Origin of the sequence: Streptomyces sp. NPDC053542, from assembly GCF_044544685.1 — a bacterium.
Taxonomy (GTDB): domain Bacteria; phylum Actinomycetota; class Actinomycetes; order Streptomycetales; family Streptomycetaceae; genus Streptomyces.
Genome location: NZ_JBITXL010000014.1, coordinates 55154 through 111534 on the forward strand (window position 1 = coordinate 55154; position 56381 = coordinate 111534).

50 protein-coding genes and 1 pseudogene (2 of these 51 running past the window's edge) are annotated in these 56381 nt (G+C 72.1%); 38 read left to right on the forward strand and 13 right to left on the reverse strand.

Annotated elements, in window-relative coordinates:
* Positions 1–256 carry the final stretch of a M28 family metallopeptidase gene (locus tag ACIGXO_RS31900; RefSeq protein WP_399793841.1) on the forward strand. 692 nt of this gene lie to the left of the window's left edge, so the window shows 256 of its 948 coding nt (coding positions 693–948); its start codon lies beyond the left edge, outside the window; its stop codon occupies positions 254–256.
* Between the two features lie 108 nt (positions 257–364).
* Here ACIGXO_RS31900 and ACIGXO_RS31905 read toward each other — a convergent pair whose 3' ends face one another.
* Positions 365–679 (reverse strand): type II toxin-antitoxin system Phd/YefM family antitoxin, encoded by a 315-nt coding sequence (locus tag ACIGXO_RS31905; protein WP_399793843.1) that lies wholly within the window; start codon positions 677–679, stop codon positions 365–367.
* Between the two features lie 64 nt (positions 680–743).
* On the opposite strand from ACIGXO_RS31905, the gene ACIGXO_RS31910 reads away from it, so the two are divergent.
* The 4 genes from ACIGXO_RS31910 to ACIGXO_RS31925 all read left to right on the forward strand — a co-directional run bounded on the left by ACIGXO_RS31910 (position 744) and on the right by ACIGXO_RS31925 (position 3498).
* Positions 744–1382: an ATP-dependent Clp protease proteolytic subunit gene (locus ACIGXO_RS31910; RefSeq protein ID WP_399793845.1), complete on the forward strand. Its 639-nt coding sequence runs from the start codon at positions 744–746 to the stop codon at positions 1380–1382.
* Between the two features lie 4 nt (positions 1383–1386).
* Positions 1387–1698: a hypothetical protein gene (locus tag ACIGXO_RS31915; RefSeq protein WP_399793847.1), complete on the forward strand. Its 312-nt coding sequence runs from the start codon at positions 1387–1389 to the stop codon at positions 1696–1698.
* Positions 1699–2228: 530 nt separating this feature from the next.
* Positions 2229–2747: a C40 family peptidase gene (locus ACIGXO_RS31920; protein WP_399793850.1), complete on the forward strand. Its 519-nt coding sequence runs from the start codon at positions 2229–2231 to the stop codon at positions 2745–2747.
* A gap of 112 nt (positions 2748–2859) precedes the next feature.
* Positions 2860–3498 (forward strand): GNAT family N-acetyltransferase, encoded by a 639-nt coding sequence (locus ACIGXO_RS31925; RefSeq protein ID WP_399794098.1) that lies wholly within the window; start codon positions 2860–2862, stop codon positions 3496–3498.
* Positions 3499–3631: 133 nt separating this feature from the next.
* Here the strand turns inward: ACIGXO_RS31925 and ACIGXO_RS31930 are convergent, their stop codons facing one another.
* Positions 3632–4099: an ATP-binding protein gene (locus ACIGXO_RS31930; RefSeq protein ID WP_399793852.1), complete on the reverse strand. Its 468-nt coding sequence runs from the start codon at positions 4097–4099 to the stop codon at positions 3632–3634.
* Between the two features lie 256 nt (positions 4100–4355).
* Here ACIGXO_RS31930 and ACIGXO_RS31935 point away from each other — a divergent pair, with 256 nt between their 5' ends.
* Positions 4356–5228, forward strand: a complete 873-nt coding sequence (locus tag ACIGXO_RS31935; RefSeq protein WP_399793854.1) for a helix-turn-helix domain-containing protein — start codon at positions 4356–4358, stop codon at positions 5226–5228.
* Between the two features lie 34 nt (positions 5229–5262).
* Positions 5263–5499 carry a DUF397 domain-containing protein gene (locus tag ACIGXO_RS31940; RefSeq protein WP_399793857.1) on the forward strand — a complete coding sequence of 79 codons (237 nt, stop codon included), beginning with the start codon at positions 5263–5265 and terminating at the stop codon, positions 5497–5499.
* A gap of 60 nt (positions 5500–5559) precedes the next feature.
* Here the strand turns inward: ACIGXO_RS31940 and ACIGXO_RS31945 are convergent, their stop codons facing one another.
* The gene (locus ACIGXO_RS31945) at positions 5560–6747 is read right to left on the reverse strand and encodes an 8-amino-7-oxononanoate synthase (protein WP_399793859.1); all 1188 of its coding nucleotides are present in this window, start codon (positions 6745–6747) and stop codon (positions 5560–5562) included.
* Positions 6748–6891: 144 nt separating this feature from the next.
* Here ACIGXO_RS31945 and bioB point away from each other — a divergent pair, with 144 nt between their 5' ends.
* Genes bioB through bioD form a run of 3 tightly spaced genes read left to right on the forward strand, consistent with a single transcriptional unit; the run spans position 6892 to position 10163 of the window.
* Complete coding sequence (gene bioB / locus ACIGXO_RS31950) at positions 6892–8151, forward strand: biotin synthase BioB (RefSeq protein ID WP_399793861.1); 1260 nt, start codon at positions 6892–6894, stop codon at positions 8149–8151.
* The gene (locus ACIGXO_RS31955) at positions 8144–9454 is read left to right on the forward strand and encodes an adenosylmethionine--8-amino-7-oxononanoate transaminase (protein ID WP_399793863.1); all 1311 of its coding nucleotides are present in this window, start codon (positions 8144–8146) and stop codon (positions 9452–9454) included. Before bioB ends, ACIGXO_RS31955 begins: the two co-directional genes overlap by 8 nt.
* Before the next feature lie 16 nt (positions 9455–9470).
* On the forward strand, positions 9471–10163 hold the full coding sequence (gene bioD, locus ACIGXO_RS31960) for a dethiobiotin synthase (RefSeq protein ID WP_399793864.1): 693 nt from the start codon (positions 9471–9473) through the stop codon (positions 10161–10163).
* Between the two features lie 109 nt (positions 10164–10272).
* Here bioD and ACIGXO_RS31965 read toward each other — a convergent pair whose 3' ends face one another.
* Together ACIGXO_RS31965 and ACIGXO_RS31970 are read right to left on the reverse strand one after the other, a co-directional pair.
* On the reverse strand, positions 10273–10632 hold the full coding sequence (locus tag ACIGXO_RS31965) for an MFS transporter (protein WP_399793866.1): 360 nt from the start codon (positions 10630–10632) through the stop codon (positions 10273–10275).
* Positions 10633–10786: 154 nt separating this feature from the next.
* The gene (locus ACIGXO_RS31970; RefSeq protein ID WP_399793868.1) at positions 10787–11176 is read right to left on the reverse strand and encodes a VOC family protein; all 390 of its coding nucleotides are present in this window, start codon (positions 11174–11176) and stop codon (positions 10787–10789) included.
* A 190-nt stretch (positions 11177–11366) separates the two neighbouring features.
* Between ACIGXO_RS31970 and ACIGXO_RS31975 the strand changes: the two are divergent.
* Positions 11367–12020: pseudogene (locus ACIGXO_RS31975) on the forward strand (class I SAM-dependent methyltransferase); the annotation flags it as partial.
* Between the two features lie 1131 nt (positions 12021–13151).
* Here the strand turns inward: ACIGXO_RS31975 and ACIGXO_RS31980 are convergent.
* Positions 13152–14087: a LysR family transcriptional regulator gene (locus ACIGXO_RS31980; RefSeq protein WP_399793870.1), complete on the reverse strand. Its 936-nt coding sequence runs from the start codon at positions 14085–14087 to the stop codon at positions 13152–13154.
* Positions 14088–14136: 49 nt separating this feature from the next.
* On the reverse strand, positions 14137–15570 hold the full coding sequence (locus ACIGXO_RS31985) for a purine-cytosine permease family protein (protein ID WP_399793872.1): 1434 nt from the start codon (positions 15568–15570) through the stop codon (positions 14137–14139).
* Positions 15571–15719: 149 nt separating this feature from the next.
* Here ACIGXO_RS31985 and ACIGXO_RS31990 point away from each other — a divergent pair, with 149 nt between their 5' ends.
* The 6 genes from ACIGXO_RS31990 (at position 15720) to ACIGXO_RS32015 (ending at position 21118) form a co-directional block, all read left to right on the forward strand.
* Positions 15720–16628: a LysR family transcriptional regulator gene (locus ACIGXO_RS31990; protein ID WP_399793874.1), complete on the forward strand. Its 909-nt coding sequence runs from the start codon at positions 15720–15722 to the stop codon at positions 16626–16628.
* A 159-nt stretch (positions 16629–16787) separates the two neighbouring features.
* On the forward strand, positions 16788–17321 hold the full coding sequence (locus tag ACIGXO_RS31995) for a flavin reductase family protein (protein ID WP_399793876.1): 534 nt from the start codon (positions 16788–16790) through the stop codon (positions 17319–17321).
* Between the two features lie 26 nt (positions 17322–17347).
* A complete protein-coding gene (locus ACIGXO_RS32000; RefSeq protein ID WP_399793878.1) occupies positions 17348–18820 on the forward strand; it encodes a 4-hydroxyphenylacetate 3-hydroxylase family protein in 1473 nt (490 codons plus the stop codon).
* Positions 18817–19275, forward strand: a complete 459-nt coding sequence (locus ACIGXO_RS32005; protein ID WP_399793880.1) for a RidA family protein — start codon at positions 18817–18819, stop codon at positions 19273–19275. Before ACIGXO_RS32000 ends, ACIGXO_RS32005 begins: the two co-directional genes overlap by 4 nt.
* Positions 19272–19952, forward strand: coding sequence for a DUF1028 domain-containing protein (locus ACIGXO_RS32010; RefSeq protein WP_399793882.1), 681 nt, complete (start codon positions 19272–19274; stop codon positions 19950–19952). The genes ACIGXO_RS32005 and ACIGXO_RS32010 overlap by 4 nt, the downstream gene beginning before the upstream one ends.
* Positions 19949–21118 carry a M20 family metallopeptidase gene (locus tag ACIGXO_RS32015; RefSeq protein WP_399793884.1) on the forward strand — a complete coding sequence of 390 codons (1170 nt, stop codon included), beginning with the start codon at positions 19949–19951 and terminating at the stop codon, positions 21116–21118. The genes ACIGXO_RS32010 and ACIGXO_RS32015 overlap by 4 nt, the downstream gene beginning before the upstream one ends.
* On the opposite strand, the gene ACIGXO_RS32020 is transcribed toward ACIGXO_RS32015, so the two are convergent.
* Positions 21096–21698, reverse strand: a complete 603-nt coding sequence (locus tag ACIGXO_RS32020; RefSeq protein WP_399793886.1) for a TetR/AcrR family transcriptional regulator — start codon at positions 21696–21698, stop codon at positions 21096–21098. The genes ACIGXO_RS32015 and ACIGXO_RS32020 overlap by 23 nt on opposite strands.
* 150 nt (positions 21699–21848) lie before the next feature.
* Between ACIGXO_RS32020 and ACIGXO_RS32025 the strand changes: the two genes are divergently transcribed.
* The 5 genes from ACIGXO_RS32025 (at position 21849) to ACIGXO_RS32045 (ending at position 29006) form a co-directional block, all read left to right on the forward strand.
* Positions 21849–23267: a purine-cytosine permease family protein gene (locus tag ACIGXO_RS32025; RefSeq protein WP_399793888.1), complete on the forward strand. Its 1419-nt coding sequence runs from the start codon at positions 21849–21851 to the stop codon at positions 23265–23267.
* Complete coding sequence (locus ACIGXO_RS32030; RefSeq protein ID WP_399793890.1) at positions 23264–24751, forward strand: aldehyde dehydrogenase; 1488 nt, start codon at positions 23264–23266, stop codon at positions 24749–24751. Before ACIGXO_RS32025 ends, ACIGXO_RS32030 begins: the two co-directional genes overlap by 4 nt.
* Complete coding sequence (locus ACIGXO_RS32035; protein ID WP_399793892.1) at positions 24748–26082, forward strand: ArgE/DapE family deacylase; 1335 nt, start codon at positions 24748–24750, stop codon at positions 26080–26082. The genes ACIGXO_RS32030 and ACIGXO_RS32035 overlap by 4 nt, the downstream gene beginning before the upstream one ends.
* A 10-nt stretch (positions 26083–26092) precedes the next feature.
* Positions 26093–27436, forward strand: coding sequence for an aspartate aminotransferase family protein (locus ACIGXO_RS32040; RefSeq protein ID WP_399793894.1), 1344 nt, complete (start codon positions 26093–26095; stop codon positions 27434–27436).
* 88 nt (positions 27437–27524) lie between these two features.
* Complete coding sequence (locus tag ACIGXO_RS32045) at positions 27525–29006, forward strand: APC family permease (RefSeq protein ID WP_399793896.1); 1482 nt, start codon at positions 27525–27527, stop codon at positions 29004–29006.
* Here the strand turns inward: ACIGXO_RS32045 and ACIGXO_RS32050 are convergent.
* Entirely contained in the window at positions 29003–30226 is a 1224-nt protein-coding gene (locus tag ACIGXO_RS32050; RefSeq protein WP_399793898.1) for a patatin-like phospholipase family protein, read from the reverse strand. The genes ACIGXO_RS32045 and ACIGXO_RS32050 overlap by 4 nt on opposite strands.
* A gap of 204 nt (positions 30227–30430) precedes the next feature.
* On the opposite strand from ACIGXO_RS32050, the gene phnA reads away from it, so the two are divergent.
* The 3 genes from phnA to ACIGXO_RS32065 all read left to right on the forward strand — a co-directional run bounded on the left by phnA (position 30431) and on the right by ACIGXO_RS32065 (position 34401).
* Complete coding sequence (phnA, locus tag ACIGXO_RS32055; protein WP_399793901.1) at positions 30431–31711, forward strand: phosphonoacetate hydrolase; 1281 nt, start codon at positions 30431–30433, stop codon at positions 31709–31711.
* A 142-nt stretch (positions 31712–31853) separates the two neighbouring features.
* Positions 31854–33203, forward strand: a complete 1350-nt coding sequence (locus ACIGXO_RS32060; RefSeq protein ID WP_399793903.1) for an MFS transporter — start codon at positions 31854–31856, stop codon at positions 33201–33203.
* Between the two features lie 61 nt (positions 33204–33264).
* On the forward strand, positions 33265–34401 hold the full coding sequence (locus ACIGXO_RS32065) for a TIGR03364 family FAD-dependent oxidoreductase (protein ID WP_399793905.1): 1137 nt from the start codon (positions 33265–33267) through the stop codon (positions 34399–34401).
* 100 nt (positions 34402–34501) lie between these two features.
* On the opposite strand, the gene ACIGXO_RS32070 is transcribed toward ACIGXO_RS32065, so the two are convergent.
* A complete protein-coding gene (locus tag ACIGXO_RS32070) occupies positions 34502–35947 on the reverse strand; it encodes a glyceraldehyde-3-phosphate dehydrogenase (protein WP_399793908.1) in 1446 nt (481 codons plus the stop codon).
* Positions 35948–36057: 110 nt separating this feature from the next.
* The gene (locus tag ACIGXO_RS32075) at positions 36058–37536 is read right to left on the reverse strand and encodes an aldehyde dehydrogenase family protein (RefSeq protein ID WP_399793910.1); all 1479 of its coding nucleotides are present in this window, start codon (positions 37534–37536) and stop codon (positions 36058–36060) included.
* A 203-nt stretch (positions 37537–37739) separates the two neighbouring features.
* Between ACIGXO_RS32075 and ACIGXO_RS32080 the strand changes: the two genes are divergently transcribed.
* Positions 37740–38630: an LLM class F420-dependent oxidoreductase gene (locus tag ACIGXO_RS32080; protein ID WP_399793912.1), complete on the forward strand. Its 891-nt coding sequence runs from the start codon at positions 37740–37742 to the stop codon at positions 38628–38630.
* 30 nt (positions 38631–38660) lie between these two features.
* Here ACIGXO_RS32080 and ACIGXO_RS32085 read toward each other — a convergent pair whose 3' ends face one another.
* On the reverse strand, positions 38661–40469 hold the full coding sequence (locus ACIGXO_RS32085) for a SpoIIE family protein phosphatase (protein WP_399794101.1): 1809 nt from the start codon (positions 40467–40469) through the stop codon (positions 38661–38663).
* 133 nt (positions 40470–40602) lie between these two features.
* On the opposite strand from ACIGXO_RS32085, the gene ACIGXO_RS32090 reads away from it, so the two are divergent.
* The 3 genes from ACIGXO_RS32090 (at position 40603) to ACIGXO_RS32100 (ending at position 45978) form a co-directional block, all read left to right on the forward strand.
* A complete protein-coding gene (locus tag ACIGXO_RS32090) occupies positions 40603–44886 on the forward strand; it encodes a HAMP domain-containing protein (RefSeq protein WP_399793914.1) in 4284 nt (1427 codons plus the stop codon).
* Positions 44883–45464 (forward strand): two-component system response regulator, encoded by a 582-nt coding sequence (locus ACIGXO_RS32095; RefSeq protein ID WP_399793916.1) that lies wholly within the window; start codon positions 44883–44885, stop codon positions 45462–45464. The genes ACIGXO_RS32090 and ACIGXO_RS32095 overlap by 4 nt, the downstream gene beginning before the upstream one ends.
* Positions 45465–45540: 76 nt before the next feature.
* Positions 45541–45978 (forward strand): GNAT family N-acetyltransferase, encoded by a 438-nt coding sequence (locus ACIGXO_RS32100; protein WP_399793918.1) that lies wholly within the window; start codon positions 45541–45543, stop codon positions 45976–45978.
* A gap of 17 nt (positions 45979–45995) precedes the next feature.
* Here ACIGXO_RS32100 and ACIGXO_RS32105 read toward each other — a convergent pair whose 3' ends face one another.
* A complete protein-coding gene (locus ACIGXO_RS32105; protein ID WP_399793920.1) occupies positions 45996–46970 on the reverse strand; it encodes an arabinan endo-1,5-alpha-L-arabinosidase in 975 nt (324 codons plus the stop codon).
* Positions 46971–47157: 187 nt separating this feature from the next.
* Between ACIGXO_RS32105 and ACIGXO_RS32110 the strand changes: the two genes are divergently transcribed.
* From ACIGXO_RS32110 to ACIGXO_RS32150, 9 genes are all read left to right on the forward strand, one after another.
* On the forward strand, positions 47158–48051 hold the full coding sequence (locus ACIGXO_RS32110) for an LLM class F420-dependent oxidoreductase (protein ID WP_399793922.1): 894 nt from the start codon (positions 47158–47160) through the stop codon (positions 48049–48051).
* Positions 48052–48278: 227 nt separating this feature from the next.
* A complete protein-coding gene (locus ACIGXO_RS32115; protein ID WP_399793924.1) occupies positions 48279–49628 on the forward strand; it encodes a hemolysin family protein in 1350 nt (449 codons plus the stop codon).
* Positions 49625–50647, forward strand: a complete 1023-nt coding sequence (locus tag ACIGXO_RS32120) for a hemolysin family protein (protein WP_399793926.1) — start codon at positions 49625–49627, stop codon at positions 50645–50647. Before ACIGXO_RS32115 ends, ACIGXO_RS32120 begins: the two co-directional genes overlap by 4 nt.
* Positions 50648–50720: 73 nt before the next feature.
* Positions 50721–51494 (forward strand): SGNH/GDSL hydrolase family protein, encoded by a 774-nt coding sequence (locus tag ACIGXO_RS32125; RefSeq protein ID WP_399793928.1) that lies wholly within the window; start codon positions 50721–50723, stop codon positions 51492–51494.
* Positions 51495–51682: 188 nt separating this feature from the next.
* Positions 51683–53140 carry an extracellular solute-binding protein gene (locus tag ACIGXO_RS32130; protein ID WP_399793931.1) on the forward strand — a complete coding sequence of 486 codons (1458 nt, stop codon included), beginning with the start codon at positions 51683–51685 and terminating at the stop codon, positions 53138–53140.
* 2 nt (positions 53141–53142) lie between these two features.
* Positions 53143–54087 (forward strand): carbohydrate ABC transporter permease, encoded by a 945-nt coding sequence (locus tag ACIGXO_RS32135; protein WP_399793933.1) that lies wholly within the window; start codon positions 53143–53145, stop codon positions 54085–54087.
* The gene (locus ACIGXO_RS32140) at positions 54084–54932 is read left to right on the forward strand and encodes a carbohydrate ABC transporter permease (RefSeq protein WP_399793935.1); all 849 of its coding nucleotides are present in this window, start codon (positions 54084–54086) and stop codon (positions 54930–54932) included. Before ACIGXO_RS32135 ends, ACIGXO_RS32140 begins: the two co-directional genes overlap by 4 nt.
* Complete coding sequence (locus tag ACIGXO_RS32145) at positions 54929–55993, forward strand: NAD(P)-dependent alcohol dehydrogenase (RefSeq protein WP_399793937.1); 1065 nt, start codon at positions 54929–54931, stop codon at positions 55991–55993. The genes ACIGXO_RS32140 and ACIGXO_RS32145 overlap by 4 nt, the downstream gene beginning before the upstream one ends.
* A gap of 113 nt (positions 55994–56106) precedes the next feature.
* A protein-coding gene (locus ACIGXO_RS32150) for a DeoR/GlpR family DNA-binding transcription regulator (RefSeq protein WP_399793939.1) crosses the window boundary here: on the forward strand, positions 56107–56381 show its start. Its footprint extends 559 nt past the window's final position; only the first 275 of its 834 coding nucleotides appear in the window; it begins with the start codon at positions 56107–56109; the stop codon falls past the right edge of the window.

Consider the following 56381-nt stretch of genomic DNA (forward strand, 5'->3'; position numbering starts at 1 on the left):
CGAGATCGAGACCGAGGGCGACGGCCGCTCCGACCACGCCTCGTTCAAGGACGCGGGCATCCCCGTCGGCGGCCTCTTCTCCGGCGCCGACTACAAGAAGACCGCGGAACAGGCGAAGAACTGGGGCGGCACGGCGGGCAAGCCGTTCGACGCCTGCTACCACCAGTCCTGCGACACGACCAAGAACATCGACGAGAAGGCGCTGGACACGAACACGGACGCCATCGCCCACGCGGTCTGGGAGCTCAGCTCGTAAGACTCAGCTGAGTAAAACTCAGCTCGTGAAACTCAGCTCTCCAGGGGGCAGCTCCTGACGCCCCCTCATCCGAGAGTTCAGCCTGCGGGCTGAGCCCGCATCAGCTCATCAGCTCTCGTGGCCCGGTCGCCGATCCCCGGCGGCCGGGCCGCGGTGCTCGGCGGCGATACCGAACCGGCGGCGTTCGCCCGCAGCGGACTGCGGCAGCTGCCGTACCGAGGAGACCGTACTGATGACCTCCTCCTCGGCGGCCGCCTCCGCCCGGTCCAGCTCTTCGAGCCGTCGCAGGTCAGCAGCGGACACCAGGGCCACCAACGGCTTGCCGTGGCGCGTGACGACCACCCGCTCGGAGCCGTAGACAACGCGGTTGATCAGATCCGCCAGCTCCGCCCGGGCTTGCGTCACCGGAATCTCGTAGGTCATGCTCCCCATTCTAACGGGATGTACGTCCTGTACATTTTTTACAACGGAACAGAGGAGCAGCCTCATGCGCGAAGCCACGGCCCGCTATGTCCTCCCGGAGTTCACCGAGCGCACGACAGAAGGCACCCGGACGCTCGATCCGTACTCCAAGCTGCTCGCCGAGCGCATCGTCTTCCTCGGCACCCCGATCGACGACACCGCGGCCAACGACGTCATGGCCCAGCTGATCCACCTCGAACACGCGTCGCCCGAGCAGGCCATCTCGCTCTACATCAACTCCCCCGGCGGCTCGTTCACCGCGATGACCGCGATCTACGACACGATGCAGTTCGTCACCAGCCCCATCGAGACGGTCTGCCTCGGCCAGGCCGCCTCCGCCGCGGCCGTGCTGCTCGCCGCCGGCCACCCCGGGCGCCGGCTCGCGCTGCCCGGCGCCCGCGTCCTCATCCACCAGCCGTCCTTCAGCGATCCGGTCGAGGGCCAGATCTCCGACCTCGCCCTGCAGGCCCAGGAGATGCTGCGCACCCGCGACCTGCTGGAGGAGCTGCTCGCCCGGCACACCGGGCAGCCCCGCGAACGGATCAGCGCCGACATCGAGCGCGACAAGATCCTCAACGCCGAGGAGGCACTGGCGTACGGGCTGATCGACGGGCTCACCCGCGGCCGCAAGACGTCCTCCTCCGCGGCTCCCGGCGCGAGGTGAGGTGATGGCCCTGCCTCCCGAACTGCCGCCGCTGCCCGCGCTGACCCGGGCCGAGGGCGCGGTCATCGACAGTTACCTCCAGGTCCTGGACCTATTGGGACGGATCAATCCGGCCCGCGGCGAGGGCACGTACCGGGGCCTGCGCGCCGCGCAGGCGCTGGTCGGCCAGGCGGTGGCGCTGCGGGACGCGCTGGCGCTGATGCACGAGCGCGGCGAGACCGAGCTGCACGCCCAGACGCTCAGCCGCGCGCTGCGGGTCCTGGACGGTGAGCGGAGGGCCGGTCTCGTCGCCGTGCCGCCGCCTGATGAGGAATGACGGGACGATTCCGTTCCCCGGGGGCACGGGGTCCGATCGGGCTACCGCCGATGGGGTACTCCTGGGCCCGCTTGCGGTGGCGTACGACTTGCGCACTCCGTCGACGTGTCGCGTTGCGGGCGGTACGACGGTGCCGGTGCGGGGGTGCGTACGAGGTGCGGGCCGCTCGACGGACCGCGCCTGTCCACCCGAACGGATCAGCCGTGACCACCCTCACACAAGGCATGTTCCGCAACTGAACCGCCCCGGCGCTGCGTCACGATCCCTCCGACGACAAGCCCCCGCCGCAGCGGCGGGGCGGTCCGGGCGGACGCCGAATCCTGCCGCCGTGCCCGGGCGCCTGGTCGATACGCGTGGACCGGCAGGAGCGGAGGACCCGAGCACGACGGGGCCGCGGCCGTGGTACTGGCCGGGCGGTCCCTTGGGGTGAAGCCATTGCCGCCCTTGGGTGGCGGTACATCCGGCCGGGCATCTTCGCCTGCCCGAACCCGACAGGTCTTCCTTCGCAGGCGGCTGACGAAGGAGTGCGCATGACTGCGCGCGTTGATCTTCCTGTTCGTGGTGTTGCCGCGCCGGGCCTCCTGGCCCGTGCCGGGGTGGTGTCGGCCCTCGGGCTGGCGCTGCTTGTTCCCGGCAGCGCGGGGGACGCCTCGGCGGCGTCCGCCTCCGGTACGACCTCCGCCGTGACGGCGGCGGCCTCGGGCTCCGGCAAGACGGCCCTGCGGGTCGCGGCGTCGAAGAAGGGGGCGCCGTACGCGTGGGGGGCCGAGGGGCCACACCGGTTCGACTGCTCAGGGCTCACGCAGTACGCGTTCAAGCGCGCGGGGAAGCGGCTGCCGCGCACGGCGGATTCCCAGTACCGCCACGTGCGGCACATCAAGGCGTCCTCGCGCAAACGCGGTGACCTGGTCTTCTTCCACTCGGGGCGGTACGTGTACCACGTCGGCATCTACGCCGGGAAGGGCCGCATGTGGCACGCGCCCAAGCCGGGTGCCTCGGTACGCAAGGAACGGATCTGGACCAAGCGCGTCTGGTACGGACGGGCGTGATGCGGAGCTGACGCAGAGGTGAGAGTCGAGGGGGCGGGGCCGGCGGCCCCGCCCCTCGTTCGGCCCGCGCCCGCGCCACGGCCGGACGATCAGCCGCTAACTTACGGGCGTGATCGAAGACTTGGCCAAGACCCTGACCGCCGCCGCCCGCGGCGACTTCCCGCCCGCCGACGGGTCGGTGAGCGTGCTGCCTCCGGTCTCGGAGCGCGACTGGGGCGTCCTCTCCTTCTCCGGGTGCGCCGTCGTGTTCGCCGACGTCACGGCCGCGTGGGTACACGCCCGGATCGCCCCGGGCGATCTCGCCGGGCCGCTCAGTCCCTCGTTCCTCGGCGCGCTCGCCGCCCGGACGGGCCGGGAGATCGAGAACGTCGATCTGCTCACGGTCGCCGGGCCGCTGCCGGGTCCGCCCCCGGTGGCGCTGCGTGAGACGCGGGACCCGGCGCATCCCCGTATCGCGCGGGCGCTGTGCCACCGCGACGACGTGCGGGCGTGGACGGCCGACGAGGAAGGCTCCGCCGTCGTGATCGGCCGCGGTGTCGCCGGCCGGTGGGAGGTGGCCTTCGAAGTGGCGGAGGCGGCGCGCGGGCGGGGGCTCGGGCGGCGTCTTGCCGCGGCGGGCCGGCATCTCGTGCCGCCGGGCGAGCCGGTGTGGGCGCAGGTGGCGCCGGCGAACGCGGCGAGTGTGCGGGCGCTGCTCGCCGCCGGGTTCGTCCCTGTGGGGGCCGAGGCGCTGCTGAGGCGGGGCCAGTAGGGAGAGATCGGGGGCGGCCCGCAACCGCGGCATGTGCCGGGCGAATGGTCTCGGCCGCGTTCGGGGCCGGGCGGGAGCGGGCGGTCCGCTTCCGCGGGCGGTCAGGTGCCGGCCTCCGCGGTCCGGCGGGCGGTCAGGTGCCGGCCGTCCGGGGTGTCGCGGGTGGTACCGGGACCGGCCACGGGAGGGCGATCCAGACGGTCTTGCCGCCGCTCTCGGTCGGTTCGACGGTGATCTTTCCGCCGGATTCCGCCGCGAGGGAGCGGATGATGACCATGCCGCGGCCGTTGTCCTGCTGGACCGCGGCCGGCAGCCGGCGCGGCATCCGGGGATGGCCGTCCGTGACGCCGATGCGCAGGACTTCGTGACGGTCGAGGTGGACGTCGACCGTGAAGGTCGGGGACTGCCCCGAGGTGTGCACCACGGCGTTGGTGGCCAGCTCGGAGACGATGAGCCGGACGGAGTCGAGCAGTTCGGCGCGCCCCGTGCCGGCCGGCGCGCCGTCCCATTCCGTGAGAACTCCCGTAACGTATCTGCGCGCCGTGGGTACGGACTCGGGCGCGCTCGGCAGGGTCAGTGATGCTTCCTGGTGATCCGCCATCGCCACGCCGTCCCTTTCCCACCCGAGGCCGTCTCCTCGCTGGACAGCGACATGATCGGGTCCGAAAATCGGTCCCTTGCCGCTGCTTTGCGCCAGACTGCCACTCATGCTGCCCCTGCCGTGAGCCATCCACCAAGATATGCATATATCTGTCGCCCGAAGCGGTGAACTCTGCTACGCGAGACCGTATTTGGGCGGCACACTGACGCATCGGTGTCAGTTATGACGAATCGCGGTACGTCCGTGAGGAGGGTTCATGCACCACGGTCCCGCAGTGCGCCGCCGCAAGCTCGGTGCGGAGTTGAGGCGACGTCGGAATCTGGCCGGGCTCACGAGCGGCGAGGCCGCCCGTCTTGTGGGCTGGCATCAGTCGAAGGTGAGCCGGATAGAGACCGGCCGGAGCGGAGTGCGTCCGGCCGACGTGGAACGGCTGCTGGACGCCTATGACGTGCGCGACGAGGAGTCCCGTGCGCTGCTGGCCGCGCTGTGCGGCCAGGACGCGGGCGGCGGCAGCGGCGGGGACGCCGGGCGCGGCTGGTGGCACACCTACCGCGACCTGCTGCCGCCCCAGTACCGGGACTTCATCAGCCTGGAGGCCGGCGCTTCGCACGCGCGAACGCTGGAGACGACTGTCGTGCCGGGGCTGCTGCAGACCCCGGACTACGCGCGGGCCGTCACGCGGGCCGCGCTGGCGGACCTGCCGCAGAGCAGAATCGATGCGCTTGTCGATGTGCGCATAGCGCGGCAGAGCGTTCTGGAGGGAGACCCTCCGCTGAAACTTTCAGCCGTGTTGGACGAGGCGGTACTACGCCGTCCGGCGGGTGGTCCAGAGGTGATGAAAGCCCAATTGCGGCATCTCCTGAAGGTCATGGAACTGCCGCATGTGCGGCTGCAGGTGCTGCCGTTCACTGCCGGGGTCCACATCGGCATCACCGGCCCTTTCGTTATCTTCTCCTTTCCGCTCATTGCTGACTTGGATGTGGTGGTTCTCGACCATTTGACGAGTAGCCTCTATCTCGAACGCAAAGAGGACCTCAGGGCGTACAGCGATGCATTCGACACGCTGCGGGGGCACGCCCTCTCATGCGAGGAATCATCGGCTTTGATTGCCCGGGCCGCAGACGGCTGACAGCCTGGCCCGGGCGCGTTGAGGAGGCTCCAACATGACGGCATCGCCGCGGTACGTACCCGCCAGCACGGCCCTTGCGGGCGCGCGCTGGGTGCGCAGCACGCGCAGCACGGGAATGAACAACTGCGTCGAGACCGCCCGGGTCAACGGTGAAACTCTCGCCGTGCGCGACTCGAAGGACATTTCGGGACCCGCGTTGCTGTTCGCGGTCCCCGCATGGCGGGCTTTTGTCGACGCCCTGCACACCGGTCGGCCCGTAAAGGAGGGCTGATCCAGCCTTTCCCGGGAGCGGTTCAAGAATAAAATTCCGAGCCCGTTCCCGGGAATTCGGTCAAGCGGTCGGTGCGGTCGAAAGAATCGCGCCGACCGCTTCGTCGATCTGCCGGTCGGTCAGATCCCCGCGGGCGGTGAGCCGGAGCCGCGAAATACCGTCGGGAACGGACGGCGGACGGAAACAGCCGACCCGCAGACCCGCCGTACGGCAGTCGGCCGCCCACTGCACGGCCGCCTCGGGCGAGGGCGCCCGTACGGAGACCACCGCGGCGTCCGGAAGGACGGCGGACAGGCCCCCCGCCGTCAGGCGGCGGTGGAGTTCGCGGGCCACGGCACGGGCCCGGTCCGCGCGCCGCGGCTCGCGGCGCAGCAGCCGGAGCGCGGCGAGCGCGCCCCCGGCGGCGGCCGGCGCCAGCCCGGTGTCGAAGATGAACGTACGGGCCGTGTTGACCAGGTGCTCGATGACCTTCGCCGGGCCCAGTACCGCACCGCCCTGACTGCCCAGGGACTTGGAGAGCGTCATGGTGGCGACCACGTCCCGGTCCCCCGCCAGGCCCGCCGCGTGCAGCGCGCCGCGGCCGCCCTCACCCAGTACGCCCAGTCCGTGCGCGTCGTCCACCAGCAGCGCGGCGCCGTGCGCGCGGCAGGCGGTGGCGTACCCGGCCAGCGGCGCCGCGTCGCCGTCCACCGAGAAGACCGAGTCGGAGACGACCACGGCCCGCCCCTCGTAGTCGGGTTCGGCGTGGGCCGCGTCCAGGGCCTTGTGCACGGCTTCGGGGTCGCCGTGCGGGACGACGGCCGTACGGGCGCGGGAGAGACGGCAGCCGTCGATGAGCGAGGCGTGGTTGCCGGCGTCGGAGACGACCAGGGAGCCGTGCCCGGTGAGCGCGGTGACGGCGGCGAGGTTGGCCGCGTAGCCCGAAGAGAGGACGAGTGCGGCCTCGAAACCACAGTATTCGGCCAGTTCGGTTTCGAGCTGCGCGTGCAGTTCGGTGGTGCCGGTGACCAGCCGGGAGCCGGTCGCCCCCGCACCCCAGCGGTGCGCGGCGGCCGCGGCGGCCCGGGTGACCTCGGGGTGCCGGGCGAGACCCAGGTAGTCGTTGCTCGCCAGGTCCAGGAGGTCGGAGTCGGCCGGGCGCGGGTTCAGCGTCCGTACGAGCCCGGCCGCGCGGCGCCGTTCGCGCGCCGCGTCGATCCAGGCGAAGGGGTCGTTACCGGACAGGTCGGCGGCGGGCTCGGCAGGCATCGGCTTCCTCGGGTTTGTCGGCTGTCGATAGACGTTAGCGGTCGTTACGCCCGCCCACGGTGTGGCGATACACACACCCCCAACCAGCGGCGTTGTGGGAATCCTCCTTGGCCCCGGGCGGTGCCGTAGGACAGGATCTTCGCCATGGACCTGCTGAACGCTCTGGTGGAGAAGGGTCTGCGGCGCGAGTCGCCGACCCGCGAAGAGGCACTCGCCGTACTGGCGACATCCGATGACGAGCTGCTCGACGTCGTAGCGGCGGCGGGCAAGGTCCGCCGCCAGTGGTTCGGGCGGCGGGTGAAGCTGAACTATCTGGTCAACCTCAAGTCGGGCCTGTGCCCGGAGGACTGCTCCTACTGCTCCCAGCGGCTCGGCTCCAAGGCCGAGATCCTCAAGTACACCTGGCTCAAGCCCGACGAGGCGTCCAAGGCGGCCGCCGCCGGCGTCGCGGGCGGCGCCAAGCGGGTGTGCCTGGTGGCCAGCGGCCGCGGCCCCACGGACAAGGACGTGGACCGCGTCTCGCAGACGATTTCGGCCATCAAGGAGCAGAACGAGGGCGTGGAGGTGTGCGCCTGTCTGGGGCTGCTCTCCGACGGCCAGGCGTCCCGGCTGAAGGACGCGGGCGCCGACGCCTACAACCACAACCTCAACACGTCCGAGGCGACGTACGGCAAGATCACCACGACGCACACCTACGAGGACCGCGTCTCCACCGTCCAGCAGGCCCAGGCGGCCGGCATGTCCGCCTGCTCCGGCCTGATCGCGGGCATGGGCGAGACGGATGAGGACCTGGTGGACGTGGTCTTCTCGCTGCGCGAGCTGGACCCCGACTCCGTACCGGTCAACTTCCTGATCCCCTTCGAGGGCACCCCGCTGGCCAAGGAGTGGAACCTCACCCCGCAGCGCGCCCTGCGCATCCTGGCCATGGTCCGCTTCGTCTGCCCCGACGTCGAGGTCCGCCTCGCCGGCGGCCGCGAAGTACACCTGCGCACGCTCCAGCCCCTCGCGCTGCACCTGGCCAACTCCATCTTCCTCGGCGACTACCTGACCAGCGAGGGCCAGGCCGGCAAGGACGACCTCGCGATGATCGCGGACGCCGGGTTCGAGGTGGAGGGCGCGGGCACCACGACGCTGCCCGCGCACCGCGCCGACGCGCTGGCCGCCGCGGCCGGCGGCTGCGGCAGCCACGCCGAGGAGACCGCGGGCGGCGGCTGCGGCGGCCACGGTGACGGTGGCGGCTGCGGGCCGTGCGGTGACGGCGGTGCCGAGGCCGAGCCGGCCGCCGAGCCCGAGCCGGTCGCCGCCGGTGCGGTGGCCGAGGCGCCGGATGCCGACGGTGTCCGTACGGACCTGGTCGCGGTGCGCCGCCGCGGCGCCGGCACCGACCTGCCGCCCAATGCCTGAGTCCGAGCCCATGCACGTGCACGACCTGCTGGCCCTGGACCGCCAGCATGTGTGGCACCCGTACGGCCCGATGCCCGGCAAGGACGACCCGCTGGTCATCGAGTCGGCGGCCGGGGTCCGGCTGCGGACCGCCGAGCCCGTCCAGGGCCACACCGAGCTGGTCGACGGCATGTCGTCCTGGTGGTCGGCGATCCACGGCTACAACCACCCGGTACTGAACGAGGCCGCGCGCGGCCAGCTGGACCGGATGAGCCATGTGATGTTCGGCGGGCTCACCCATGAGCCCGCCGTCCGGCTGGCCCAGCGGCTCGCCGGCATCGCGCCGGGCGACCTGGAGCACGTCTTCCTGTGCGACTCCGGGTCCGTCTCGGTCGAGGTCGCGGCCAAGATGTGCCTGCAGTACTGGCGGTCGCTCGGCCGCCCGGCCAAGCAGCGGCTGCTGACCTGGCGCGGCGGGTACCACGGCGACACCTGGCAGCCGATGTCGGTGTGCGACCCGGACGGCGGCATGCACGAGCTGTGGTCCGGGGTGCTGACCCGGCAGGTGTTCGCCGACGCGCCGCCCGGCGGGTTCGACGCACCGGTGGACGAGGCGTACGCGGACCACCTGCGGGACATGATCGGCCGGCACGCCGACGAACTGGCCGCGGTCATCGTGGAGCCGGTCGTCCAGGGCGCGGGCGGCATGCGCTTCCACTCCCCCGCGTACCTGCGGGTACTGCGCGAGGCGTGCGACGCGCACGACGTGCTGCTCGTCTTCGACGAGATCGCCACCGGCTTCGGCCGGACCGGCGAACTCTTCGCGGCCGGACACGCGGGCGTCGTGCCGGACGTGATGTGCGTCGGCAAGGCGCTGACCGGCGGCTATCTGACCATGGCGGCGACGCTGTGCACGCCGCGGGTGGCGGACGGGATCTCCCGGGGCGAGGTGCCGGTGCTCGCGCACGGGCCGACCTTCATGGCCAACCCGCTGGCCGCCGCGGTGGCGAACGCCTCGCTGGAGGTACTGCTGACGCAGGACTGGCGCCAGGAGATCAAGCGGATCGAATCCGGCCTGCGGGACGGACTGGAACAAGCTCGCACGATCCCGGCCGTTCAGGACGTACGCGTACTGGGCGCCATCGGCGTCGTCCAGCTCGACCACCCGATCGACATGACGGCCGCGACCCGGGCCGCGGTCGGCGAGGGCGTGTGGCTGCGCCCGTTCCGCGACCTGATCTACACGATGCCGCCGTACATCACCGGCGACGAGGACATCGCCCGTATCTGCGCCGCGGTGTGCGCCGCCGCGCGCGAGGGCTGAGGAGGAGCGCGTAGGTATGTCGGTGCTGTTCATCACGGGCACGGGCACGGAGATCGGCAAGACGGTCACCACCGCCGCGATCGCCGCCGCCGAGCTGACCGCCGGCCGGTCGGTCGCGGTGCTCAAGCCCGCGCAGACCGGTGTGGCGGCGGACGAGCCGGGGGACGTCGCGGAGGTCGCGCGGCTCGCCGGCTCCGGCGTCACCACCGCCGAACTCGCCCGGTACCCCGAGCCGCTGGCACCCGCGACCGCGGCGCGGCGGGCCGGGCTGCCGCCGGTACGCCCGTACGAGATCGCCGAGGCGGCGGGCAAGCTGGCCACCGAGCACGACGTGGTGCTGGTGGAGGGCGCGGGCGGGCTGCTGGTCCGCTTCGACGAGACCGGCGCGACGCTGGCCGACGCGGCGAAGGCGCTCGGCGCGCCGATGCTGATGGTCGCGCAGGCGGGGCTCGGCACGCTCAACGCCACGGCGCTGACGGCGCTGGCGCTGCGTACGGCGGGGATCGAGACGCCCGGCGTCGTCATCGGCAGCTGGCCCGCCGAGCCGGATCTGGCGTCGCGCTGCAACATCGAGGATCTGCCGGAGGCGGCGGGGGCGCCGCTGTTGGGGCTCGTACCGGCCGGGTCCGGGGCGTTGCCACCGGCCCGTTTCCGGGCGCAGGCGCGGTCTTGGCTGGCGCCGCGGCTCGGGGGTACGTGGGGCCTGTGACGGCCGCGCCGGGGTGTTCGGGGGCGCTGCCCCCCGGACCCCCGGTCCTCAATCTCCCCCAGCTACCGCTGGGAGGTGCCCCCAGGACGGGCTGGATTTTGCGCAGCCCTCAGTCCAGCTCCGCACCCTTCCGCTCCGGAATCAGCAGCATCGCGGCCATGTCGAGCACATAGACGACGGCGAGCAGACCGATCGCCTTCTGGAAGCCGTACGAGGTGGCGACCAGGGCAACCACCAGCGGGGCCAGGCCGCCGATGCCGCGGCCGACGTTGAAGAGGACGTTCTGCGCGGTGGCGCGCGCGTGCGTCGGGTACAGCTCGGCGATGAGCGCGCCGTAGCCGCCGGTCATGCCGTTCACGAACGCGCCCATGACCGCGCCGCCGATGAGGAGTGCGGTGGGCGTTTCGAGCGTGGCGTAGGCGAGGACCGTGAGGAGTGTGGTGGAGGTGGGGGTGGGGGCCTCGATCACCGGGCTCTCCCGGATGGGGAGAGGGAGGGGCCCTGCCAGAAACCACGAACTACGCTCTCCCTGGCCGAGTCGCCATTCTAAGACACCGTTCCCTTCGCGCCGGTGATGGCTGGGGCCGCACCCCGGGCCGGGGTGCGGCGCTCGGCGCATGTGTTTACGAGGGCCGGCCGCCGTACGGCACGGTGATCAGCTCCATGGCGTGGCCCGCCGGGTCCATGAAGTACACCCCGCGGCCGCCGTCGTTGTGGTTGATCGCGCCGGGCTGCTGCCGGTGCGGGTCGGCATAGTGCTCGATGCCGCGCTCGCTGATCCGCGCGTACGCCGCGTCGAACTCCTCCTCGGAGATCAGGAAGGCGTAGTGTTGCATGGCGATGTGGTCCGCGGGGATCGTGGCGAAGTCCAGCGTGACGCCGTTGCTCAGGCCGACCGCGATGAACGGGCCCCACTCCGCGGTGATCTCAAGGCCCAGCAGGTCCGCGAAGAACTGGGCGGACTCCCGGTTGTCCCGGGCGTGGACGATCGTGTGGTTCAACTCGACTGACAAGGAATGCCTCCGAAGGCACCTCCCGACACCTCCATGCCTCACCCGGCCGGTGACCGACACGCGATGTCCCGGCAGATCCTAGTCGCTGCCGGGCCAGGAGACCGTCCTGTACCGACCCGGCGACGAGTGGGCCGCTCGGCGGCACAATCGGAGGCGGGAGTTGCCGTCGGGTCGTACGGGAAGGCGAGACATGTCGCTGCGCAACAGAGGACACCGGACCGTCGTGCACCATCCGCTCTTCGCCCGGGCCTATGCGCGGCTCGGGCCGCTCGCCGACGAGCGCGCCGGTGTGCGGCCGTTGCGGCGCGAGCTGCTGGCGGGGCTGTCCGGGCGGGTCATCGAGATCGGGGCGGGCGGCGGGCTGAACTTCGCACACTATCCGGGGGCGGTCTCGGAGGTGGTGGCGATCGAGCCGGAGGCGGTGCTGCGGCAGGCGGCGCGTACGGAGGCGGTGCGGGCCGAGGTGCCGGTGGACGTGGTGCCGGGGGTCGCCGAGGCGCTGCCGGTGAAGAGTGAGGCGTTCGACGCGGCGGTGGTGGCGCTGGTGTTGTGTTCGGTACGCGATGTGGCGCGGGCGCTGGCGGAGTTGCGTCGGGTGCTGCGGCCGGGTGCCGAGCTGCGGTTCCTGGAGCATGTACGGGCCGAGGGGCGTGGGCTGCGCGCGGTGCAGCGGGCGGCGGACCGTACGGTGTGGCCGCTGCTGAACGGGGGCTGTCACACGGGGCGGGACACGGTGGCGGCGCTGCACGCCGCTGGGTTCGCGGTCGAGTCGTACCGGCGGCTGCGGGTGCCGCCGCGCGGTGTCACCCTGCCGACCTCGCCGATGGTGCTGGGCACGGCGCGGGGGGGGGGGGGGGGGGGGGGGGGGGGGGGGGGGGGGCGGGCGCGCGCGCCCGCGGCCGCCCCCCGGGGGGGGGGGGGGGGGGGGGGGGGGGGGCCCCGGGGCGCCCCCCCCCCGCCCCGGGGGGGGGGGGGGGGGGGCGGGGGCCGGCCCGGGGGGGGCGGGGGGGGCGCCCCCCCCCCCCCCCCCCCCCCCCGGCCGCGTCCGCGGTCTGCTGTCTCCGGGCGCCGGCCGCGTCCGCAGTGTGCTGTTCCCGGGCGCCGGCCGCGTCCGCCGAGGGGTCAGCGGTGCTCGCCCGCCACGCCGGTGCTCCGCGCCGGGACGCTTCGTACGCTCGCGCACGGCACCTGTGACCGCAGGTGCTTGCTGCCGCGCTGTACTGCCAGTGCGTCGGTGGCACGGACTCTCGCGACCGAGCCGCGCTGGAAGACCAGCACGACGGCCGGCGCCCCCACCGCCCGCACATCCGCTCTAACGGACTGGACTTGCCGCCAACGGCCCTGAATGAGCACCAGGTCGCCCTGCCTCACCTGCAGCGCCCTCACCGCACCATCACAGCCCACATTTCTCTGCCCACCCCATCTGTCGTGGCGGGACCACTCGGTGCGCCCCCTCCCCAGGGGCGGACTTCGGTCCTGCCGTGATTGGTCCGGTAACTCTGGCGGCTCGTTCGCTTCTGCGCATACTCCGATCCGGTCACATTGCCGACCCTTGGGTATACGCGCGTTGCGTGACCATATGCGTTTGCTCATGCGGGGTGGGCGGCCGGTTGACGGGGCCTCAGGTGGCACTGGGTGTCACACACCCTCCGAGCAGCGGCTGCGCTCCGTCCGGCCAGCGAAAAGTGCAATATTGCATCCGAACGAGGGGGTGCATGGATGCATGTGTACGCGGGCGCGCGCCCCTGTGATGGCAGTGCGTGCCACCCTGATCACAACCCGCTACGAGCCGGTCACCGGCCTGCTGACCTCGGCCGGTGCGCAGCCGCCGCGGAACCCTCGCGAACCGCTCCGCGCGCGGCACTTGGGCTGATCACGGGCCGTACGGGCGCATACGGCCGTCGGAGGCGGAAGGCACCGGGTGACGGCCGGATAAGGGCGGTACGTGGCGCACGACACTGTCTCCGACCGGCCGTTACTCGTCCGTACCGGGGGTTCCGGGGCCGGGCAACTCCCCTGGCCAGTGACGCAGTTCACGCAGAAGAGTGAGGAAGGCACGTTCCGCCGGGGAGAGCAGGCGGTCCCTGCGGTGCACGAGGCTGACCGGCCGGGGCTCCGGCGCGGGCACGACGGGCAGTACGGCGAGCCGGCCGGCCCGTACGTCCTCCCCCACCGCGTGCTCGGAGATCAGCGCGAGGCCCAGCCCGGCGGCCACGCACTGCTTCACCGCCTCCGGCCCCCAGATGTCCGCGCGCGGCACGTCCTCCAGCGCCCAGTCGGCCAGCACCTGTTCCTGCAGGCTGCGGGTCTGCGAGCCCGGCTCGCGGAGCAGGAACCGCGCCCCGGCCAGTTCGGCGGGCGTCACCTCGGCGGCGCCCGCGAGCCGGTGGCCGGGGGCCGCGACCAGTACCAGCCGCTCGTCCAGCACGGTTTCCACGACGAGCCGGTCGCCGTGCGGGCTGCCGGCCACCACGGCGATGCCGATGGCGCCGCCCAGCAGCTGTTCCTGCACCGCCTCGCCGTTGCCCACGAAGATGTCGCACTCGATGGCGGGGTGCCGCTCCCGGTACCGGGCCAGCAGCGCGGGCAGCAGGTAGGTGCCGACGGTGGTCGAGCCGCCGACCAGCAGCCGGCCGGTGGCCAGCCCGCTGACCTGCTGCACGGCCGCGACCGCCTCCTCGGCGAGCAGGAAGACCCGCTTGCCGTACTCGGCGAGCACCTCGCCCTCGGCGGTCGGCCGGGCGCGAGTCCCGGAGCGGTCCACGAGCGTGACGCGCAGCGACTGTTCGAGCTTGCGCACCTGGTTGGAGACCGAGGGCTGGCTCATGTAGAGCTTCTGCGCGGCGGCGGAGAAGCCCTGGTGCTCGACGACCTGCATGAAGATCCACAGCCGGTGGAGGTTGAGTTCCATGGCACCCCAAGGGCTTCCGCGTACCGAAGATCACCTGGCCGCGCGCAGCCTAGCTCTCCGGCTGCCCGCCGGACAGGGCCACGACCGAACCGTCCGTACCGGCCGGGTCCGCGGCCCTCTCCCCCGCGCCCTGCCGCGCGCGGGCCCACAGGTAGTAGAGCGGTGCGGTGACGGCCAGGCCGACCAGCCAGGAGAGGTCGGCGCCGCCGAGGTGCGCGGCGAGCGGGCCGGTGTAGAGGTCGGTGGCGAGGAAGGGGATCTGGACGACGATGCCGAGGGCGTACGAGCCGAGCGCGACCGGGTTGAAGCGCCCGTAGCGGCCGCCGTCCGGGGCGAAGAGGGCGTCGAAGTCGTAGCGGCCGCGGTGCAGCAGATAGAAGTCGATGAGGTTGATCGCGGTCCAGGGGACGAGGACGACCAGCAGGACGAGGACGAGATTGACGAAGTGGGCGACGAAGTCGCGGGAGAGGCCGAGGGCGATGAGCAGGGACGTGGCCAGGACGAGTGCGGAGACCGCGCCGCGGGCCGCGACGCGCGGCTGCCAGCGGGCCCGGAAGGTCTGCCCGATGGTGATCATCGAGAGGACCGCGCCGTAGAGGTTGAGCGCGTTGTGGTTGATGACGCTGAAGAGGAAGAGCAGGAGGAGTACGGGGCCGAAGGCGCCGGCCGCGTCGTGGAATCCGGCGACCGCGTCCGGGTCGGGGCTGACCAGCGCGACGACCGTACCGGCGAGGAAGGGCAGCGCGGAGCCGAGGCAGGAGCCCCAGTAGGTGGCCCAGAAGGTGCTCGCGGTGCGGACCGTGCGCGGCAGGTAGCGCGAGTAGTCCGAGACGTACGGGGCGAACGCCAGCTGCCACAGGGCGCTGAGCGAGACGGTGGCGAGCCAGCCGGCGAAGGTGAAGGAGCCGCGGGTGAGGAAGTCGCCGGGCAGGCCGCGGGCGACGACCATCGCGAGGCCGGCGAGGATGCCGAGGCCGAGGACGACGGTGGCGATCTTGTTGAGGTGGTGGATCAGGCGGTAGCCGATCAGGCAGATGGCCGCCGAGCCGGCCGCGCCCAGCAGGATTCCCGCGTCGACCGGGACGGCGGGCGCGAGGCCGTGCAGGGACTTGCCCGCCAGGACGATGTTGGAGGCGAAGAACCCCACGTACATCGCGGCGGCCACGACCACGATGAGCAGCGCGCCCACCGAGCCGAACTGGGCCCGGCTCTGGATCATCTGCGGCACGCCGAGCTGCGGCCCCTGCGCCGAGTGCAGCGCCATGAAGACGCCGCCGACGAGCTGGCCGACGACGATGGCGAGGACCGCGGAGACGAAGGACTGGTGGAACACCTGGACCCCCATCGCGCCGGTGACCAGCGGCAACGGCGCGATGTTGGTCCCGAACCACATGGTGAACAGGTCGCGGACCCGGCCGTGCCGTTCGGTTTCGGGGACGTGGTCGATGGTGTGCTGTTCGAGCGCTTCCGATGGTTCGGGCACGGGCGTCTCCTCGCCTCACGTGTGGTGGCAGGGAGTCTCGGCGAGCCCTGTTGATCCGGTCAATCAGAGAAATCCGCGCTCCTGCATCTGATGAACCGATGCAGCGGGGATGGCAGGATCCCGTCATCACGACGCACAGGAGCTGCCCCATGCCCAAGGACGCGAACTTCACCCTCGTACAGCTGCGGTACTTCCTGGCCGCGGCGGAGCTCGGCAGCATGACCGCGGCCGCCCAGCGGATCAATGTCTCGCAGTCGGCGATCTCGACCGCGGTGACCCACCTGGAGCGGGAGCTGGGGGTGCAGCTGCTGATCCGGCGGCATGCGAAGGGCCTGTCGCTGACCCGGGCCGGCGAGCGCTTCCTGCACGAGCTGCGCGGCTTCCTCACGCACGCCGAGGACCTGACGGAGACGGCCCGCAGTTTGGGGACGGAGCTGGTGGGCGAGCTGGCGGTGGGCTGCTTCCAGACGCTGGCGCCGTTCTGTCTGCCGCGGCTGCTGCGGGAGTTCGGGCAGGCGCACCCGGCGGTGCGGGTGCAGGTCACCGAGGGCGACATCCGGGCGGTGCAGGACGACCTGCGCGGCGGTGCCTGCGAGCTGGCGCTCCTGTACGACCTGGGGCTGGACCCGGACATCGAGCGGGAGGTGCTGGCGGTGGCGCCGCCGTACGCGCTGGTGCCGCCGGACCATCCGCTGGCGGGAGCGGGTGCGGTTCGGCTGGCGGAGCTGGCGGCGGAGCCGATGATCCTGCTGGATCTGCCGCTGAGCCGGGACTACTTCCGCTCGCTGTTCCTGAAGGCGGGCGTGGAACCGAGGGTGCGGCATCGCAGTACGAGTTACGAGACGGTGCGCGCGATGGTGGCGGCCGGGCACGGCTTCGCGATCCTCAACCAGCGGCCGGTGCACGACGCGACGTACGACGGCGGGCGGGCGGTGGCGCTGCGGCTGACCGATCCGCTGCCCGCCCTGCCGGTGGTACTGGCCCGGCTCGCGGGCATCCGCCCGACGGCGCGCGCCCAGGCGTTCGCGGCCGTCTGCCGGACGGCGCTGGGGGCTTGACCTGCCCACCCTTCCTGCCCGCTTGACCTGCCCACTTGGCCTGCCGGAGTCCCTGCATCTGTAAAACCGATGCAGTAGGTCGAAAACCTCTGCTTTACGGATGCAGAGCGGCGCGCCCATAGTCATGTCTCAGCAGAGCCCGCACGCCTCGGGAGGCTGATGATGACCCTCACTCTGGACGACGCGGTGGATCCCCGGACGGCCCGCGCGGACTTCGTCGCCGCGATGGGCAATGCCGCCACCGGCGTGACCGTGGTCGCCACCGACGGAGCGGCCGGACGCTTCGCGCAGACGGTCAGCGCGATGAGCTCGGTGTCCGCCGACCCGCCGTCGCTGCTGGTGTGCGTGAACCGCCGCAGCCCGCTCGCCGACGCGGCCGTACGCAACGCCGTCTTCTCCGTGAACGTGCTCGCCGTGGACCAGGCCCAGGTCTCGGACGTGTTCGCGGGCCGACCCGCCGGTGGCGGACCCCCCTACGAGCCGTACGACTTCGGCTGTGCGCGCTGGCTGTCCCTGCACACCGGCGCGCCCACCCTGGCCGGTGCGGCCGCCGTCTTCGACTGCAGGCTCGCCGACGCGTACGAGCACGGTACGCACCGCATCCTGATCGGCGAGGTGCTCGCCTCGTCCGTCACGGATGCCGCGCCGCTCGTGCATCACGCCCGCGCCTACGGGGCGCCCCGCCCGCTCTAGTCCCCCTCTTCGTTAGGAGCACCCGCATGATCCGTACCGGGGAGCAGTACCGGGAGTCGGTCCGCGACGGCCGGGAGGTGTGGATCAACGGCGAGAAGGTCGCCGATGTCACCGCACACCCCGCCTTCAAGCCGCTGGTCGACATCCGGGCCCGCATCTACGACATGGCCCACGAGCCGGACACCCGTGAGGTCATGACGTACACCGCCCCGGACACCGGCGAGGTCAACGCGGTCCAGCAGAAGCCGCCGCGGACGCGAGAGGACTGGGACGCCAAGCGGGCGGCAACGGACGCCGTGCTGACGGACGTCGGCGGTGTGGTCACCCGCGTCGGTGACGAGACGATCGGCGAGGTGTGGTCGCTGATCGACGGGCAGGACGTGCTGGATGCGATCAACCCGGCGTACAGCGACAACGTCAAGCGCCACATCGACAAGGCGTGCTTCGGCGACCCGTTCCACGTGTCGGCCAACACCGACCCCAAGGGCGACCGCTCCAAGCGCCCGCAGGACCAGGACCCGGACATGCTGCTGCATGTCGTGAAGGAGACGGACCGCGGGATCGTGGTGCGCGGTGCGAAGTACGAGACCGCGGCGGCCTACTCCAACCAGGCGTTCACCAAGCCCACGATCGCGAATTGGGGCGACTCCGAACTCTCGGACTACGCCCTGGGGTTCATGCTCGACATGGGCTCGCCGGGGCTGAAGTACATCTGCCGCACCGGCTTCGCGGGCCGGGCGCCCGCCGAGGACTATCCGCTCGCCAACCGCTTCGACGAGGTGGACACCCTCGTCGTCTTCGATGACGTCGAGATTCCCTGGGAGAACGTGCTGTTCTACCGGGACACCAAGGCGGCCACCTTCATTCGGGCCACCCTGCACCGCTACAGCGCGTACGCCTTCACGCAGCGCAATCTGCGGCTCGCGGACCTGATGATCGGCGCCGCGCTGTGGAACGTGAAGCAGACCGGGCTGGAGAAGCAGCAGGCCGTGCAGGAGAAGCTGGCGACGCTGGCCTGCTACCGGGAGGGCATCAACGCGCATCTGACGGCGGCGGTGGCGATGGCGGAGCCGAGCCCGGGCGGGCTGCTGATGCCCAATCAGTCCCTGCTCTATACCGGCCGCGTGCTGGCATGTTCGCAGCTGCACGAGATGATGCACATCGCGCGGGAGCTGTGCGGCGGGCAGATCTGCATCACGCCCGACAAGGCGTCCTTCGACCACCCGGACACCGCGCCGTGGCTGGAGAAGTTCTACTCGGTCAATGAGCACTGGGTCGCGGAGGACCGCCGCAAGCTCCTCGCCTACGCCCGTGACCTGCTGAACTCCGACTACGCCGGGCACCGGCTCACCTTCCAGCTGTTCGCGCAGTCGCCGCCGTTCGCGCACCTCGGCGCGGTGTACCGGAACTTCGACTGGGACGGCCCGCTGGACCTGGTGAAGGACGCGGCGGGACTGTCGGACAACGTACTCGGCACGCTGGGAAGGAAGGCCAAGTGACCACGCACGACCGCATCCGCTGTTTCCACACGGCGGACACCTATCCCGAGCAGGACCTCTCCAACGACCTGGCGCAGGCGGTGGTCGCCGAGGGCACCGTGTATCTGCGCGGCCAGATCGGGCAGGACCTGGACACCCGCGAGAACGTCGGGGTGGGCGATGTCGCCGCGCAGGCCGAGCGGGCGATGGCCAACATCGACATGCTGCTGCGGGAGTGCGGCAGCCGGCTCGACGAGATCGTGAAGATCACCGTCTATCTGACGGACATCCGGTACCGCGAGCCCGTCTACCGTGTCATGGGCCGCTGGCTGAAGGGCGTGCACTACGTCTCGACCGGGCTCGTCGTCTCGGCGCTGGCCCGGCCCGAGTGGCTGGTGGAGATCGACGCGACGGCGGTGATCCCGCAGGAGCGGCGGGCCGCGGCCGCGGCGCTCAGGGCGGAGGCGGGCCGATGACGTTCTCGCTGGCCGCACGCTGTCCCCGTACCGGGGAGTTCGGCGTCGTGGTGTCCTCGTCCTCCCCCGCCGTCGCCGCGCGTTGTGCCTATGTACGGGCCGGCGTCGGCGCCGCCTGCTCGCAGAACGTGACGGATCCGCGGCTGGGTCCCGAACTGCTGGACGCGCTGGCGGGCGGCACGGACGCACAGACCGCGGTGGCGCGGCTCACCCAGGCCGTACGGCACGTGGACTGGCGGCAGTTGACGGCCGTCGGGGCGGCCGGCGAGCCCGCCGCGTACTCCGGTGACCGCACGCTCGGGGTGCACGCGCAAGCCGTCGGCCCGGACGCGGTCGCGGCGGGCAATCTGCTCGCCGATCCGGGAGTGCCGGCCGCGATGCTGGCCGCCTTCGCCGCCGAGCCCGCGGCTCCGCTGGCGCAGCGGCTGGTTGACGCACTGTCAGCGGGGGCCGCGGCGGGCGGCGAAGCGGGCCCGGTGCATTCGGCCGGGCTGCTGGTCAGCGGGCAGGTGCCGTGGCCGGTGACCGATCTGCGGGTGGACTGGACGGACGGCGATCCGGTCGCGGAGCTGGCGGCGCTGTGGAAACGGTGGGAGCCGCAGGCGGCGGACTACGTGCGGCGCGCGCTGGACCCGGCGGCGGCTCCTGGGTACGGCGTGCCGGGTGATCCGGCATGAGCGGTGCCGAGGCGGCCGTACGGGATGCCGTCGCCGGTTCCTCCGGGGCCCTGCTCGCCCTCAGCCACCGTATCCACGCCCACCCCGAGGTCGCCTGGGAGGAGGAGCGGGCCGCGGACTGGACCGCGTCCGCCCTCGACGGCCTGGGCTACCGGGTCACGCCCGGGATCTGCGACCTGCCCACCGCCTTCTCCGCGACGATCGGCTCCGGGCCGCTGCACCTCGCGCTCTGTGCGGAGTACGACGCGCTGCCGGGCCTGGGCCACGCCTGCGGGCACAACATCATCGCGGCCTCGGCAGTGGGGGCCGCAGCCGGGCTGGCCCGGGTCGCCGACGACCTCGGGCTGACGGTGACGGTGCTGGGCACGCCGGCCGAGGAGGGCGGCGGCGGGAAGATCCTGATGCTGGAGCGCGGTGCGTTCGACGGGATGCACGCGGCGATGATGGTGCATCCGGGCCCGGTGGACGTCGCGGAGGCAGAGCCGTACGCGGTGGCGCATCTGCGGATCGACTACGAGGGCAAGGCGGCGCACGCCGCGGCCTATCCGGAGCAGGGCCGCAACGCCGCGGACGCGTTCACCGTCGCGCAGGTCGCGATCGGCCTGCTCCGTCAGCAACTCCCGCACTCCGTAAGGGTGCACGGGATGCTGACACGCGGCGGCGAGGCACCCAACGCGATCCCCGAGCGCACCAGTGGGCGGTGGTACGTACGGGCCGGTTCGCTGGAGGAGCTGGCGGCCGTGCGGCCGCGCATCGAGCGGTGTTTCGAGGCGGGGGCGCTGGCGGCCGGCTGCGAGCTGTCGGTGGCGCACGAGAGCCCGCCGTACGCGGAGTTCCGTACGGACACCGAAATGCTCGGGCTGTACCGGGCGCACGCGGAGTCGGTAGGGCGGAAGTTCACCCCGCCGTCCGCGCCCGAGGCGCGGATGAACCGTGCCTCGACCGACATGGGCAACGTCTCGCGGGTGCTGCCCGCGATCCATCCCTACATCGGCATCGGGTCGCTGCCCGCGGTCAATCACCAGAAGGAGTTCGCGGCGCACTGCGTCACGCCGGAGGCCGACCGCGCCGTGCTGGACGGCGCGACGGCGCTGGCGCTGACGGCGGTGTCGCTGGCGTCGGACCCCCGGCAGCGGGAGCGGCTCACAGCCGGTCGCACCCCGTGACCGTACGGGCGTAGCGGAGGACCGCGTCGCGCGCCGCGGCGTGGTCCACCGCGGGGTTGCGGCTGATGATGTGCAGGCCGTAGCCGTCCTCCAGGGCGACCAGGTCGCGGGCGACGACGGCGGCCGGCTGGTCGAGGGTGAAGTCGCCGCTGGCGGCGCCCAGTTCGAGGAGGGTGGTGTAGAGCGCGGCCTCGCGGGCGTAGAGCGAGGCCATCAGTGTGGCGTGCTGGCGGCTGCGGTCGGCGAGGCCGTGCAGTTCGTACAGCAGCCGGTGGGTGGCGTCGTCACTGTCGCGCGGCAGGCCGCTCGCCGCTGCCGCGCGCAGCCGCTCGACCGGGTCGCCGGCGTCGTCCGTGGCGGCGTGACGGTTGGTCAGATAACGTTCCACCGCGCTCTGGTGGACCTCGAAGACGAGGTCGTCGAGCTCGGGGTAGTAGTAGAGCACCGAGCCCGCGGAGACTCCCGCCTCGGCCGCGATGTCCTTGATCCGCAGGCCGGCCAGCCCGCGCCCGGTGATCGCCCGGCCCGCCGCCTCGATGAGCGCTTCCCGGCGGGCGCCTTGGTTCTTGGTCCTTGCCATGCCGTAAATTCCCCGTTTCTCACTTCAGCGAATGCGACTTTCTCCCCCGCGATGCATTGACAGAGTACCGTCCCATAGTTTGAATCTCAGTTCAAAGAATCACCGCAGAGAAGCTCTCCCCCGGATCCCTCCCCCTCACTAGGAGGCGGTGTGGCACGCGAAGCGAACGCCACCGTGGAGCGGCACACCATCGACGTCATCCCCGACGACGAGCGGCACGGCCGCACGCGTGACCTGTTCACCATCTGGTTCTCCTCCAACCTCGGCCCGCTCACGATGGTCACCGGCGCCCTCGCGCCCACCGTCTTCGGACTGTCCTTCGCATGGAGCGTGCTCGCGCTGCTCGTCGGCCACCTCGGCGGCGGCTTCCTGATGGCGCTGCACTCGGCGCAGGGGCCGCAGCTGGGCGTGCCGCAGATGATCCAGAGCCGCGGCCAGTTCGGCAGCGTCGGCGCGCTCGCCGTGGTCCTCGTCGTGGTCGTGATGTACCAGGGGTTCTTCGCCTCCAACCTGGTGCTCGGCGCGCAGTCGCTGGAGCAGGCGCTGCCGGCCGTCCCCGTGGACGCCGGGATCGCGCTCGGCACCGCCGTCAGCCTCGTCGTCACCGTCGTCGGCTACCGCCTGATGCACGGCATCGGCCGGCTGACCACCTGGCTCTTCGGCACGGTCCAGCTCATCGGCGCCGCCTGGATCGCCTTCGGCGGGCTGCCCGCCGGGTTCCTGACCCGCGGCGGCTTCTCGCTCGGCGGCTTCCTCGGCATGGTCTCCGTCGGCGTGCTCTGGCAGATCGCCTACGCGCCCTACGTCTCGGACTACTCCCGCTACATGCCCGCCGACCGCGCCCAGGTCCGCTCCACGCTGTGGTGCACGTACTGGGGCAGTGTGCTCGGCAGCGTCCTGCCGATGCTGGTCGGCGTCGCCGTGGGCCTCGCGGTGGGCGGCGACGATCCCGTGGCCGCGCAGTCGCAGCTGCTCGGCAGCCCGCTCGCGCAGATCGCCCTGTGGTCCTTCGCCGCGGTCACCATGCTCACCAACTCGATGAACCTCTACGGCGCGACGCTGTGCGTGGTCACCGCCGTGCAGACCTTCGCGCACCGCTGGCTGCCGGGCCCGGCCGTCCGCGCGCTGCTCTCGCTCGCCCTCGGCGTCCTCTCCTTCGTACTGGCCGCCGCGTTCGCCGACTCCTTCATGGCGAGCTATCTGAACCTGATCTACCTCCTGCAGTACGTCCTGATCCCCTGGACCGCGATCAACCTCGTCGACTTCTACCTCGTCCGGCACGGTGCGTACGACGTGCCGTCCTTCTTCGCGCGGGACGGCGGGGTCTACGGCCGCTGGAACGGCACCGCGCTCGGCGTCTACGCCCTCGGGATCCTGATCGAGGTCCCGTTCATGTCCCAGACGCTCTACACCGGGCCCCTCGCCCACGCCCTCGGCGACACCGACCTCGGCTGGCTGGCCGGACTGCTCTTCACCACGCCCGCGTACCTGTACGCGGCGCGGCGGCGCGTGCGCCGTACCGCGCCGCCCGCCCCCGCCGCCCCGCTCACCTGGAGCCGCATCCCATGACCGATCTCACCCACAACGACTGGCGCCACCGGGCCGCCGAACTGGCCCCGGAGACCCGGGCGTTCATCGACGGCCGCTACACCCGTGCCGCCGACGGCCGGACCTTCTCCGACGTCGATCCCGCCACCGGCAAGACCACCACCGAGGTCGCCCGCTGCGACGCGGCGGACGTGGACGCGGCCGTGCGCGCGGCCCGTACCGCCTTCGAGGACGGCCGCTGGTCGCGGCTCGCGCCCGCGGAGCGCAAGCGCCGGCTGCTGCGGCTCGCCGAGCTGATCACGGAGCACGGCGAGGAGCTGGCACTGCTGGACACCCTCGACATGGGCAAGCCCATCACCGAGACGCTGACCGTGGACGTGCCGGGCGCGGCCGGGTGTTTCGCGTGGCACGCGGAGGCCGTCGACAAGCTGTACGACGAGGTGGCGCCGACCGCGCCGGGCTCTCTCGCGACGGTCCGGCGGGTGCCCCTGGGCGTGGTGGGCGCGGTGGTGCCGTGGAACTTCCCGCTGGACATGGCGAGCTGGAAGCTCGCGCCCGCGCTCGCCGCCGGCAACAGCGTCGTGCTCAAGCCCGCCGAGCAGTCACCGCTCTCCGCGCTGCGGCTCGCCCGGCTCGCGACGGAGGCCGGCATCCCCGACGGTGTACTGAACGTCGTCCCGGGCTTCGGCGAGGAGGCGGGGCAGGCGCTGGGCCGCCACCCGGACGTGGACGTACTCGCCTTCACCGGCTCCACGGCCGTCGGCAAGCTCTTCCTCTCCTACGCCGCCGAGTCCAACCTCAAGCAGGTCTGGCCCGAGTGCGGCGGCAAGAGCCCCAACCTGGTCTTCGCCGACGCCGACCTGGAGGCCGCCGCGGAGAAGGCCGCCTGGGGCTTCCTGTACAACTCCGGGCAGGTGTGCTCCGCCAACACCCGCCTGCTCGTGGAGAGTTCGATCGCCGAGGAGTTCACTGCCCGGGTCGTCGAACATGTACGGCAGTGGTGGCCCGGCGACCCGCTCGACCCGGCGACCGCGCTCGGCCCGCTGGTGGACGAGGCGCAGGCCAACCGCGTGCTGGGCGCGGTGCGGACCGCGCGTGCCGCGGGTGCGACGGTGGCCTGCGGCGGCACCCGCCCCGACCGCCCCGGCGCCTACCTCGACCCGACCGTGGTGACCGGCCTGGCCCCGGACGCGCCGCTGGCCCGCGAGGAGCTGTTCGGCCCGGTGCTGGCCGTGCTGCCGTTCGCGGACGAGACGGCGGCGGTGCGGATCGCCAATGACTCGCCGTACGGGCTGGCCGCCTCGGTGTGGACCCGGGACATCGGCCGGGCGCACCGGGTGAGCGACGCGCTGCACGCCGGGACGGTGTCGGTGAACACCGTGGACGCGCTCGACCCGGTGACGCCGTTCGGCGGCTTCAAGCAGTCCGGCTTCGGCCGGGACCTCTCGCTGCACTCCTTCGCGAAGTACACGGGGCTGAAGACGACATGGATCCAGTACGCATGACGCAACGTCAGGACGTCGAGCAGAGAGTTCAGGAGGAGATCGCGCGGCGGGCGGACGACCTGGTCGCGCTCACCACCGCCCTCGTCGGCTTCGACACGACCGTACGGGGGTCGGCCGGCGAGCCGGCGCGGGACGAGGCGGAGCTGCAGGAGTTCCTGGCCGGGCGGCTGCGGGCCGCGGGCGCCACGGTGGACGTGTGGACGCCGAAGCCGGGTGACCTGCCGGAGTCGCCGCAGACCCCGCCGGGGCTGGGCTTCGACGGGCGGCCGCAGCTCGTGGCGCGCTTCCCCGGTACCGGCGGCGGCCGCAGCCTGCTGTTCAACGGGCACATCGACGTCGTCTCGGCAGAGCCGCGCGGCGACTGGACCTCGGACCCGTTCCGGGCCGAGGTGCGGGACGGGCGGCTGTACGGGCGCGGCACGTGCGACATGAAGGGCGGCATCGCGGCCGCGGTGGTCGCGGCGGAGGCGCTCGCCGCGCTCGGCATCCGGCTGCCCGGCGATCTGCTCATCAACACGGCGACCGACGAGGAGTGGAACGGCGCGGGCACGCTCGCCTCGGTCGGGTACGGGGTGCGCGCCGACGCCGCCGTCGTGCCCGAGCCCACCGATCTGAACGTCGTGACCGCCCAGCGCGGCATCCTCGGCGGGACGGTCACCGTGGCGGGGCGGCCGGGGCACGCCGAGTTCCCGCCCGGCGACTGGCGGTCGGGCGGCGCGGTGAACGCCATCGAGAAGACGCTCCCGGTCCTCGACGCGCTGCGGGAGCTGCGCGAACGCTGGGCGGCCGACCCCGCGCACCGCCACCCGCTCCTCCCGCCGCCGTCGATCGTGCCCACGATGATCAAGGGCGGCGAGTGGTGGGTCACCTACCCGGCCTCCTGCGAGGTCTGCCTGGACGTCACGTATCTGCCGGTGCAGGCGGACGGCGGCGGCTGGGCGAGCCGGGTCCGTACGGAGATCGAGGACACCGTACGCAAGGCCACCGGGTCGGATGGCTGGCTCGCCGCGCATCCGCCCGTCTTCGCGTGGGACACCGAGCTTGCGCCCGCTGAGGTACCGGCTGAGCACGCCCTGGTCGGGGCGCTCAGCGGGGCCGCCGCCGGGCTCGGCCGCGCGCCGCGCGTCGTCGGCGAGCCGTCCTGGACCGATGCCGCCACCCTCACCCGCTTCGGCGGTACCCCGGCCGTCTGCCTGGGACCCACCGCCACCCGCCCCGACGGTTCGCCGACCCTGCACACCGTCGACGAGTACATCGAGGTCAACGACCTGATCGCGACCGCGCAGACGCTCGCGCTGACCGCCCTGACCATGACCACGAAGACCGCCTGAAGGGAACACCATGAACCATACCGAACTCGCCGCCGCCGACCGCGCCCGGATCATCCACCCGTACCTCCCCGGCACCGTCGAGGAGCGGGTCGTGATGACCGAGGGCTCCGGCTGCCGGCTCACCGACGCCGAGGGGCGCTCGTACCTGGACGCCACCGGCGGGCTCTGGCTCGCGCAGATCGGGCACGGCCGCGAAGAGGTGGCGCGGGCGGCCGCCGAGCAGATGGAGAAGCTGGAGTACTTCACCAGCTTCTGGGAGTTCTCCAACGACCGGGCGATCGAGCTGGCCACCCGGCTGACCTCGCTCGCGCCCGAGGGCCTGGGCCACGTGTACTTCACCTCCGGCGGTTCGGAGGGCAACGAGGCCGCGATCAAGATGGCGCGCTACTACCACCACCGGCGCGGTGAGTCCTCGCGCACCTGGATCCTCGCGCGGGACAAGGCGTACCACGGCATCGGCTACGGCGGCGGCTCGGCGACCGGCTTCCCGCTGTACCACGAGGGCTTCGCGCCGATGATGCCGCACGTCAGCCACCTGACGCCGCCGTGGCCGTACCGCACCGAGCTGTACGGCGGCGAGGACCCGTGCGATTTCCTGATCCGCGAGCTGGAGGAGCGGATCGCGGAGATCGGGCCCGGCAACATCGCGGCGATGATCGGTGAGCCGATCATGGGCGTGGGCGGGATGCTCGTACCGCCGGCGGACTACTGGCCGCGGGTGCGGGAGGTGCTGGACCGGCACGGCATCCTGCTGATCTTCGACGAGGTCGTGACGGCGTACGGGCGGGTCGGCGAGTGGTTCGCGGCGCAGCACTTCGGTGTCACCCCCGACATCATCGTCACCGCCAAGGGCATCACCTCCGGGTACACGCCGCTGGGCGCGCTGCTGGTCGGGGACCGGGTGGCCGAGCAGCTGCTGCGCGAGCACGGCTTCCCGATGGGCTACACCTACAACGGTCACCCGGTCGCCGCCGCGGTGGCGCTGGCCAATCTCGACATCATCGAGCGGGAGGGACTGCTGGCCCGCGCGGTGGAGATCGGCGGTGCGCTGCACGACGAACTCCAGGCGCAGCTGGGCGACTTGCCGGTGGTCGGCGAGGTGCGGTCGGTGGGCATGATGCTCGCCGTCGAGCTGGTCGCGGACAAGGCGACGCGCGTGCCGCTGCCGGTGCGGCCGGAGCGGATGCCGCACGATGTGATCCGGCGCGAGACGGGCGTGATCGTACGGGACTCCGCGCACAGCATCGTGCTGTCCCCGCCGCTGGTCATGACGGAGGCGGAGGTGAAGGAGACGGTGACCGCGATGCGGTCGGTGCTGGAACGCACCACGCCCGCCGGAGAGATCCGGGACTGAGCCACTCCTCCGCAACCGGCCGCAAGGCAACCCGCCATGAGGCAACCGGCCACGACGCAACCGGCCACGACTGGAAGGGCGCACTGCCGTGTCCGTACCACCCACCAGATCCGCACCCGCACCACCGCCCCCTCCCCCTGAGACCGTTCCCCACCTGCACCGCAGCCTGCGCCGGTTCGACATCATGGCGATGGGCGTGGCGGCCGTCATCTCCTTCGACGTGCTGGGGCAGATCGCCGCCGGCGGGGGCGAGGCGGTCACCTGGATCGCCGCGATCGCGGTGGGCTTCCTGCTGCCGTACGCGCTGGTCTTCGCCGAGACGGGGGCTGCCTTCCCGCAGGAGGGCGGCCCGTACGTCTGGGTGAAGCTGGCCTTCGGGCGCACCGCCGCGGCGCTCACCACGCTGTTCTACTGGGTCACCAATCCGGTGTGGCTCGGCGGTTCGCTGGTGTTCATCGCGGCGGAGTCCTGGGACGGCTTCGTCTTCCCGCTCGGCTCCGGGACGGTGGCCGACTACACGTTCAAGCTGCTGTTCATCTGGGCGGCGATCCTCACCGCGATCGTGTCGCTGCGCCGCGGCAAGTGGATCACCACGGCGGGCGCCGCGGCCAAGGTGCTGGCGCTCGCCGTCTTCTCCGGCACGGCCGTGGCGTACGGCGTCGAGCACGGCTTCCGCGGCCTGGACCACGCCTCCTTCGCCCCCACCACGGTCGGCTTCCTGGGCCTGGTGCCGGTGCTGCTCTTCGCGTACGTCGGCTTCGAGGCGCCGAACGCGGCGGGCGACGAGATGCACGACCCGCAGCGGGACGTCCCGGTCTCCATCGGGATCTCCGGGCTGATCGCGACGTGCTGCTACCTGCTCCCCGTGCTGGCGATCCTCTCGGCGGCACCGGCCGGGCAGGTGACCGGCATCGGCGGGTTCATGGACGCGGCGCGGCTGGTCTTCGCCGTGTACGGGGACTGGAGCGGGCCGCTGCTGACCACGGCCGCCGTGCTGTTCGTCTTCGCACTGCTCACCCAGGGCAGCGCGTGGATGATCGTCAGCGACCGGATGCAGGCGATGACGGCGGCCGACGGCGGGTTCTTCAGCCGCGGGCTGGGCGCCTTCCACGCACGGCTCGGCACCCCGGTACGGATGAACCTGCTCTCCGGGATCACCGCGACGCTCTTCATGGTCGCCGCGATGCACCTGGCGTCCGGGGACGCCGCCGCGGTCTTCGGCGTCGTCCTGACGGTGGCGATCACCACGCTGCTGCTGTCGTACCTCGCGATAGTGCCGGCCCTGATCCGGCTGCGGCTGCGGCACGCGGAGGTGCCCCGCCCGTACGAGGTGCCGTTCGGCACGCGCGGCTTCGTGGTGTGCGCGTCGCTGGTGTACGCGTGGATCGTGCTGGGCTCCTGGGTGGCGCTGTTCCCCGGCACCCTGGAGCACCTCGTCGGCCTGCGGTACGACTTCGCCGACACCTGGGGCGTCTCCCGGGCCACCTTCGAGACCTTCACCCTGGGCACGGTCGCCCTCCTGCTGGCCGTCGGCGCTCTCGGGCTGCGGGGCCGCCGGCGCACGGGCTAACAGGCGTCGTTGCGCCACAGCTCGTCCGGGTCGTCGCCCACGCTGTCGAGGATGAGCTGTGCGTCCCGCTGCCCCAGCCGGATGGCCTCGTCGATGAACTCCGGCCGGAAGAGGAGGTAGCTGAGCAGTTCGCCCCGGCTGTGCCCCGGCCCGAGCAGGAAGGACAGCACGGCCAGGTCGAGGTCGGCCAGTTGGCGGAGGCCGCGGAAGTACGTGTCCAGGACATAGGCGGCGCGCTCGCCGAGCCGGTCGCCCTGGCCGGGTGGCGGGCCGCCGAAGAGGTACTCGATCACTTCGTACGGCCGTCCGCCCGGGCTGCGGCCCCGGCCCCCGGACCTCAGCAGCTCGTCGACCTTGCCGAGCGTCCGGGTGTCCTCGATCATCCGGTCGGACAGCACGCCGTTCAGGATCTGCGCGACGACGTCCGCCACCGCGGGCGCGGGCCCTCCCCCGCCAGGGGTGCGGGGCAGGTACCGCAGCGGGGTGGTGGCGATGATCACGACGCGGCGGGCGCCGAGCGCGATGGCCGGCTTGATGGGCGCGTTGAGCCGTATGCCGCCGTCCATGTACCAGCCCTCGGCCTCCTCGATGTACACGGGCGGGAAGGCCACCGGGATGGCGGCGGACGCGAGGACGTGTTCCTCGGTGAGCACGGTCCGGGAGTAGTCCACCGCCCGGTCGGCGTCGCTACCGGGCAGTTCGGCGGCCCGCTGCCCCTCGACGAAGATCTCGGTCCGGCCGCTGGAGCAGGCCGTGGTGGCCACCGCGACGGCCTGCACCGTGCCGCTCAGCATGTTGGCGTGCAACTGGTGCCAGTCCAGCTTCGCGCGCAGGGTCTCCCGCAGCGGGCGGGTGTCGAGGAGGCCGGACACCGGCGGCCGGGCCGGGTCGATCAGTGCGCCGAGGTACTGCCACGACAGGGCCGGCACGGCGGGCAGGAAGGGCGTGAAGACCTGGCGCCTCGTCAGTCCCCGCCAGGCCCGCAGCGCCTGGTCGGCGGCCTGCTGCGCGGGCAGGTGGGCCAGCGAGGCGAAGAGCACCGCGTTGAGCGCCCCGGCGCTGGTGCCGATGAACACATCGGGCCGCTGCCGGAACTCCGCGAGCTTCGGCAGCAGCGTCGCCAGCATGCCGGCCTCGTACGCGCCCCGGGCACCGCCGCCCGCCAGGACGACGCCCACCGCGGCGTCGTCCGGCGGATTCCCCGGTTCCTGGTCGGTCATCACCACTCCCCCTCGTGCGGACGGCCGGCAGGTCGATCGCACACCGGCGCGGGACGCCGCACAACGGGGGAACCGGCCATGCGCGCCGAGGCTATGAGCGGTATAGGGATTCCGGTGGTTCTGCCGGGGGCCCGGGCGGTGTTCCCTGGTGGGGCAGGGCGGCGCGACCGGCCGCCGACTTCGACCACAGGGGTGGATCCGCACATGAAGGAAGCTGGTGCCGAGCGGCAGAGCGGGCCGCGGACCGAGCGGCTGACCGTCAACGGACGCGGCTACGCCTGGCCCGCCCGGCCCGTCGTCGTGGTGTGCATCGACGGCAGCGAGGACGCCTATCACGAGCGGGCCATCGCCGACGGCCGGATGCCGTTCCTGGAGCGGATGCTGCGGGACGGCAGCGATCTGCGCGCGGACTGCACGATGCCGTCCTTCACCAATCCCAACAACCTCTCGATCGCGACCGGGGTGCCGCCGTCGGTGCACGGCATCTGCGGGAACTACTTCTACGACCCGGCCGCCGACGCCGAGGTCATGATGAACGATCCCGAGCTGCTGCGGGCGCCGACGCTGTTCGCGGAGTTCTCGCGGGCCGGCGCCAAGGTCGCGGTGATCACCGCCAAGGACAAGCTGCGCCGGCTGCTGGGCAAGGACCTGAAGGACGGCATCTGTTTCTCCGCCGAGAAGGCCGACCAGGTCACCCAGCAGGACAACGGCATCGAGAAGGTGCTGGAGCGGGTCGGCATGGAGCTGCCGTCGGTCTACAGCGCCGAGCTGAGCGAGCTGGTGATGGCGGCGGGCGTGGACGTGCTGGAGCGGGACCGCCCGGAGCTGATGTATCTGTCGCTGACGGACTACATCCAGCACAAGCACGCGCCCGGCTCCCCCGTCGCGAACGACTTCTACGCCATGCTGGACGGCTACTTCGCGCGGATCGACGCGCTGGGCGCCGTGCTGGTCGTCACCGCCGACCACGGGATGAACGCCAAGAGCGATGGCGGCGGGGACGCTCAAGTGGTGTTCCTCCAGGACGAGTTGGATGCCCGGCTGGGCGCGGGCGCCGCCCGTGTCGTGCTGCCGATCACCGACCCGTACACCGTGCACCACGGGGCGCTCGGCTCGTACGCGACGGTGCACCTGCCGCAGGGCGCCGACACGGACACGCTCCGCGCCGGACTGGCCCGCCTAGACGGCGTGTCCGAGGTGCTGGGCCGGGAGCGGGCCTGCGTCCGCTTCGAGCTGCCGGGCGACCGGATCGGCGAACTGGTCGTCATCGCCGAGCGCAACACGGTACTGGGCACCACGCCCGCGCGGCACGACATCTCCGGGTTCAAGGAGCCGCTGCGCTCGCACGGCGGGCTCACCGAGCAGCGGGTGCCGTTCCTGGTGAACGCGCACGTCGGACCGGTCCCGCAGGGCCACCGGCTGCGCAACTTCGACAGCTACTGGGTGGGCACGTCGGTGGCCGCGGGGGTGCCGCTCACCGACTGACCCACCGTCACACCGAAACCGGCTGACCCACCGTCACACCAACCCCCCGCATACGGACGCACCACCCGGCCCCGGCGTGCCGCCGAGGCGCGCGCCGGGGCCCCGTCACGCCCGAATCCAGGCCGAGGGACAGGACTCCGCCATGGCCGACCTCGCACCGCAGTCCGTACCGTCACCACCACCCGGACCCGCGCTCTCCACGCGGGAGGCGCTGAAGGGGATGACCCGCTGGCGCCGGCAGATCTTCGCCGTCACCTGGCTCGCGTACGCGGGCTTCTACTTCGTCCGCCAGGCGTTCTCGGTCGCCAAGCTCGGCATCCTGGACGACCCCCTGGTCAACGGGGTGCTGACCGAGCAGGTGCTCGGCGTGCTGGACGCGGTGTACCTCGCGGCGTACGCGGCCGGGCAGTTCCTGTGGGGCATGTGGGCCGACCGCTTCGGGCCGCGGGTGGTGGTCGCCGGCGGCATGGTCGGCGCGGTCCTCGCCGCGTGCGCGATGGGCGTCAGCAGCGCCGTGCTGGTCTTCGGCGGCGCGATGGTGCTCCAGGGGCTGGCGCAGTCGACGGGCTGGGCGCCGCTGTGCAAGAACATGGGCAGCTTCTTCACGGTGCGCGAGCGGGGCCGGGTGCTCGGCATCTGGAGCAGCAACTACGCGTTCGGCGGGCTCGCCGCGCCGCCGTTCCTGGGCTGGTGGGCGTACGAGGTCTTCGACAGCTGGCACGCGGCGTTCCTCGCGGGCGCGGCGACACTGGCCGTCGTGCTGGTGTTGTTCCTGGTCTTCCAGCGGAACACGCCGCAGGACGTGGGGCTGCCCGATCCGAACCGTACGGAGGATCCGGGCCATACGGAGGAGGCGCCGGAGGCAGCGGCAACCCCGCCCCGGCAGCGTGCCCTGGTGCTCTACAAGGAGGCGCTGCGCGACCGCATGGTGCTGACGCTGGGCGCCGCGTACTTCCTGCTCAAGCCCGCCCGGTACGCGATCCTGCTGTGGGGTCCCGTCATCGTGAGCCGTCGCCTCCCGGAGGTCGGCAAGGTCGGTGCCACGCTCATCCCCATCGCGTTCGGTGTCGCCGGCGTGCTCGCCCCGATCGTCATCGGCTGGGTCTCCGACACCGTCTTCCGCTCCCGCCGCGTCCCGCCGTGCGTCCTGGCACTGGCCCTGCTGACCGCCGCGCTGGCGCTGTTCATGCCGCTGACGGCGACCGGCAGCGCGGCGGTGATGATCGCGGTGCTGGCGGTGATCGGGCTGGCCGTGTACGCGGCGGACGCGATGATCAGTTGTGTCGCGGCGGTGGACTTCGGCAGCGCCGGCGGCGCGGGCACGGCCGCCGGACTGGTCAACGGCTGCGGTTCGGTGGGCGCGATCCTCGGCGGCCTGCTGCCCGGCTTCCTCTCCGGCACCGCCCTCTTCTACGGTTTCGCCGCCGCGGCGCTCCTCGCCGGGCTGCTGATGCTCCCGCAGTGGAACCGCGTGCCCGCAACGGCCGCGTGAGTCACGGCGAATTGCGCACTGATCCATCCACGGTGCACCACCACTCAAGAGGGGATCACCCATGGCGACTCATCGTTGTGACACCGCCGTCGTCGGCGGCGGCATCGTCGGACTGGCGCACGCCCTGGCGGCCGCCAAGCGCGGCGACCGCGTCGTCGTCTTCGAGCGCGACGACCACTCGGTCGGCGCGTCCATCCGTAACTTCGGCATGATCTGGACGGTGGGCCAGCAGCGCGGCGCGGTGTACGAGCGTGCCCTGCGCAGCCGTGAGATCTGGCTGGAGGTGGCGGCGAAGACCGGCCTGTGGGCGGCCCCCACCGGCTCGTTGCATCTGGCGCACCATCCCGACGAGGCCGCGGTGCTGGAGGAGTTCGTCGCGACCACGCCCGCCGCGAGAGAGCGCGGTACGGAGATGCTCTCCGCGAAGGAGGCGGTGGCGCGCAGCCATGCGGCGCGTCCGGACGGGCTGCTGGCCGCGATGTGGAGCCCGACGGAGCTGAACGTCGACCCGCGGCACGCGATCCCGGCGGTCGCGGCGCACCTGGCCGAGGAGTACGGCGTGGACGTGCGCTTCGGCACGACCGTGCGCGGCATCGGCATGCCGACGGTCTCGACCACGGCCGGCGACTGGCGCGCCGACCGGGTCTTCGTCTGCAGTGGGAACGACTTCGAGACGCTGTACCCGGAGGTGTTCGCGGCGAGCGGGCTGGTCCGCTGCAAGCTGCAGATGCTGCGGACGGGCGTGCAGCCCGGTGGGTGGCAGCTGGGGCCGATGCTGTGCGGCGGGCTGACGCTGCTGCACTACGCGGCGTTCGAGGACATGTCAGCGCGGGCCGCACTGGACGCGCGGATGCGGGACGCGCTGCCGTTCCACCGGGACAACGGCATCCACGTCCTGCTGTCGCAGACGGCGGACGGGCGGCTGACGATCGGCGACAGCCATGCGTACGCCACGACCCACGACCCGTTCGAGAGCGAGGAGATCAACGCGGCGATCATGGACTACCTGGCGGGCTTCGCCCGGCTCCCGGACACCACCATCACCGAGCGCTGGTCCGGCTTCTACCCGTCCCTGCGCGACGGCCGCACGGAGCTGGTGGTGGACCCGGAGCCGGGGGTGACCGTGGTCAACGGGGTCGGCGGGGCCGGGATGACGCTGTCGTTCGGGCTCGCGGAGGAGACCGTCGCGGCGCGCTGACAGCGCAGTACACGGGCGAGTACGCAGGTGAGTACGCGGGCGGGCCCGGCGGATGTCCTCCGCCGGGCCCGCTCCGTACGCGTGTCGCGTCGTTTGGCGATCAGACCGCCGGGGCCGGGTAGGTCGGGTACTCCACCCCGGAGACGTGCTGGACGACGCGGATGACCTGGCTGGAGTAGCCGAACTCGTTGTCGTACCAGAGGTAGAGGATCGCGTTGTCGCCCTCGACCTTGGTGGCGCCGGCGTCGACGATCGAGGCGTGGCGCGAGCCGATGAAGTCGTTGGAGACCGCGTCGGGGGCGCTGGTGAAGTCGATCTGACGGCGCAGCGGCGAGGTCAGCGACACCTCGCGGAGGTGGTCGAGGACCTCCTCGCGGGTGGTCTCGCGGGCGAGCTGCAGGTTGAGGATCGCGATCGAGACGTCCGGGACCGGGACGCGGATCGAGCTGCCGGTGATCTTCGCCTTGAGGTCGGGCAGCGCCTTGGCGACGGCGGAGGCGGCGCCGGTCTCGGTGATGACCATGTTGAGCGGCGCGGAGCGGCCGCGGCGCTCGGACTTGTGGTAGTTGTCCAGCAGGTTCTGGTCGTTGGTGAACGAGTGGACGGTCTCCACGTGGCCGCGCACGACGCCGTACTCGTCCTCCATCGCCTTCAGCGGCGGGACGATCGCGTTGGTGGTGCAGGAGGCGCAGGAGAGGATCTGCTCGTCCGGCTTGACGGTGTCGTGGTTGACGCCGTGGACGATGTTCGGGACGTCGCCCTTGCCCGGGGCGGTGAGGACGACCTTCTCGACGCCGGGGCGCAGGTGCTGGGACAGGCCCTCGCGGTCGCGCCACTTGCCGGTGTTGTCGATGAGGATGGCGTCCTTGATGCCGTACGCCGTGTAGTCGACCTCGGAGGGGTCGTTGGCGTAGATCACCTTGATCTCGTTGCCGTTGGCGATGATCGTGCTGTTCGCCTCGTCAACGGTGATCGTGCCCTGGAACTGGCCGTGGATCGAGTCGCGGCGCAGCAGCGAGGCGCGCTTGACGATGTCCTGATCGCCGCCGCCGCGGACCACGATGGCGCGCAGCCGCAGGCCGTTGCCCGAGCCGGCCTTCTCGATGAGGAGGCGGGCGACGAGGCGGCCGATGCGGCCGAAGCCGTAGAGGACGACGTCGCGTCCCTCACGGCTCTCGATCTTGTTGGCGCCCGTCGCGCCGGCGACGGCCTCGGCGGTGAACTCCGCCACCGAGAGGCCGCGGTCGTCGGCGCTGTACGTCTCGGCGAGCCGGCCGATGTCGATCTGCGAGGGGCCGAGGTCGAGCGTGGCGAGGGCCTGCAGGAACGGGAACGTCTCGGTGACCGAGAGCTCCACGCCGGCGATCTGCCGGGCGAATCGGTGGGTCTTGAGGATGCTCACCACCGACTTGTTCACCAGGGAGCGGCTGTGGAGCAGGACGGTGACGTCCCGCTCCCGGTGCAGCTTCCCGATGATCGGGATCATCGACTCCGCGATCTCCTCGCGGTTCTTCCAGTTGGTGAACGAGTCGTCGTTGACAGTCACAGGCTTATCTCTCGATCGAGCTGAGCGGTGCTCACATGATAACCCCCTCTTCTTTTGATCCTTCCATCGGTCCCCCTGTGCGCTCCCGCCCCAGAGCTGCCTGCGATCGCCTAGTAGCTGATGCAGGCCGAGTGCCACTCCGTGTAGAAGTCCCAGACCTGCGGCGAGCACTCCGGCGGGCCGTACTGGGACGCCTTGGCGCCGACGTGCGGGAGGTGCGCGTACGCACCCACGCCCGGGCGGTTGACGTGCAGCATTCCGGCCTCGAAGCGCTCGATGGCCTCGAAGGCGCGGGACTGCGAGGCGGTGAAGATCGTGCCGGACATGCCGTATTTGACCGAGTTGGAGATCCGCATGGCGTCGTCGAACCCGTCCGCGTCGACGACGGCGAGCACCGGCCCGAAGACCTCCTCCTGGGCCAGCTCGCTGTCCCAGGGCACGTCGCGGATGACGGTGGGCTGGACGTAGCAGCCGTCCGGGAGGCCGTCCCCGGTCGCCCGGCCGCCGCCGCACAGCACCTTCCCGCCGTCGCGCTGCGCCCCGGCGACGGCCGCCAGCGCCGCGTCCAGGCGCGCGGTGTTCACCACGGGGCAGATCTGCGAGGCGGGGTCGTCGCCCGGGCCGACCTTCATGCCCGCCACCCGGGCCACCAGCCGGTCCAGGAAGGCGTCGCGCACCCGGACGTCGACGACGGCCCGGCTGGTGGCGCTGCACCGCTGTCCGGCCTGCCCGAAGGCGCCGTGCACGACCGCCTCGACCGCCCCGTCCAGATCCGCGTCGTCCAGCACGATCACCGCGTTCTTGCCGCCGAGCTCCAGCTGGGTACGGAGCAGCCGGTGGGCGCCGCCCGTGTGGATGGCGGTGCCGACGGGCAGCGAGCCGGTGAAGCTGATGCCGGCGACGGACGGGTTCGCGACCAGCGCCTCGCCGGCCGCGACGTCACCCTGGACGAGGTTGAGTACGCCGTCGGGCAGCCCGGCCTCCTGGAAGACCTCGGTGAGCAGGGCCGCGGTGAGCGGGGTGAGGGGCGAGGGCTTGAAGACGGCCGTGCAGCCGGAGAGCAGGGCCGGGGCGACCTTCCACATCGGGATGGCCAGCGGGAAGTTCCACGGCGAGACCAGGCCGACGACGCCGATGGGGCGCCGGAAGGTGTACGCGAACGTACGGTCCTCCTCGGCGGGCGCGGTGACGCCGCCGAGCAGCCGCGCCTGACCCACGGTGAAGTCCAGGACCGCGCGGGACCGGGCCACCTCGCCGCGGGCCTCCTTGAGGAGCTTGCCCTGCTCGCGGGTGATGGCGCGGGCGAATTCCTCGGCGCGCTCGGTGAGGAGGCGGCCGGCCTCGGCGAGGATCGCGGCGCGCCGGATGGGGCCCATGGCGCGCCAGGCGGGCAGGGCCGCGGTCGCGGCGTCCGCGGCGCGGTCCACGTCGACGCCACCGGACTCGGCGAACTCGCCGAGGTGATCGCTCAGATCGGCCGGGTTGACGTTCGTACGGGCCTGCCCCGATTCGGCCGGGCTCCACCGGCCGTCGATGAAGTTCAGCAGGTGGTGCGCCGCGAGGGGCTGCCGCCCCGATACGTCTGCCATGCCTGGTCCCTTCGCTGGACATTGACTGACAACTGTCGCCAGGCTGTCTCAGCGAACGCCCGGGCACTATCCGGGAATTGCCAATGGCCCCGATAGCGCTCCCCTATCTGGCACCGTGACGGCGGGCGCGCCTGGCACCCCCTCGCGCGCCGCGCGGCGCCCGTACGTACGGACAGGACAGCTCGCTGATCTCAGGAGGCCCGATGACCCGGCCGTTCCGTTTTGGTGTCAATACGCTCGCGATTTCTTCGGGCGGTGAGTGGCGCGACCGGTGCCGCAGGGCGGAGGCGGCCGGTTACGACGTACTGCTGGTACCGGATCACCTGGGGATGCCGGCGCCCTTCCCGGCGCTGATCGCCGCGGCCGAGGCCACCGAGCGGCCGCGGGTGGGCACCTTCGTGCTGAACACCGGCTTCTGGAACCCGGCGCTGCTGGCCCGCGAGGTGGCCACCACGGACGCGCTCACGGGCGGCCGCCTCGAACTGGGCCTGGGCACCGGGTACGTACGTGCCGAGCACGAGTCGGCGGGGCTGCCGTGGGGCACGCCGGGCGAGCGGGTCGATCACCTCGCCCGCACGATCGAGGAGCTGGACCGGCTGCTGGGCGATCCCGAGCACGTCCCGCAGACCGTGCAGAAGCCCCGGCCGCCGCTGCTGATCGGCGGGAACGGCCCGCGGATGATGCGGCTGACGGCGCGGCACGCCGGGATCGCGGCGTTCCAGGGCGGCCGGCAGGCGCCCGGGAAGCCGGAGGGCGTCCTGGAGCTGGCCTCGGCGGAGCAGCTGGACGAGACGGTCGCCCGCTACGCGAAGGCGGCGGCGGACCGCGCGGAGCCGGCCGAGCGGAACATCCTCGTACAGCGCGTGGTGATCACCAACGACCGGAGGGCGGCGGCCCGCGAATTCGCCGCCCACGACATCGGCCTGGACGAGGAGCAGTTGCTGGACGCGCCGACGCTGCTGTTCGGCACGGTCCGGCAGATCGCCGACCAGCTCCGCGAGCGCCGGGAGCGGTACGGCTTCTCCTACATCACGGTGCTGGACGCGGCCCTGGAGACCTTCGCCCCGGTCATCGAGGAGCTGCGGGGCAGCTGAGCCCGGGCGCCCCTGGGGCCGGGCCGGGCGTCATGGCGCCCGGCCCGGTACCGGAGCCGGTACCGCTTCGAGCACCAGGACGGCGAGGTCGTCGTCGATGGGATCGGGGCTGAAGTCGTGGGCGGCCTGACGGACCCGCTCCGCGACGGCCTTGGCGCCCAGGCCCGCGCAGCCGCGCAGGACCTCGGCCAGGCCGTCGTTGTCGTCCAACTGCCGGTTGCCCCGGCGCCGTTCGGTCACGCCGTCGGTCACGCACAGCAGCGTCTCGCCCGGCGCGAGGTGGAAGGAGTTCGCGCGGAACTCCGCGTTCTCGTCGATCCCGAGCAGCATCTGTGGTTCGGCGGCCGCCGTCACCGTGCCGTCGGCCGCCAGCCGCAGCGGCAGGGGGTGCCCGGCGCTGGCCACGGTGACGCGCGCGCCGCCGGAGACCGGGTCGGGCTCCAGCTCCCCGTACAGCAGGCTCAGGAACCGGGAGCCGACCTGCTCGCCGCCGACCACCACCGCCTCGGCGCCCTCCTCCGCCATGGCGAGGTTGAGCCGGCCGAGCAGGGCCTCCACGCCGTGGCCCTCGCGTGCCAGCAGGCGTACCAGGTGGCGGGCCAGGCCGGTGACGGACATCGCCTCCAGGTCGTGCCCGCACACGTCGCCGAGGAGGAAGCACCAGCGCCGGTCGCCCATGGGGAACAGGTCGTAGAAGTCGCCGCCGACGCTCTGGCCCTCGCCGCAGGGCTCGTAGACGAGCGCCGTGTCGACGCCCGGGATGGCCGCGAGGGCCGTGGGCAGCTGTCTGCGCTGGAGCGAATGGCTGATGTCCGCCTGCCGGGTGTAGTGCCGGGCGGTGACCACCCCCTGGGCCACCCGCCGCGCCACGTCCTGCGCGAGGCGCACCACGTCACCGGTCAGCCGCGGCAGCCCCGCCCGGCCGATCAGCAGCGCACCGTGGCACCGGCCGGCCGCGACCAGCGGGAACATCAGCGCCGAGCCGCCCGGCCCGGCGTCGTCCGCGACCTCGGGCCAGGGCCAGGGGATGCCGGTGGTGCTCAGCGTGGCGGGCGGCGGGCGGTCCTCCTCCAGGGCCTGACGGAGGGCGCGGATGCGCTCCTCGTCGCGGTGCCAGACGCGGGAGAGCCGCATCCGGCCATGGGTGGTGGTCAGCCATACGCCGCACCAGTCGGCGATCCTGGGGACCAGCAGCTGCCCGGTGAGCGCCGCGATCATGTCCTCGTCGAGCTGCCCGGCGAGCAGCTCGCTGACCTCCGCGAGGAAGGACTGCCCCGCGGAGTCGATCCCGTCGGCGGCCGGTCCGCGGCGGTCGGGCGGCAGTACGGCCTCGGGCAGCCCCGCCGCGAAGGGATCGCCGGGGGCGGCGGGGGCCTCCATGGGGGTGTCCAGCCGGAACCACACGGCCCTCTCGGTGTGCCGGCAGGTCACCCCCCAGGATTCGGCCAGCGTGCGCAGCAGCTGCAGGCCGTGGCCGCGCAGGCTGTCCCGCAGCTCCTGGCCCTCGTGACCGGCGCCGGAGGGGTAGCGGTCCACCACGTCGACCACGACGCCCACGTACCGTGTCCCGCCCGGGAAGGCCGGTGCGGGGAAGCCCTCCCCGGCGTCGAGGCGGCAGCCGACCTCGACCTCGAATCCGCCCTGCGCGGTGGCGGCGGTGGTCAGCTCGCTGACGAGGAGGACGGCGTCGTCGACGATTCCGTCGTTGATCGCCGGTGCGCCGCTGATCGCCACTGTTCCGGGCAGGGCCGGCTCGGCCAGTCCGGTGAGGGCGACGCGCAGGAACCTGCGGGCCGCGGAGGGCGCCAGCGTGTTGGCGGGCAGCCTGATCCGCGGCATGGAATCCCGCAGGTCGGAGGAGGTCCCCACAGGCGTCTCCCGGCTCGGTTCCGGTGCTCAGCTCAATGAATGTAGCCTAAACCGCACCAAAGAGGTACATATGTCTTTATTGCCCTATTTAGGACCTTCCACTATGGAACGCGCTTCGGAACCCACGCCGGACACCCCGTCCGGGGCCACCGAGCCCGCCGAGCCCGCCGGGCCCGTCGAGCCCGTCGGCCGGCCCGGCCCCGCCCGGAACGAGCAGGTGCTGCGCGCGGCCGAACTGCGACCGCTGCTCACGGCGATGAACGCGGTCCGTGACGGCGATTTCACCGTCCGCGCGGAGGGCGCGTACGAGGGCGTCGCCGCGGAGCTGGCGGAGGCGTTCAACCAGATCGTCATGCGCAACGCCCACCTGGCCTCGGAGCTGCAGCGGGTACGCCAGGAGGTGATCCGCGAGGGCAGGCTGGACGAGCGGCTCGCGGCCAGCCCCGGGCACGGGGCCTGGACCACGAGCGTGGACGCGGCCAATACGCTCCTGGAAGCGCTGGTCGTACCGGTCGGGAACGCCACGCGCGTACTGGACGCGGTCGCGGACGGCGATCTGACCCGGCGGGTCGAGCTGCACGACGGAAAGCGGCAGCTCCGCGGCGATCTGGCCCGCCTCGGGCACGGCGTGAACCGCATGGTGGACCAGCTCTCGCTGTTCACCGGCGAGGTGACCCGGGTGGCCCGCGAGGTCGGCACCGAGGGCCGGCTCGGCGGGCGGGCGAAGGTACAGGGTCTGTCGGGCGACTGGCGTCATGTGACCGAGGCCGTCAACGCCATGGCCGCGCGGCTGACCGCGCAGGTCCGCGACATCGCGGTGGTCACCACCGCCGTCGCCCGCGGCGATCTGACCCAGCAGGTCACCGTCGAGGCGACCGGTGAGCTGCTGGAGCTGAAGCTCACCGTGAACACGATGGTCGACCAGCTGCGCGCGTTCGCCGACGAGGTCACGCGGGTGGCCCGCGAGGTCGGCACCGAAGGACAGCTGGGCGGCCGGGCCCATGTGGCGGGCGTCTCCGGCGTGTGGAAGAAGCTCACCGACAACGTCAACTTCATGGCCTCGAACCTGACCTGGCAGGTGCGCAACATCGCCCAGGTGACCACGGCCGTCGCCAACGGCGACCTGAGCCAGAAGATCACGGTGGACGCCCGGGGCGAGATCCTGGAGCTCAAGTCGACGATCAACACCATGGTCGACCAGCTCTCCGCGTTCGCCGACGAGGTCACCCGGGTCGCCCGCGAGGTCGGCACCGAAGGACAGCTGGGCGGCCGGGCCCAGGTCCGCGGCGTCTCCGGCGTCTGGAAGGACCTGACGCAGAACGTCAACTCCATGGCGGACAACCTGACTTCGCAGGTGCGCAACATCGCGCAGGTCGCCACCGCCGTCGCCGAGGGCGACCTCGGCAAGACGATCACGGTGGAGGCGAAGGGCGAGATCCTGGAGCTGAAGTCGACGATCAACACGATGGTGTACCAGCTCTCCGCGTTCGCCGACGAGGTCACACGGGTGGCCCGCGAGGTCGGCACCGAGGGGAACCTCGGCGGGCAGGCGCAGGTCCGCGGCGTCTCCGGGGTGTGGAAGGAGCTGACGGACAACGTCAACTTCATGGCGCTGAACCTGACGTCGCAGGTGCGCAACATCGCCCAGGTGACCACGGCGGTCGCCGACGGCGACCTGTCGAAGAAGATCACGGTGGACGCGCGGGGCGAGATCCTGCAGCTGAAGGACACCGTGAACACGATGGTCGAGCAGCTGCGCGCGTTCGCCGACGAGGTCACCCGGGTGGCCCGGGAAGTCGGTACGGAGGGCAGGCTCGGCGGCCGGGCCCAGGTCCGCGGCGTCTCCGGGGTCTGGGAAGACCTCACCGAGAACGTCAACTTCATGGCGGACAACCTGACGTCACAGGTACGCAACATCGCGCAGGTCGCCACCGCCGTCGCCCAGGGCGATCTGTCGAAGAAGATCGACGTGGACGCGCGCGGCGAGATCCTGGAGCTCAAGACGACCATCAACACGATGGTCGACACGCTCTCCGCGTTCTCCTCCGAGGTGACCCGGGTGGCCCGCGAGGTCGGCAGCGAGGGCGAGCTGGGCGGCCAGGCGCGGGTCGAGGGCGTCTACGGCACCTGGAAGCGGCTGACCACCGGCGTCAACGAGCTGGCCTCGAACCTCACCACCCAGGTACGCGCCATCGCCGAGGTGGCGAGCGCGGTCACCCAGGGCGACATGTCGCGCTCCATCGCGGTCGAGGCGAAGGGGGAGGTCGCCGAGCTGAAGAACAACATCAACCTGATGGTCTCCAACCTCCGCGAGACCACCCGCGCGAAGGACTGGCTGGAGTCCAACCTCACCCGGATGGCGGCCCTCATGCAGGGCCACCGCGACCTGGTGGAGGTCGCCGGACTGATCCTCAGCGAGCTGACCCCGCTGGTCAACGCGCAGTTCGGCGCGTTCTTCCTGGCCGAGTCCGGCGCCCGCCCCGGCGAGGGCCTCCAGTTCATCGCCGGGTACGGCACCGACCAGGCCGGCGGCGAGAGCCCGCTCCCCGGCTCCGGCACCCCGGGCCGCGGCCTGATCGCCCAGGCCGCCAAGGAGAAGAAGCGCATCCTGATCCTGGACGCCCCGCCGGACTACATCACCATCAACTCCGGGCTCGGCGCGGCGGTCCCGGCCAGCATCGTCATCGTGCCCATCCTCTTCGAGGACGAGCTGCTCGGCGTGATCGAGCTGGCGTCGCTCAGCAGGTTCAGCGATGTGCACCTGGCCTTCATCGACCAGTTCGCCAATACCATCGCCGTCTCGTTCAACACCATCATCGCCAACTCGCGTACCGAGTCGCTGCTTTCCCAGTCCCAGCGGCTCACCGCCGAGCTGCGCGAACGCTCCGACGAGCTGCAGCGCTCCAACGCCGCGCTGGAGGAGAAGGCGGCGCTGCTGGCGACCGCCTCGCAGTACAAGTCGGAGTTCCTGGCGAACATGTCGCACGAGCTGCGCACGCCGCTCAACTCGCTGCTGATCCTCTCCCGGCTGCTCGCCGACAACCCGGACGGCCATCTCTCCGAGCAGGACGTGCAGTTCGCCGCCACGATTCACCGCTCGGGTGCCGATCTGCTCCAGCTGATCAGCGACATCCTCGACCTGTCGAAGATCGAGGCGGGCCGGATGGACGTCCACCCGAAGGAGCTGTCCCTCGACAAGCTGCTCGGCTATGTGCACGCGACCTTCCGGCCGTTGGCCGCCGACCGCGGGCTCGGCTTCGAGATCACCGTCGGCGACGACGTACCGCACGAGCTGTACTCCGACGAGCAGCGCCTCCAGCAGGTGCTGCGCAATCTGCTGTCCAACGCGGTGAAGTTCACCCACTCCGGCGGTGTGGAGCTGCGCGTCGAGCGGGTGCCGGGCGAGGAGTTCACGGAGGAGACGCTGCGGAACGCGGAGGCCGTCGTCGCGTTCCGCGTGAAGGACACCGGCATCGGCATCTCGCCGGACAAACTCCCGGTGGTCTTCGAGGCGTTCAAGCAGGCCGACGGCACCACCAACCGCAAGTACGGCGGCACCGGCCTCGGCCTGTCCATCAGCCGGGAGATCGCCGGGATGCTCGGCGGCCGGATCACCGCCGAGAGCGAGGTCGGCGTCGGCTCCCTGTTCACCCTGTACATCCCCGCGCACCACCCCGGCGCGGTGGAGATCCCGGCGCCGGAGAGCGGACCGCGCCCGGCGGAGGCGCCGCAGCCGGTGGCGGATCTCGGACCGGTGCCGGAGCTGAGCCCGGAGCAGCTGGTCCCCGCCACGCTCGACTGGCCGGACGACGTGGCCGCCCCACCGGGCGACGTGGCCGCCGCGGGAACCGCCGGGGGCCACGAAGCCCGCGAGGACGCCTGGCCGCAGACGACGCGGCTCAAGGAGTGGCTGAGCGGGCGCCCCGGGCGGGTGCTGGCCGGGCGCCGGATTCTCATCGTGGACGACGACATCCGCAACGTCTTCGCCCTCACGCACGTACTGGGCCGGGTCGGCATCACCGTGAAGTACGCGGAGAACGGCCGCGAGGGACTGGAGGTCCTGCAGCGCACCCCCGACGTCTCCCTGATCCTGATGGACATCATGATGCCCGAGATGGATGGTTACGAGACGATCCGCGCCATCCGCAGCACACCCCGGCTCGCCGGTCTGCCGATCATCGCGCTCACCGCGAAGGCCATGCCCGGGGACCGCGAGAAGGCGATCGACAGCGGCGCCTCCGACTACGTCCCCAAGCCCGTGGACATCGATCACCTGCTGTCGGTGATCTGCGCGCTGCTCGACCCGCAGAACGGCACGGCGTCGCCGCCGAACGGCGACGGACCGGCGCAGGACGATGCCGGTGACGCTCCGAAGGGCAGGCCATGACCACCGTCGCACCCGACCAGTGCCCCATCCTCCTCGTCGACGACATGGAGGAGAACCTCGTCGCGCTCGAGGCCGTACTCGGCCCCCTCCACCAGAAGCTGGTCCGCGCCCGCTCGGGGGAGGAAGCCCTCAAGGCGATGCTGCGCCAGGATTTCGCGGTGGTCCTGCTGGACGTCGTGATGCCCGGCATGGACGGCTTCGAGACCGCCGCCACCATCAAGCGGCTCGACCAGACCAAGGACGTGCCCATCATCCTGGTGACCGGCGTCAACCCCGAAGCGGACTACGCCTACCGCGGGTACTCGGTGGGCGCCGCGGACTTCCTGACCAAGCCCGTCGACCCGTGGATGCTGCGGACCAAGGTCGGCATCTTCCTCGACCTGTACCGCAAGACCCGACGGCTGGCGGCGGCCGCCGAGGAACGGGTCAGCGGAGAACGGCTCACGGACATCGCCCAGAAGCTCGCCGGCATCGAACTCCTCCTCCGCGACACCCCGCCCCCCGACCCCGCCGTCGTCGCCGACCGCGTCGCGGAGGTGACCCGCTCGGTGGAGAGCCTGCGGGGGGACGGGGAGTGACCCGCGGGAATCCCCGGCGTTCTCGCTGCGCGGAAACCGTTCGCCGTACCGGCCGGTGATCTGCTTGGCTCGCCGCATGAGTGATCTTCTGAGCGGTCTTCACATCCGCCCGGCCGGCCCCTCGGACATCGACGCCGTGCTGCGGTTCTGGCGCGACGCCGCGGAGGGGACGAGCATCAGCGACGACCACGACGGGGTGGCCCGGCTGGTCGCCCGGGACCCGGAGGCGCTGCTGCTGGCAGAACGGGACGGCGAGCTGGCCGGCACGGTGATCGCCGGTTTCGACGGCTGGCGCTGCCACTTGTACCGGCTGGCGGTCCACCCCGAGCGGCGGCGGCAGGGCATCGGCCGGGCGCTGCTGGCGGCCGCGGAGGAGCGGTTCGCCGCGCTGGGCGGGCGGCGCGCGGACGCCATGGTCCTCGACCGCAACGAGCTCGCGCACCACGCGTGGCACGCCGCCGGCTACGCCCCCGAGCCCCAATGGAGCCGCTGGGTCCGCCACTTGACGGACTGAGGCCGGTCCGTCGCCGGTCAGTACGCCGTCGGCCAACCGCCGCTCCAGTTCAGCAGGTTGACGCCCAGCTTGGGCGTGCCGCCGTCGTTGCCGTCGTAGTAGTGGTAGACGAGCAGGTCACCGTCGGCGTCGGGCATGATGTCCTGCCCGCCGGGGCCGATCACGGAGCCCTGTGAGGCCATGACCACGGTGCCGCCGTTGTTGGTCATCGCCACGCCGTTGCGGTCGTAGTACGGGCCGGTGGGCTTGGTGGCCCGGCCGACTTTGATCCTGTACGTGGAGCCGGTGCCGTTGCAGCACGTGTCGTACGAGGCGAAGAGGTAGTAGTAGCCGTTGCGCTTGACCACGGTCGGGCCCTCGACCGCCTTGGTGCCGGTCGGGCGCGCGGCCAGCGAGTGGCGGGTTGTGTCGCCCGCGTACTGCTTGCCGGTCGCCGGATCGAGGCGGATCATCTTGATCCCGCTCCACCAGGACCCGAAGGCCAGCCACCACTTGCCGTCGCCGTCGACGAACAGGTCCGGGTCGATGGCGTTGTAGTCGCTGTCGGCGGTCGAGGAGTGGACGATGCCCTGGTCGCTCCAACTGCCCGGCAGCCCGGTCGGGGAGGTGGCGAGCCCGATGGCGGAGGTGTTCGAGCCGAAGCGCGAGACCGCGTAGTACATGAGGTACCGGCCGCCCTGGTACGAGATGTCGGGCGCCCACGGGTCGTTGGTGGCCGAGTACCGCGACCACCAACTCGGGGGCGAGGAGAAGGCGTTGCCGCTGCGGCTGAAGGCGGTGCGGTCGGTGGAGGTGCGGGCCTCCAGGTAGCCGTGGGTGGAGTAGAGCAGGTACCGGCCGTCCGGCGCGCGGAGCATGGTCGGGTCGTGGACGACGACGTCACCGGTGACATGGCCCGGGCCGGGGTAGGCGGTGGCGCTCGCCGGCAGCAGGGCGAGCAGGACGGCGGCGGGCAGGGCGAGGAGGGAAGATCTCAGGCGGGGGTGGCGCACGCGGTTCTCCTTTGCTCGGAGATTCGCACGACATGACGTTCGGGATACCGAACCATGCCCGCGACTTCGAACCGGAAGCTAGGGAATCAGCGCGGACACGTCAACGCTTCGCGCAGAGTTCGCGGAGTTTCGCGCTGTCGCGGCGGGAGCCGGAATACCCCGCGGGCCGCGGCGGGTTGTCGTCTGCATGACTTCTTCAGACCGGTCCACTCACGCACTCCTCGGCCGCATCGGCATCTGGAGCCCCGGCCTGCGGGCCCAGGACGCCGAGGGGCTCGCCCGGATCAGCGACGCGGTGGCAGAGCTCGACGAGCTCGGGTTCGGCACCGTGTGGCTGGGCGCCAGCCCGTCCGTGGCCGATGCACGCAAGGTCGTGCAGGCCACCCGGCGCATCACGGTGGCCACCGGAATCCTCAGCCTCTGGGACCACGACGCGTCCACCGTGGCAGCGGAGACCGCCCAGCTGGAGAAGGAAGCGCCGGGAAGGTTCGTCCTCGGGATCGGCGTCAGCCACAGCGCCCTCGCGCCGCAGTACGCCAAGCCGTACTCCGCGATGGTCGCGTACCTGGACGCGCTGGACGCGGCACCGGAGCCGGTGCCGGCCCCGCGGCGGGTACTGGCCGCGCTCGGGCCCAAGATGCTGCGGCTCGCCGCCGACCGTGCCGCGGGAGCCCATCCGTACCTGGTGACCGCGGAGCACACCGCCCAGGCACGTGCGGCGCTCGGCAGTGACGCGCTGCTCGCGCCGGAGCTGAAGGTGGTGCTCGACACCGATCCGGAGCGAGCCCGCGGCACGGCCCGCGAGGCCCTCGCCATGTACCTCCGGCTGCCCAACTACACCGACAACCTGCTGCGGCTCGGCTTCACCGAGGAGGACTTCGCGGACGGCGGCAGCAACCGCCTCCTCGACGCCCTCTTCGCGTTGGGCGACGCGGAGACCGTCAAGGCCCGTCTGGACGACTACTACGCCGCGGGCGCCGACCACGTCGCCCTCCAGGCCCTCAACGGGGGCGGGCGAGCCGATCTGCCGCGCGCCCAGTGGCGCGAGCTGGCCGACGCGCTCGGGCTGAGCACCGCCTGACACCCGGAGACACGACACGCCTCGCGGCGGCCCGGGACCGATCCGGTCACCGGGCCGTTGCTTTGCCGGTCCTTTACTATGGATAGTCCCCCTGCTGCCGGATACACGGTCCGCAGCGCATTTCCCGAGGAAAGGTGTGAGCGTCCAGCCATGGGCGACCCTCCCAGTTGCAGTCGACATAGCGCGAACCTCCCGGTCCTGTTCGATCATGGGACGGAGGTGACCCGATGACCGAGCTGCTCCTGTTGGCCGTGGCGTTCCTGCTGACCCTGGCCTGTGGTGTCTTCGTCGCGGCCGAGTTCTCGCTGACGACCGTCGAGCGCAGCGACCTCGAGCGCGCCGCGGAGCGCGGCGAGCGCGGCGCGGACAGCGCGCTGAAGGCCGTACGCGGCCTGACCTTCCAGCTCTCCGGCGCGCAGCTGGGCATCACGGTGACCGGCCTGGTCATCGGCATGCTCGCCAAGTCCTCCATCGCCGCGCTGCTCACCGGCCCCCTGGAGGCCATGGGGCTGCCGCCGTCCGCGGGCGAGAGCGCCGCGCTGATCCTCGGTACGGCCCTCTCCACGGTCGTCCTGATGGTCGTCGGCGAGCTGGTCCCGAAGAACTGGGCGATCTCCAGCCCGCTGCCCATCGCCAAGCGGGTGGCCACGCTGCAGCGCGGCTTCAGCGCCACGTTCAAGCCGCTGATCGGCCATCTGAACAACACCGCCAACCGTGTGGTGCGCCGGATGGGCCTGGAGCCGGCCGAGGAGCTGGCCTCCGCGCGCGGCCCGCAGGAGCTGATGGCGCTGGCCCGGCACTCCGCGAAGGAGGGCGCGCTGGAGGCGGACACGGCCGAGCTGTTCGTCCGTACGCTGAACCTCGCCGACCTCACGGCGGAGAACGTCATGACCCCGCGCGTGCAGGTCACGGCCCTGGAGGTGCAGTGCACCGCCGAGGACGTGGCCAACGCCACCCGCGCCACGGGGCTGTCCCGCTTCCCGGTCTACCGCGGCAGCCTGGACAGCGTCGTCGGGGTGGCGCACATCAAGGACGTGCTGGCCATACCGGCCGCGCGGCGGCGCCGGCACCCCATCGCGGAGATGCTCCGCGAACCGCTGCTGGTACCGGAGACGCTGCCGGTCAATGAGCTGCTGGACCGGCTGTCGGGCAAGCGGACGATGGCCGTGGTGATCGACGAGTACGGCGGCACGGCCGGCGTCGCGACGCTGGAGGACATCGTCGAGGAGGTCGTCGGCGAGGTCGTCGACGAGCACGACCCGCAGGAGACCCCCGACCTGGCCCCGGCCGGCGTGGACGAGGACGGCCGCACCCTGTACGACGCGGACGGCGCGGCCCGCTCCGACCAGCTGGAGCGGATCGGCCTGCGGATGCCGGAGGGCCCGTACGAGACGCTGGCCGGGCTGATCGCCACGGAGCTGGGCCGCATCCCGCAGGACGGCGACGCGCTGTCGGTCGCCGGCTGGCGGATGGAGGTCCTGGACGCGTCCGGGCACCGGGCGGCGCGCGTGCTGCTGCACGCCCCCGCGGCCGGTGACGAGGGCGCCGCCCGTACGCACGAGGAGGCCGCCCGATGACCGCGCTGCAGCTCTTCATCGGCCTGCTCACGCTGGTCGTCAACGCGTTCTTCGTGGGCGCCGAGTTCGCGCTGATCTCGGTGCGCCGCAGCCAGATCGAGCCGTACGCCGAGCAGGGCGACCGCCGGGCCCGCAGCGTCATCTGGGGCCTGCAGCACGTCTCCGCGCTGATGGCGGCGGCCCAGCTGGGCATCACGCTGTGCACGCTGGTGCTGGGCGCGGTCGCCGAGCCGGCCATCGCCCACCTCCTGGAGCCGCTCTTCCACGTCACCGGCGTACCGGAGTCCCTGGTCCACCCGGTGTCCTTCGTGATCGCGCTGGCCCTGGCGACGTATCTGCACATGCTCTTCGGCGAGATGGTGCCGAAGAACATCGCGCTGGCCGCTCCGGTGCGCAGCGCGCTGCTGCTGGGGCCGCCGCTGGTGGCGATGGCGCGGGCGCTGCGCCCGGTGATCTTCGCGGTCAACTCGTTCGCGAACGGGCTGCTGAAGCTGTTGCGGGTGGAGGTCAAGAACGAGGTCGCGGCGACCTTCTCCGACGCCCAGCTGGTCAAGATGGTGGAGGACTCCTCCGACGCGGGCCTGCTGGACGACCGGGGCGCCGAGCGGCTGCGGGACGCGCTGGAGCTGGGCCGCCGCCCGGTCCGGGACGTGGTCCTGCCGGTGGACAAGGTGGTCTCCGCCCGGCTGGGCGTCACGCCCGAGGGCCTGGAGGACCTGGCCGCGCGGTCGGGCTTCTCCCGCTTCCCCGTGGTCGACGGCTCCCGCCGGATCCTGGGCTATCTGCACGTCAAGGACGCACTGGACGCCATGCCGCGGGACCTGCCGTTCCAGGTGTCCTCGATGCGGCCGATCGCGCGGGTGCGCGCGGCGACGCCGCTGGACGACGTCCTGACGGCGATGCGCGGCTCGCGCACCCACCTGGCCGCCGTGATCGGCGACGACGGGCGGCTGGCCGGGCTGGTCACGATGGAGGACGTGCTGCGGGAGCTGGTGCTCCAGCAGCGGCCGGCGGCGTAACGGCGGCGGCCGCGGCCCTGTCCGGCAGCCGCGGCGTGGGCGATCCTGTACTGCGTATAGGATCGCCCACGCCATGGAGATGAGTGCTCAGTACACCAGTTTTGTCGCGGTCGGGGATTCCTTCACCGAGGGGATGTCGGACGCGCTGCCGGACGGCTCGTACCGCGGCTGGGCCGACCTGCTCGCCGCCCGCCTCGCCGCCCGGGCACCCGGCTTCCGGTACGCGAACCTCGCCGTGCGCGGCAAGCTCATCGGCCAGATCGCCGCGGACCAGGCGCCCGCGGCCGCGGCCATGGGCGCCGACCTGGTCACGCTGGTGGGCGGCCTGAACGACGTACTGCGCCCCAAGTGCGACGTGCCGCGGGTGTGCGCGCTCCTGGAGGAGGCGGCGGCGCGGCTGGCGCCGAGCTGCAAGCAGCTGGTGCTGATGCGCAGCCCGGGCCGGCAGGGTCCGGTACTGGAGCGGTTCCGGCCGCGCATGGAAGCACTCTTCGGCCACATCGACGACGTGGCGCGGCGGCACGGCGCGCTCGTGGTCGACCTCTACGGCTCGGCGTCGCTCGGCGACCCGCGGCTGTGGGCGGACGACCGGCTGCATCTGACGGCCGAGGGCCACGAGCGGGTCGCCGAGGCCGTCTGGCAGGCGCTGGGCCTCCCGCCGGAGGCGGAGTGGGACGCGCCGCTGCCGCCGCCGGTGCCGCCGGGCTGGGTGGCCCGGCGCGCGGCGGACGCGCGGTTCGCCCGGACGCACCTGGTGCCGTGGATAGGCCGTCGGCTGACGGGCCGGTCGAGCGGCGACGGCCGGCCGCCGAAGCGCCCGGATCTCCTTCCGTACGGGGAGGACTGACCACACGCAGGACCGAAGGGGCCGCGCACGACCACGTGCGCGGCCCCTTTCGCATGCCTCGAACGGTATGGCCAGCACGGTATGACGGGCCAAGACTTCACGCAAGATGTGTTAACAACGCGGAACTCTTCTGCTAGAACTGCTGCCCGTCCCTGTTGGCGCACCCCTGTCCCCGAGGTGGCCCCTTCATGCCTGCATCCCTGCCCGCCCGCTCCCCCGTCGGCAGACGCGCCCTCCTCCGAGGCGCCGCCGCCGTCGGGGCCGCCGGGCTGCTCACCGCCTGCGGCCGCGCCGCCGGCGCGTCCTTCGACGCGGGCGCCGCACCCTGGCGCCGGTACGCCGGTACCACGCTGAACTTCATCTCCGAGAACACCGCGCCCACCGCCGCCATCGCCGCGAACCTCGCGCCCTTCACGGAGCTGACCGGCATCCACGTCAACATCGTCACGCTGGAGCTCTCCGCGCTCGCCCAGAAGGTCGCGCTGGACCTGGCCTCCGGCAACGGCGAGTACGACGTGGTGTATGCCGACCCGTACCAGGTCCTCGCGCCGTACGCGGCCGCCTTCGCCGACCTGCGGGAGTTCCAGGAGAACCCGGACCTGCCCCGGCTGCCCGGCGGATTCGGCGACTTCGTCGCGACGCATCTGGACGCGGCCGGGCGCTTCGAGGACAGGGAGAAGGTGCTGGCGCTGCCGTACGACTCGGCGACCATGATCTGGCAGTACCGGGCCGATCTGTTCGACAAGTACCGCGACCGGATGGCCGCCGACCTCGGGTTCGACCCGATGCCGTCGGACGACACCACGTGGGAGCAGTACTACGCGATCGCCCGCTGGTTCAACGAGCACGCCGACGAGGTGAAGTACGGGACCGGGCACCAGGCGAAGCAGCACGACTCGCTGATGTGCGACTTCTCGAACGTGCTGTGGGCGTACGGCGGGGACTACTTCGACGACGGCGCGCGGGTCGGGAGCCTGGGGGCCACCGATCCCGGGCGGTGCCGGCTGGGGTCCGAACGGGCCGTGGCCGCGGCCGAGTTCTACCAGCGGCTGCTGAGGATCGCCGACCCCGGGTCGCGGACCTGGGACTGGGACGGGCTGGGCGCCGCGTTCCGGGCCGGGCGGATCGCGATGTGCCCCAACTTCCACGAGTACGCGGCGTCCAACGAGGCCGTCATGCCGGGGAAGGTCGGGTACGCGCGGCTGCCGAAGGGGCCCGCGCGGGCCGCCGGCATGTACGGCGGGACCGGCATCGCGATCTCCGGCGTCGCCCCGAAGCGGCGCCGCGAGGCCGCCTGGCTCTTCGCCAACTGGGCGACGGCACCGAAGACGCAGCTCGCCGGGCTGGCCAGCAAGGTCGGCGGCGGCACCCCGACCCGTACGTCGGTGTACGCGGAGCGCGCGGTGCTCCGCGCCGAGCACCGGCCGACGAAGCTGCCCAACATGCTGACCGCGAAGGCCGTACGGGAGACCTGGCGGCCGGCCAACATCGGGCTGCGGCCCAAGATCCCGATGTGGGGCGAGTGCGACACGGCCGTCTACACGCAGCTGTCGGGACTGATCGCCGGGGACGCGTCCCCGCGCGCGACGATGCGCGCCACCGCCGAGCGCATCGACCGGATCACGGCACGAGGGTGGGTGGCCTGACCATGACCACGTCTTCCGTACGGGCGAAGGCGCCGGACACCGCCGCCCCCGCGCCCGGCCCCGGGCGGCCGCGCCGCCGCCGGCCGCTCCCCGGCTTCCACGGCCGGATGATGGCCCCCGGCGTCCTCGTCCTCGCCGCCGTCTCCGTGCTGCCGTTCGTGGCCGTGGTGGCGATGAGCTTCTCCCGCGTCCATCTGCTCGGCGGACTCGGCCTGGAGGGCGTCGGCCTGGACAACTGGGCGCGGCTCTTCACCGACCCGGACATGGCCTGGGCCTGGGCCCGTACCGCCGCGTACTTCGTGCTCACCGTCGGCGGCGAGATGGTGCTCGGCACGCTGCTCGCCGTCTGCCTGTGGCGGCTGCGGCGCGGCCGCAACGCGGCGCTGAGCCTGGTACTGCTCCCGATGTTCGTCGCGCCCGTGATCGTCGGACTGCTCGGCCGCTTCCTCACCGACTCGACGTTCGGCCTCTACACGTGGCTGCTGCGGCAGGTCGGGTACCACGGCGACATCATGGGCGACCGGACCAGCGCGTTCGCCGCGGTGACGCTGATGGACATCTGGGAGTGGACGCCGCTGATCGCGCTCATCGCGCTGGCCGGGCTGACGTCCGTACCGGCGAGCGTCCTGGAGGCGGCGGCGCTGGACGGCGCGGGCATGCTCCGCACTCTCCGGTACATCGTCCTGCCCTCCATCACCCCCGTACTGCTCGTGGCGCTGCTGATCCGCTCCATGGACGCGCTGCGCTACTTCGACATCATCTGGAACACCACTGGCGGCGGCCCGGCCGACGCCACCAAGGTCGCCTCCGTACGGCTCTACGAAACGGCCTTCCGCTTCTTCGACTTCGGGTACGCCGCCGTGACCGGCCTGCTGATGCTCGCCGTGACCACCGTCGTCGCCCGCTTCTTCGTCCGCCTCCTCGAACGGAAGGAGCTGCCGCGATGACCACCGCCGCTCTCGAACGCGGTACCCGTACCGCCCGCTGGACCGTCCGCGTCCTCGTGCTCGTCGCTCTGATCTGGACCCTCGTACCGTTGGGCTGGATGCTGCTGTCATCCCTGAAGGCCACCGGGGAGGTCACCGCGCCGACCCCGAGCCTGTCGTTCGCGCCGACGCTGGAGAACTACCGGCGCCTGTTCAGCGGCGGCAACTCGCTCTGGCCGTACCTGCGCAACAGCGTGGTCGCGGCGGGCGCTTCGGCGCTGCTGGCCACCGCGCTGGGCGCGCTCGCCGGGTACGGCCTGGCCCGCAGCCGGATGCGCGGCAAGCACCACCTGTCGTTCTGGATCATCTCCACCCGGATGGCGCCGATCGCGGCCGTGGTGCTGCCGATCTTCCTGATCTTCCGCTACCTCGGGCTGATCGACACCCTCCCCGGCCTCGTCCTGGCCTATCTCTCCTTCAATCTGCCGTTCGCGATCTGGCTGCTCAGCGCCTTCTTCGCGGAGGTACCGCCGTCCCTGGAGGAGTCCGCGCTGGTGGCCGGGTGCGGCAACTGGCAGGCGTTCCGGCACGTCATCCTGCCGCTGACGCGCCCGGGCCTGGTGACCACCTTCGTGCTGTGCCTGGTGTTCTCCTGGAACGACTACGCCTTCGCGCTGGTCCTCAGCGGACCGCACACCCAGACCCTGCCCATCGCCGCCAGCCAGCTGGTCACCCAGACCGGCATCGACTGGGGGCAGCTGACCGCCATCGGGACCGTCGTGGTGATCCCGATGATGCTGGTCGGCCTCGCTGTACGCCGGTGGCTGGTCACCGGCCTGACCATGGGAGCCGTGACCGGAGAATGACCTCTTACGCCACTGTGGCCTCTGACGACGCCCTGCCCGAGACGATGCGGGCCGCCGTGCTCGTCGCGCCGAAGCAGCTGGAGATCCAGGAGCGCCCGGTGCCCCGGCCGGGGCATGGGCAGGTGCTCGTACGCGTCGAAGCCGTCGGCGTGTGCGGCTCCGACGTGCACTACTACGAGCACGGGCGGATCGGCGACTTCGTCGTCCGCTCCCCCATGGTCCTGGGGCACGAGCCGGGCGGCACGGTCGTCGCGCTCGGGCCCGGCGCGGCCCGGCACACCATCGGACAGCCGGTCTCCATCGAGCCGGGCGTGCCCTGCGGCCGCTGCGCCCAGTGCCGGCAGGGCCGGTACAACCTCTGCCCGGACGTGTCCTTCTACGCGACGCCGCCGGTGGACGGGGCGCTGTGCGAGTACGTCGCCGTGGACGAGGACTTCGCGCATCCGGTGCCCGAGTCGCTGGGCACGGAGGGCGCGGCGCTGCTCGAACCGCTGTCGGTGGGCGTCTGGGCCGCGCGGAAGGCGCGGATCGCGCCGGGGTCGCGGGTGCTGGTGACGGGGGCCGGGCCGATCGGGCTGGTCGCGCTGCAGAGCGCGCGGGCCTTCGGGGCGAGCGAGGTGGTGGTCACCGATGTCGCGCCGCAGCGGCTCGCCGTGGCCCGCGAGCTGGGCGCCACCGCGACCGTGGACGCGCGGGCGACGCCGCTCGCCGACACCGGGTACGAGCCGGACGTCCTCCTGGAGTGTTCGGGCGCGCCGGCCGCCGCCGAGGAAGGGCTGCGCGCGCTGGGCCGGGCGGGGCGTGCGGTGCTGGTCGGGATGGGCGGGGACACCATCCCGCTGCCGCTGGCGCATGTGCAAAACTTCGAGATCGAGGTCACCGGTACGTTCCGGTACGCCAACACCTGGCCGACCGCCATCTCGCTGGCCGCTTCCGGCGAGGTGGATCTGGCCCGGCTGGTCACGCACCGGTACGGCCTGGAGGAGAGCGGGGTGGCGCTCACCGCGGGCGCCGCCGATCCGGCCGCGATCAAGGCCGTGGTGCGCCCGCGGACCGGCTGACCGGCACGACGGGCGGCCGGGGTCGAGCCGGGCCGGGCCGGGTCGCACGACGCTCCGGGCCGCACGGCGCTCCGGGGCGCACGAGAGGGACCGCACGAGGGAAGGAGGGCCGGGTGCCCGCCAAGGCGCGGCTGTCGCAGGCAGCCGTCGAGGACCGCCGGCAGGACGTGCTCAAGTACGTCGTCGAGCGGGGCGAGATCCGCATCGACGACCTCGCCGCGCACTTCGGCCTCAGCCTGATGACCATGCACCGCGATCTCGACGACCTCGCGGGGCGTGATCTGCTGCGCAAGGAGCGCGGGCGCGCGGTCGCCTTCCCGGCCCTGACCATGGAGACCGCCACCCGCTTCCGGGAGGGCGCGCACCGCGACGTGAAGAGCGCGCTGTG

Coding starts and splice junctions, on each gene's coding strand:
- ACIGXO_RS31905 (WP_399793843.1), bottom strand. CDS start 679: ATGACCTACGAGATTCCGGTGACGCAAGCCCGGGCGGAGCTGGCGGAT.
- ACIGXO_RS31910 (WP_399793845.1), top strand. CDS start 744: ATGCGCGAAGCCACGGCCCGCTATGTCCTCCCGGAGTTCACCGAGCGC.
- ACIGXO_RS31915 (WP_399793847.1), top strand. CDS start 1,387: ATGGCCCTGCCTCCCGAACTGCCGCCGCTGCCCGCGCTGACCCGGGCC.
- ACIGXO_RS31920 (WP_399793850.1), top strand. CDS start 2,229: ATGACTGCGCGCGTTGATCTTCCTGTTCGTGGTGTTGCCGCGCCGGGC.
- ACIGXO_RS31930 (WP_399793852.1), bottom strand. CDS start 4,099: ATGGCGGATCACCAGGAAGCATCACTGACCCTGCCGAGCGCGCCCGAG.
- ACIGXO_RS31935 (WP_399793854.1), top strand. CDS start 4,356: ATGCACCACGGTCCCGCAGTGCGCCGCCGCAAGCTCGGTGCGGAGTTG.
- ACIGXO_RS31940 (WP_399793857.1), top strand. CDS start 5,263: ATGACGGCATCGCCGCGGTACGTACCCGCCAGCACGGCCCTTGCGGGC.
- ACIGXO_RS31945 (WP_399793859.1), bottom strand. CDS start 6,747: ATGCCTGCCGAGCCCGCCGCCGACCTGTCCGGTAACGACCCCTTCGCC.
- bioB (WP_399793861.1), top strand. CDS start 6,892: ATGGACCTGCTGAACGCTCTGGTGGAGAAGGGTCTGCGGCGCGAGTCG.
- ACIGXO_RS31955 (WP_399793863.1), top strand. CDS start 8,144: ATGCCTGAGTCCGAGCCCATGCACGTGCACGACCTGCTGGCCCTGGAC.
- bioD (WP_399793864.1), top strand. CDS start 9,471: ATGTCGGTGCTGTTCATCACGGGCACGGGCACGGAGATCGGCAAGACG.
- ACIGXO_RS31980 (WP_399793870.1), bottom strand. CDS start 14,087: ATGGAACTCAACCTCCACCGGCTGTGGATCTTCATGCAGGTCGTCGAG.
- ACIGXO_RS31990 (WP_399793874.1), top strand. CDS start 15,720: ATGCCCAAGGACGCGAACTTCACCCTCGTACAGCTGCGGTACTTCCTG.
- ACIGXO_RS31995 (WP_399793876.1), top strand. CDS start 16,788: ATGATGACCCTCACTCTGGACGACGCGGTGGATCCCCGGACGGCCCGC.
- ACIGXO_RS32000 (WP_399793878.1), top strand. CDS start 17,348: ATGATCCGTACCGGGGAGCAGTACCGGGAGTCGGTCCGCGACGGCCGG.
- ACIGXO_RS32010 (WP_399793882.1), top strand. CDS start 19,272: ATGACGTTCTCGCTGGCCGCACGCTGTCCCCGTACCGGGGAGTTCGGC.
- ACIGXO_RS32015 (WP_399793884.1), top strand. CDS start 19,949: ATGAGCGGTGCCGAGGCGGCCGTACGGGATGCCGTCGCCGGTTCCTCC.
- ACIGXO_RS32020 (WP_399793886.1), bottom strand. CDS start 21,698: ATGGCAAGGACCAAGAACCAAGGCGCCCGCCGGGAAGCGCTCATCGAG.
- ACIGXO_RS32030 (WP_399793890.1), top strand. CDS start 23,264: ATGACCGATCTCACCCACAACGACTGGCGCCACCGGGCCGCCGAACTG.
- ACIGXO_RS32035 (WP_399793892.1), top strand. CDS start 24,748: ATGACGCAACGTCAGGACGTCGAGCAGAGAGTTCAGGAGGAGATCGCG.
- ACIGXO_RS32040 (WP_399793894.1), top strand. CDS start 26,093: ATGAACCATACCGAACTCGCCGCCGCCGACCGCGCCCGGATCATCCAC.
- ACIGXO_RS32050 (WP_399793898.1), bottom strand. CDS start 30,226: ATGACCGACCAGGAACCGGGGAATCCGCCGGACGACGCCGCGGTGGGC.
- phnA (WP_399793901.1), top strand. CDS start 30,431: ATGAAGGAAGCTGGTGCCGAGCGGCAGAGCGGGCCGCGGACCGAGCGG.
- ACIGXO_RS32060 (WP_399793903.1), top strand. CDS start 31,854: ATGGCCGACCTCGCACCGCAGTCCGTACCGTCACCACCACCCGGACCC.
- ACIGXO_RS32065 (WP_399793905.1), top strand. CDS start 33,265: ATGGCGACTCATCGTTGTGACACCGCCGTCGTCGGCGGCGGCATCGTC.
- ACIGXO_RS32075 (WP_399793910.1), bottom strand. CDS start 37,536: ATGGCAGACGTATCGGGGCGGCAGCCCCTCGCGGCGCACCACCTGCTG.
- ACIGXO_RS32080 (WP_399793912.1), top strand. CDS start 37,740: ATGACCCGGCCGTTCCGTTTTGGTGTCAATACGCTCGCGATTTCTTCG.
- ACIGXO_RS32085 (WP_399794101.1), bottom strand. CDS start 40,469: ATGCCGCGGATCAGGCTGCCCGCCAACACGCTGGCGCCCTCCGCGGCC.
- ACIGXO_RS32090 (WP_399793914.1), top strand. CDS start 40,603: ATGGAACGCGCTTCGGAACCCACGCCGGACACCCCGTCCGGGGCCACC.
- ACIGXO_RS32095 (WP_399793916.1), top strand. CDS start 44,883: ATGACCACCGTCGCACCCGACCAGTGCCCCATCCTCCTCGTCGACGAC.
- ACIGXO_RS32100 (WP_399793918.1), top strand. CDS start 45,541: ATGAGTGATCTTCTGAGCGGTCTTCACATCCGCCCGGCCGGCCCCTCG.
- ACIGXO_RS32110 (WP_399793922.1), top strand. CDS start 47,158: ATGACTTCTTCAGACCGGTCCACTCACGCACTCCTCGGCCGCATCGGC.
- ACIGXO_RS32115 (WP_399793924.1), top strand. CDS start 48,279: ATGACCGAGCTGCTCCTGTTGGCCGTGGCGTTCCTGCTGACCCTGGCC.
- ACIGXO_RS32120 (WP_399793926.1), top strand. CDS start 49,625: ATGACCGCGCTGCAGCTCTTCATCGGCCTGCTCACGCTGGTCGTCAAC.
- ACIGXO_RS32125 (WP_399793928.1), top strand. CDS start 50,721: ATGGAGATGAGTGCTCAGTACACCAGTTTTGTCGCGGTCGGGGATTCC.
- ACIGXO_RS32130 (WP_399793931.1), top strand. CDS start 51,683: ATGCCTGCATCCCTGCCCGCCCGCTCCCCCGTCGGCAGACGCGCCCTC.
- ACIGXO_RS32135 (WP_399793933.1), top strand. CDS start 53,143: ATGACCACGTCTTCCGTACGGGCGAAGGCGCCGGACACCGCCGCCCCC.
- ACIGXO_RS32140 (WP_399793935.1), top strand. CDS start 54,084: ATGACCACCGCCGCTCTCGAACGCGGTACCCGTACCGCCCGCTGGACC.
- ACIGXO_RS32145 (WP_399793937.1), top strand. CDS start 54,929: ATGACCTCTTACGCCACTGTGGCCTCTGACGACGCCCTGCCCGAGACG.